This window comes from Deinococcus detaillensis (genome assembly GCF_007280555.1).
In the GTDB taxonomy this organism is placed as follows: domain Bacteria; phylum Deinococcota; class Deinococci; order Deinococcales; family Deinococcaceae; genus Deinococcus; species Deinococcus detaillensis.
On sequence record NZ_VKDB01000015.1, the window covers coordinates 1 to 55,615 of the forward strand.

Consider the following 55,615-nt stretch of genomic DNA (forward strand, 5'->3'; position numbering starts at 1 on the left):
CGTCCTGGCATGAATGCTCCTTCGCGCTGTGATCAGCCTAACGGCTGGTCGGGGCGAAGTGGCTTGGCCGTTGGTCCTCTCTAGGGGGTTCATTCCAAGGGCTTGCTCTTTATTTTCTCCGACTTCCTGCCCGGTGCTCTACAACCCTTCCTTCCTCCGAAATGGCAAGGCCAGCAAAAATGTCAAGGTATTGACCAAAACGATAGTCGGCCCCGGCGCGGTGTCCAAAAAGTACGACAGATACAAGCCCAACGTTCCGCAGAGTGCGCCAATGACGGCGGCGGCCAGCATCATGCCGCGCAAACTGCGCGAACGCAGGCGGGCGGTGGCCGATGAAGTAATCAGCAAACTGACACTCAAGGTGGTGCCGACCAGTTGCACGGTCAGGACGACCACCAAACCGATCAGAATCAGTAACAGATTATTCATTCTCCCCACCGGCAGGCCCACTGCCCGCGCTTCGGTGGGGTCGAAGCTGACCAGCAGCAGTTCTTTTTGAATGAAGGTCAGCACCCCGCCCACCACTACGGTGGCGATCAGGGTGCTCCACAAGTCGCTGGCCGTGACGCCCAGCGGGTTGCCGATCAGGAAGTTGGCGAGGTCGTTGGTGTACGTCGGCGCACGCGAGAGCATCACCAACCCCAGCGCGAACATGCCCACAAACACGATCCCGATGGCGCTGTCTTGTTTGAGGCCGCTTCTGCGCCCGACCGCGCCGATACCCAGCGCTGTGATGATGGCGGCGGCGAGTGCGCCGAGCAGCAAATTGCCCCGCAGCAAAAACGCGCCCACGATGCCCGGCAGTACCGCGTGGCTCATGGCGTCGCCGATATACGACAGCCCGCGCAAGACCACCCAAGTGCCGATCATGGCGCACAGCACGCTGACCAGCGCCACGCCGAGCAGGCCGCGCAAAAAGAAAGCGTAGTGGAAGGGTTCTAGAAGATCCATCTGAATGGCTTAGGCGTGAGCATGGGTGTGTCCCAGATGACTGCTGCTGAAGGTCGCTTCCACATTCTGCGGAGTGTAAACCACTTCGGGCTTGCCCTGCGCCACCACCCGGCGGTTGACCAGCACCAGGTGGTCGCAGGCAGCGGCAGCGGCCTCCAAATCGTGCGTGACCATCACCACGGCGCGGCCTTCGTCAGCCTGTACCCTCAGCAGCGCCATGATCCGTTCCTGCGTCGCGGCGTCCACGCCGGTCAGCGGCTCGTCGAGCAGCAGCAAACGGGCGTCGCGGGTCAGCATTCTCGCCAGCAAAACCCGTTGGCGTTGCCCGCCCGACAGCGCTCCGATGTGCCGGTCTTTGAGGTCGTAAACGCCCGCCTTTTGCAGGGCCTCACTCACCCGCTCGCGGTCGGCGCGGCCCGGCCAGCGGCCCCAGCCCAGCCGAGCAGTGCGGCCCATCATGGCGGTGTCCCAGACCGTCACCGGAAAGCCCCAGTCCAGCGTTTGCTGCTGCGGCACGTAAGCGACGGCAGTTTGCGGGCGGCCCAACTCCGGCGCAAAGGTAATGGTGCCGGAACTCGGCGCGGCGAGGCCCACCAGCGCCTTGAGCAGGCTGCTCTTGCCCGCTCCGTTTGGCCCGATGATGGCGGTGAACTCGCCTGCCCGAATGCTCAGGCTGGCGTCTTCGAGGGCGATTTGGGAGCCGTAACTGAGCGTCAGGTGACTGACCTGAACGAGAGGGGAGGGCGCTTGTGGTTGCTGCCTTGTGGCTTGCGGAATGAGAAGCGGGCCGCTGTTCATCGGCTCAGTTCACCCTCGCTTCTTGGTGAATGGGCAAGGCAAATGCTCTGTTCAGTCTCCGCCCTCCGTCCTCCACAGCACTCACTTCAAAGCCCCCACAATCACCCTGACGTTTTGCTTGAACGCCTTCAAATAGCTGTCGCCCGCGCTGCCTTTTGGCCCCAGTGCGTCGGTATACAGCGGCGGGGCGATTTTAACTCCGGTTTCCCCGCTGATAGTCTGGGCCAGGCGCGGATTGACGGTGTTTTCAGTGAAAATGGCCGGTGCGCCGCTCTTCCGGATGCCGTCCACCAGCCCGGCGAGTTCCTTGGCACTGGGCTGGCGCTCGCTGCTGAGGCCCGGAATCACGTTGCCGACAATCTTGAGGCCGTACCGATCTGCGAGGTAGCCCTGTGAATCATGGTTGGTCACCAGAACGCGTCTCGCGGCAGGCAAGCTGGAAAATTGCTGCTTGGCGTAAGCGTCCAGCGCGGCGAGTTGCTGCTGGTAAGCGCTCAGATTTTTGGCGTAGACGGCTTTGCCCGCCGGATCAAGCTGAGTCAGCGTGGCGGCGATCAATTTGACGAACTGCTCCACGTTCGCCGGATTCCACCACAGATGCGGGTCAGTGCCGCCGTCCGCTTGCCGCAACTTGACGCCGCTGGCTTTGGCGAGTTCGACCACCTTCACTCCGCTGGCCGCGCCGCGCAGTTTGGGCAGCCACTGTTCCAAGCCCGCTCCGCTGACAAACAACGTTTTACTGCTGCTCAGCGCGGCGATGTCGCGGGTGCTGGGCTGATACTCGTGCGGGTCGGCGTTGGCCGGAATCAGGGTGTTGATGCTGAGCCGCCCGCCGCCGATGGCCCCCACCCAATCAGCCACTAAGGTATTGCTGGCACTGACTCGCAGGGGCGCAGCCTGAGCGCCACTGAGCAGCGCCACCGCCAAACCAGAAGTCAAAAGAGTCGAGCGGAGGTTTATCACTCGAAAATGATAATCCATTATCAAATAATTGGCAAGCACATTCCCGCCTTCTTTTCCATCGGGCTGTCGGCCACCTGCTAAAGGCTATTCTTGGCGCACTCGGGGCAAACGCCGTAGAGCGTCACTTCATGCGCTTCCACCACGAAGCCGCCGGGGTAGATCGTGCCTGCGGGCAAGGCGACGGGGCAGGTGTGCAGGGTGAAGACCCGCTGACAGGCCCGGCATGAAAAGTGGTGGTGGTGGCCGCGCCCGCTGGCTTCATACAGGTTTTCGCCGTCCAGCGTGACCATGTGCGCCGCGCCCTGCTCTTGCAGCAGCTTAAGGGTGCGGTACACGGTGGCGACGCCGAGTTTGGGCAGTTCACCCAGGGCACGGCGGTGCAGCTCCGGCACGTCCAGCGGGCCTTCAGCAGCCTGCAGCAAGCGGCCAATCACCTCGCGTTGACGGGTACCACGCGGGCGGAGGGAGGAAGCGGGCGCGGCACTCATGAACTCCAGCGTAGCAAATTGGCAAGCGGGAATTGAGAGAGGGTTCTCAGACGGTGGCGGGGAAACTCGGGCTACACTCCGCTCAATGAAGCGCGTACTTCTGGCCGTTTTGGGATTGTGTTCAAGCTGGGCGGTGGCCGGCGGAGGGGGGCAGCCGCCCGCACCTCACGCTTCCCCGCGCAGCGTGCCGGTCTTGATCTTCAACTTCAAGCCGGGTGACGAGATTACCAACGGCCCTTTTCTATGCGCGGACGGTCAGGCCGTTTTCGCAGAAGCCCTTCCCGACGCCCTGCGCCTGACCCGGCGCGGCGAAATCTTGACCTTGCCCAAACTCACCAAGCCCAACCAGTACGGCAAAGACGGCGTTTCGTGGGTCAACACTGGGCCGGACAGCGCCGAACTGACGCTGGGGCGCACGCAGCCGGTCAAGTGCTACGCGCCGCAATCGGGTGACGTCTATGCTCAGTCCCTCAATTTAGGTGTTGCCCAACCATACCGTTGTGCGGGGGGAGAAGAGCTATGGGTTTCTCCTGTCCAGATTCAGGCTCTCAAGATGGGCACGCTCAGCATGGTCGTGCTCAGCCAAAGTCACAGCGGTCAAGCGCCCGTGACCACCCTGCTGCCGCAGGTGCGCTCGGCCAGCGGGATCAAGTACCAGAGCAGTCAGTGGACGTGGGTGACCAACGGGCGAGAAGGCCGGCTGGAGCGGCAAGGCAAAACAGCCGTTCAGCAGTGCCAGGCCGAGATCAAGTGAGCCGCATTCCCGCAAGAGCTTGCAAAAAATTTCACATTTTGATGAAGATAGGCTTGGCCCGCGCTGGCTGGGCTTTCAGCAAAAAAAGCCCCATCAGCACGGTGTTTTTCCGCTCTTTACTGTTTGGCCGCGCTGGAGTAAACTAACGCTCTAACGGCCTCCAAGCAGCTCCATTTTCGGGTACTTGTCTTGAGGCAGTGTTGGTCAATCGCCGCTTGAACGTGACGGCGCTGGACACTCGGTCTGGCGCTGGCTTGTTTTGGCGCGGGCATAACCAAAAGCCAAAAGGAGGTGAGGAAACATCGGAACCAAAGAAGAAGTCCGCGAGCGGCTGAGCATCGCCGAAGTGGTGGGTCAGTATGTCAGCCTCACCCCTGCCGGGAAGGGAAGATTGAAAGGCCTGTGCCCCTTTCACAATGAAAAGACCCCCAGCTTTCAAGTTGACACAGAGCAAGGCTACTATTACTGCTTTGGGTGTAAAGCGGGCGGCGACCTTTTTTCATTCGTGCAGCGTACTGAGAACCTGAGCTTTGGTGACGCGCTGCGCAAACTGGCCGAGCAAGCCGGCGTCACCGTCGAAACGCGCTACGGTGAGAAGTCCAGCCGCGATATTTATGAGGTCAACGCTTTTGCGCTCGAATACTTCCGCAACTCGCTGAGCGGAGTGGGCCTAGACTACTTTCACGCACGCGGTCTGACCGAAGAGACCATCGCCAAATTTGAACTCGGCTACGCCCCCGACGGCTGGGACGGCCTGCTGAGCCTTGCCAAGAGTCGCGGGCTGAATGAGCGCCAATTGCTGGAAGCGGGCCTGCTGTCGGAAAATACCCAGACTGGACGGGTTTATGACCGCTTCCGGGGGCGGGTAATGTTTCCGATCCGCGACCACCTCAGCCGCTTGGTGGGCTTTGGCGGGCGGGTGCTGGGCGACGAAAAGCCCAAGTACCTCAACACGCCGGAAACCGAAGCCTTCAAAAAAGGTGAACTGCTCTACGGCCTCAACTTTGCCCGCAGCGCCGCTCAGAATGCCAGCCCGGACGGCGGCGGCGAACTGATCGTGGTGGAAGGCTACATGGACGTGATTGCGCTGCACCAAGCTGGATTCGAAACGGCGGCAGCGACGCTGGGCACGGCACTCACGGCAGACCACGCCACCTTGCTGGCCCGACTCGACGTTCAAAAGCTGGCCTTGATGTTTGACCGCGACGAAGCGGGACTCAAAGCCACGTTGTCGGGCCTCGATCAGGTGGTGGGCAGCAAGCTGAGGGTGCGGGCCACCCGCGTACCCAGCGGCAAAGACCCCGCAGACGCGGTGATGGCCGGAGAGCTGCACGCCATCCGGCAGGCGCTGGCCAGCGGCCTGGACGAAGTGCATTACCGGGTGGAAGCGGCCATTCAGAAGTACGGCGTGAGCACCACCGAGGGCAAACGCCGAATTTTGATGGAACTCTTGCCGAGAATGCAAAACCTCGATCCGTTCGATGAAAGTGCCAAGGAGATGCGGCGGCTGGCCTGTGACCCGCTGGGCCTCAAGCCTGAAGCCCTGAACGACTGGATTGCCAACAAAGCTAAGCGCAAAACCCTGACTGACACCCACTTGGCGGGCATGTCCAGCCAGCATAGCGGCGATCACGAGTTGGCCTTGCTGCGCCAGATTCTGCTGGCCCCGGCGCTGCTCGCCAAGCTGGACGGGCAGACGCCCTGGCAAAACGAAACCGTCAAAAAAGTCATGCTGGCCGCACGGGGAGCCAAGAGCAGCGAGGAGATTCTGGAAGTCTTCAGGGGCCAGCCCGAGGAGCAGTTGCTGATTCGTCTGCTGTTTGAAGGCCGCGATCCACGCTCACACAGCCGCGCCAACGCCGAGCAGTTTGAGCAAAAAGTGGGCGCGTACGCCGCCGCCGCCGTGGACGATATTCAGTCGGGCCTGAGCATCGACTCGCTGCGAACCGAAAAAGACTTGCTGGCGCGGCAAATGGCGAGCGCTTCCCCTGAAGAAAAGCGGGCGCTGCTGACTCAGATTTCAGAATTGCAGCGGGCCATCGAAGCGGAAAAACGGGTGCGGCGGATGCAGGCCTGAGGCAACTGGCAGGGTATGGGATAGCAGCTTGCTGAGCAGTTCTAACCGCTGCTCCCTTAACCACTCGTCAGCAGCGCCGCGCCGGTCAGCGCGAGTGCCACGCCGCCCCACTGGGCGGGCCGCAGTTTTTCTTTGAGCACCGCGACGGCCAGCAAGGTGGTAAACGCCGGATACAAACTGGTCAGCAGCGCACCAATCGCCAGCCCGCCCCCCTGCACCGCCAGCAGATAAAACACGTTGCCGAGCGTGTCGCCGGGAGCTGAAGCCAGCAGCAGGCCGAGTTTTTGGGGACGCAGGCCCACGGTGAGGGCGGTCAGCGGCACGATCACCAGACTGCTGGCCACGCGGGCGGCGCTCAGCGTCCAAAGAGCGCCTGCCGAGTCGTGGGCTTGGCCGAGCATGACAAAGTAAAAGCCGAAGCCCACCCCAGCCAGTAAGCCTAGCAGCACGCCGCTGCTTGCCTTGCTCCCGGTTTGCGGTGTAAAACTCAGCAGCGCGGTGCCGAGCAGCACGCACAGCGCTCCTGCCCAGCCCCAGATGCCCAGCAGTTCGCCGCCCGCGACGCCCACCGCCACCGGCACCGCCGCCGAGAGTGCGCCCGCGCCCACCGACACCGCGCCCATTGGCCCCAGCGCCAGCGCTTTGTAAAACGCCAGTACCGCTCCCAGGCCCACCACGCCCGCTGCCGCTCCCCACCACAAGTCTGCTGAGGGCGGCAGCGGTTGGCGCAGCAGCACAGCCAAAGTCAGCAAGATCAGCGCCGCTGGGGGGTGGGTGAGCGCGGCGACCCGAAACGGCGAATTGTAGCGGCTGGCGACGCCCGCCAAGAAATCGCCCACGCCGTAGCTGAGCGCGGAGAGGAGGCCGAGGAGAGCAGGATTCATGCTGGGCAGTGTAGAGCAGTAGCGTGCTGGACGATGGGTAGTAAGCCGTGCAGGTGCTGGCCTTCAAACTTTTTCCCTAGAGCATTTGTCAAAAAAGAAGCTCTTTTTTGACCGAGCGGGCAGGCCTGGTAGGTGCCGCTTTGCCCAAGAACCAACGGGAGTGGAATAGAGAGAGCATTTGGGAGGATGGATGGCTGAGCGTGTTTTTTGCTCAGCCGTCTATTCGGACAAATGCTCTGAGCCGCCCGCCGCAGGCCCCCTTCCCTTTGACCTATCAGACAGGCTAAAGTACCCAAACGCCATGAGCCAACTGCTGCTGATCCGTCACGGGCAGGCCACCCCCTTTGAGGCCGACACTGACCGCTTAAGCGAGTTGGGCGAGCGGCAGGCCCGCCAGATCGGCAAGGCGCTGCATGCCGAACACCTCGGCGTTACCCACCTGATCCACGGCCCGTTGGTCAGACAACGCCGCACAGCGCTGTTAGCCGCTGAAGGCATAAATTGGCCGACGCCCCAAGAAGACGCTCGACTGGCCGAGTACGACGGCGACGGTCTGCTGCGCTGGCTCGCGCCGCTGCTGGCTGAGCGTGACGCCGAGTTCGCGGAGCGCGTCCAGAAGTTTGATCGGGAAAAGACTGGCCCGCAGCGCAACAAGTACCTGCAAGCCGTGTTTGAGCCGCTGACGGGCGCTTACTTGCGCGGCGAGCTCCTCCATGAAGAAGTGGAAACCTGGGCCGACTTTGGGGCGCGGGTTCAGTCGGCCATGCACGATGTGCTGCGGCTCCCAGGCGCAACGGTGCTGGTGTTTACCTCCGGCGGCGTGATCGGCAGTGTGGTGGCTGGCGTGCTCAAGGCCCCACCTGAAACGGCGCTGGCTCTCAACTGGCGCATCAAAAACGGCTCGATCACCCGCTTGACTTACGGCGGTGGGCGGGTCAGTTTAGACAGTTTCAACGAAACGGCGCATCTGGGCGAGTTACAGAGTTGGCGGTAAGCGCCGCAGAATCTGCTCTCATCACAGGCCATACCTCACATCCAAAGGAGCCACACCATGCAAGCCTTCCAATGTACCCACCTCGGCCCACCCGACGAACTTGAACTGAGTACCTTGCCCGACCCCACGCCCGCTGGGGGTGAGGTCATCATCGAAGTCCACGCCGCGCCGCTCAACTTCCCTGATGTGCTGATGATTGAAGGCAAATACCAGATGCGCCCTGAATTGCCTTTCACCCCCGGCGCGGAAGTGGCCGGAATCGTTACGGCGGTGGGGGAGGGCGTGACGCACCTCAAGGTCGGTGACCGGGTGGCCTCGTTCGTGCAGCTCGGCGGCTTTGCCCAGCAGGTCGTAGCGCCCGCCAACGCCACCTTTCCGCTGCCCGAAGGGGTGGATTTTGCTGAAGGTGCGGCGCTGCCACTGGCTTACGGTACCTCGGCCCACGCGCTGCTCGACCGCGCTGAACTCAAAGCGGGTCAGACCCTGCTGGTGCTGGGCGCGGCGGGCGGAGTGGGCCTCGCGGCGGTGCAAATTGGCAAGGCACTCGGAGCGCGGGTCATCGCGGCGGCTTCTACCGACGAAAAGCTAGCGCTGTGCCGCCAAAACGGGGCCGACGACACGATCAACTATTCCACGCAGGATTTGCGTTCGGCTCTCAAGGAACTGACCGGCGGCAAAGGCCCAGACGTGATTTACGACCCCGTGGGCGGCAAACTGGCCGAGCCAGCCTTCCGGTCTATCGCTTGGGGCGGCAAATACCTGGTGGTGGGCTTTGCCGAGGGTGAGATTCCGGCCCTGCCGCTCAACTTGGCGCTGCTCAAAGGCGCGTCCATCGTGGGCGTGTTCTGGGGCGAATTTGCCAAGCGCGGCCCCAAAAAGAACCTCGCCAATCTGCGCCAACTGCTGACGTGGATGGGCGAGGGCAAAGTCAAGCCGTATATCTCGGCCCGCTACGCGCTGGCAGATGTGCCGCAGGCACTCAAGGACATGGCGGGGCGCAAAGTGACGGGCAAAGCGGTGATTGAGCCGCAGCGGTGAGGCTGGCTTACGATTAAATTACTGTTGCCGATAACCCAGCCAAACGCCTGCCCACATTCCTGTACCGCACCGCGCTTTGTAGGGATACTTGGCAGGGGTCGTCCAGTGACTCAGGAGAGCATTCGGGCCGTCAGGGTCTGCCTGTGCGGCTGCTGCGAAGCAAGCGGACAGACCTGACGTGGCAAAACGCCGTCCACTGAGCGCTTCAAGGAAGGTGCGGGCCAACGTCAACCGTTCTGCTGTGAGTTTTGGCGAGCCGAACATCAGCCGGGCATTGGTGACGACTCGGCTGTGTGGATGGAGATCGAATTCTGCGAAATCCCCGTTGTTCAAGCTAAATCTTTGGGTAAGGAGACTGGCCATAAATGGGCCTTCACGCTCCAAACGGCAGCCGTTGGTAAAGCAAAATGCACTTTGAGCAGGCGTCTGGATGGTGCCGAGGAGGGCTGGCGCACGGTCAAGTCCTCCCGCTGCTGCCGTACCGAGAAGGCTCAAGAGCAGAAAAAGTTTCACCCGATAAATGCCTTCCCACCCATAAACGGCTGCAAGGCCGCCGGAATCCGAATGCGTCCATCGGCCTGCTGGTGGTTCTCCAAAAACGGCACCAGCACACGCGGCACGGCGATTCCGGTGTTGTTCAGCGTGTGGGCAAAGTGCGGTTTGCCGCCCTCACCCTTGTAGCGCAGACCGGTGCGGCGGGCCTGCCAGTCACCGAGGTAGCTGCACGAATGCGTTTCGCGGTAAAGCTGCTCAGACGGCACCCACGCTTCGATGTCGTACATCAGCGCCTTGCCCGCGCCCATGTCGCCGGTACAGTTCTGAACGACGCGGTAAGGCAATTCCAGCGCCCGCAAAATGCCCTCGGCGTTGGCCAGCAAAGTGTCAAACCACTTCAAGGCTTCTTCCTGATCGGCCCTGCAAATCACGTACTGCTCCACTTTGCGGAACTCGTGAACCCGAATCAGTCCGCGCACATCGCGCCCTGCCGAACCCGCTTCGCTCCTGAAGGCGGCGGAAATGGCGGCAAAGCGGATCGGCAAGTCTTCTCCCGGCAAAATCTCGCCAGCATAGAGGCTGTTGACCGGCACTTCAGCGGTTCCGGCCAGCATCAAATCCAGCCCCTCGATTTTGTAGACTTGATCTTCGCCGCCCGGAAAATGCCCGGTCGCCACCAAGGTTTCAGGCCGCACCAGCGCGGTGGTGGACAGCGGCGTAAAGTCCCTATCTGCCAAATAGGTCAGCGCGAACGTCAAAATGGCTTGCTCCAAGAGCGCCGCTTCACCCTTGAGCAAATAGCTGCGGCTGCCCGAGACGCGGGCCACCCGCTCGGCGTCGGCCCAGTGGTGCTTGTCGAGCAAAGCCACGTGGTCAAGCGGGGTGAAGTCGAAAGTGGGCAGCTCGCCTTCGCGGCGCAGTTCCACATTGTCCGAGTCGTCTGCACCTTCCGGCACGCCGTCCAGCGGGATATTCGGCACCCGCAGGAGCAACTGCTTGAGGGCGTCTTCGTGGGCACGCAGAGCGGGTTCGAGTTCTTTGAGTTCCTCGCCTAGCGCTTTGCCTTTTTCAATCAGTGCGGGTTTTTCTTCTTTGGGAACTTTTGGCACCGCTTTGGCATTGGCGTTGCGCTCGGCTTGCAAGGCTTCGACTCGCTGCTTGAGTTCGAGGAGTTCGCGGTCAACTTGCAGCAACTCATCCAGATCAAGGCCGATTCGTTTGACTTGAATGGCGTGCTTAACAAGGCCGGGGTTGTCACGTATAAATTTGAGATCAAGCATAAAGTTCCTTTGAAGTTAATAAGTGTTTGGTGGGTTGTGGGAAAAGCAAAGGCTTATTCCGTATCCACCGTGCGCGGCACTTTTACGAAGCCATCCTGCATTGCGGGAGCTAAACGCTCTAGGGCCGAGTGTGGCAGCAGTTCAGCGGGCACGTCGTCGCGCATCACGTTTACGAGGGCCACCGGGCGCTGCATTTCCTCTACGCCGTCGGTGTTGACCGCCTGAAGCTGCTCGAAGTAGCCCAAAATGGCGCTCAGTTCGCCGCGCATCTGTTCGGCTTCGTCCGCGCCCAGCTCCAAGCGGGCAAGGTTCATCAGGTGGCTGAGTTCGGCAGCGTCAATCATGGGCGCTATTGTAGGGGAAAAGCGGGGCTGGCCTCTCATCGCCGCACCCCGCTCGTTTGGTGGTTCAATTACTCTGAGTCGGTAACTTCAATGTCGCGGCCCACTTGGCTTTGAATTTGGTCTTTGACACACGTCAGGCGGACTTGATTGCTTTTCAGCGGCCAAATCTTGTCGTGGGCTTCCATACTCAAATGGTTGTCCACCAGATCAAAAGTGACGGTCAGAAACTTGCCCTTGGTCATCAGCTTACGGCCCGAGATCGCCAGTTCATGTGTGACTTGGTCTGCCACACACAAAAAGCGCTTGGGGCCGCTGCTGGCGTCCAGTTCCACACCATTTTTGATGGTTTTGACACGGACTTCCATGACACGGTCTTGGGCTAGAGCTGAACCGAGCAGTCCAGCCAGTATCAACACAACAGTTTTGCGGTTCACTGACTCAGCACCCAACTCGTTCCGGTGGCCGCGTCCCAGATGTGCAGCACTTTTTTGAACGACACCACGTACTGCTTGGTGCCCGGAATGGCCGCCACGATATTGACGTCACTGTCGCGGCCACTGCTGAGGCTGCCGACTTTAATTTGCTTGAGCGTGCGGTCACCGCTGGCCGGATCAATCAGCACCACGTCCGAGTAATCGTCGTTGGCTCCGGTGCGAATGGTGGCGATGCCCGCGCCGCCAGTGGCCAGCGTGCCGAGGTAGCCGACTTGGGCGTCACCACTTCCCTTGCTGCGGGCCGGAGTCTGAACATTTTTGAGGCTGATGGTGCGGCGGGTTCCGTCTTTGGTGTTGACGGCAAGTAAGGTGTTGCCGCTGGGGTTGGGGCCGGTGGCAGTCACAAACTCGCCGCCAACTAGGGCACTGGCAAACACCAGTGGGCTGAGGGTATTGATGGTCGCGCCAGAGCCGACTTGGGAGGTGCCGTCGGCAAAATACTGGCTGACCCAAGTGCAGCTTCCACCAGCGAGTGGCACTTTGACGAGGCCCGCGCCGGTGCCGGACGGATTGTTGACCATCATCAAATACAGATTCTGGGCGTCGGCCTCAAAAGTTTCGGCGGGCTTGAGGGAAGTTTTGTCGCCACCCTTACACAATGAATCGCTGCTCTGGTTAAAGCGGCTTTTTTCAATATCCCGAATGGCACTCGGCCCCGACGGTGCGGCGTCATTGAAGACTCTAGAAGCCCAGATGAGCGTGCGATTGCCGGTTTTGGAATCAATTTTAATAATCTCCGTGCGTTGTTGTAAGCCCTTGTCCACGAGAGCCAGAATGCTGCCGCTGGGGCCGGGCCGCACCACTTCCACGCGGCCCAAGTCGTACGCCTCGGCGCTTTGGCCCTTGTCGCTGACATACTTGACGCCCGACCCATGCCACTCCTCGCCGTCGTAGCCGCTGACGACGCTGCGGTTGCCGGTGGCGAGGTCAACCCGCATCACCACGCCCTGATTGTCTTGTTGGCCGCCAAACTCCACCGGCACCATCACGCTGTTGCTGGCCGCGTCCACATAACCCGAGCCGATTTTAACAAGTCCGCCCAAATTAAACGGCAAGCCACTGCCGATTTTGCCTTGATTGCTGTCTTTGAGCGTGCAGCGGACATTGCTGGCATCTTTTGAGCAGTTGACAGTCGGCAGATTCAGCGCGTAGACACTGCTGGATACACCCAGCAGTAGAGCAAGAAGTCGTGTTTTGGAGTGAAGTTTTTGGCGCATGGTTCTCCTGTTGAGCTTGAATGGGGTTAATAGTGACATAGTTCACAGTCGCCGCTTCATCATGCCTGATGCTGGGTGGCTGGTGTATTCAGGATTTTTTAATGGCAGGAGGACTGACGCTTACTGCCGCGCCCTATATTCTTCGCTCGCCAGCTTGATGCACAGCGCCACTGCCTGCATCGCTTCGCGCACCTCGGCAACGGGCGGGCGGCTCGGTGACAAGCGGATATTGCGGTTGTGCGGGTCTTTGCCGCCCGGATAGGTGGCCCCGGCGGGCGTGAGGCTGACTCCAGCTTGCTCGGCCAATTCCACCACGCGCTCAGCCACCGGCAAGGCTGTATCGAGGCTGACGAAATAGCCGCCTTTGGGGGATTTCCAAGACGCGTACTGGCCGCCCTCACCGAGTTCGGCACTCAGGACGTCATGCACCGCTTGAAATTTAGGCGCGAGCAGGGCGGCGTGGCGGCGCATCAGTCCCTCTACGCCGCCCGGATACTGCTCAAAAAACTTGACGTGACGCAGTTGCTCGACTTTATTCGGCCCGATGCTCTGGGCGTTGAGCAGCTTGCTCAGGTAAGCGATATTGGCTTCGCTGCTGGCCATGAATCCCAGACCCGCGCCGGCCAGGGTAATTTTGCTGGTGGAGGCGAACACCACCGCGCGGTCAGGGTGTCCGGCCTCGGCGCAGAGCTGCACCAAATTGACCGGCATGTCGCGGTCATCTTCAAACAGGTGGTGAACGCGGTAAGCGTCGTCGGCGAAGATGGTGAAGTCGGGCGCTGCCGCTTTCAAGCTGGCTAGGCGTTGTGCTTTGGCCGCGCTGATGCTTTCGCCGCCGGGGTTGCTGTAGGTCGGCACGAACAAGAGGCCCTTGACGAGTTCGTCGCTGACCAGTTTTTCGATGGCGTCCACGTCAGGGCCGTCGTCTTGCATCTCCACCGTCAGCAGCTCGAAGCCCAGCGTCTCCAGCAGCAAAAAGTGGCGATCATAACCTGGCACCGTCACGATCATTTTAGGCTTGCCCTCTAACCTGACCCAGGGCTTGGGGCTCCCCTTCAGGCCGTGCAGCAAAGCGGCGGTCAGCACGAAGCCTTGCAGCTCCAAGCTGGCATTGTTCCAAACGATGATGTTGGCGGCCTTCACGTCCAGGTATTTGCCGAACAGTTCGCGGGCTTCGGGAAGTCCCTGCACGCCGCCGGGGTAATTGCGGGTATCCAGCTTGCCCGCCATGTAGTCGCCCTCACCCAAAATAGTCAGCAGGCCGTTGCTCAAATCAAAATCCGCGTCGCTGGGCTGGCCGCGCTGCATGTTGAGCTTCAAGTTTTTGGCTTTGAGGGCGGCGTATTGTGCCTGCGTAGAGTTGCCTGTAGGGTGAGAAGTCGTCATGCACTCAGCTTAACGGATGGGCGGTGTCTTGATCTTTGCCCACACTCTACAAGCTCTTCGCCGCCCACAGCAGCAGCGGAGCCACCAGCAGGGCCGGCAAGAAGCTGGCGACCCTCACCCGTTTGTCTTCTTCAAAGCCCAGCCCCGCCAGCATCAGATTCCAAGCGATGCCCGCAATCATCAGCCCGCCCGCGCCGGTGATTAGCAGCACATAGGGGTTGCTGTTCAGCGTGCTGGGGTCGGCCCCACCCAGTAGCGCACTGGCTAGGCCCCCAGAGGCCAGCGCGATGCCGCCCTGAATCACCAGCACGGCGGCGGCGCTGAGCAGCACCCCGACGCCGTAAATGCTGGCCAGCGCAATAGACGAAATACCGTCGAGCGTGGCCTTGAGGATGTAGGAACTGTTGTCACCGGTCAGGCCGTTTTGGATGCCGCCCACCAACGTCAGCGGGCCGACGCAAAAGAGCAGGGCCGCCGCCACGAAGCCTTCTGTAAATTGCCCCTCGCCTTTTAAGCGGCGCTTGAGGGTGTCGCCGAGAGTGGACAGACGCTCTTCCAATTTCAGCGCTTCACCGATCACCGCGCCGAGCGCCAGCCCCACCAAAGCCAAAATCACCCCCGGAATAGAGCCAGCCTTGACGCTGTTTAAGCTGCCTGCCATGCCAAAGGCGATATACAGCGTCACCAAACTCAGCACTTGCAGCAAGGTGCGCTGGGTGCGCGGCGGCAAGCGGCTGCCCAAGAACAAACCGATGCTGGAGCCGATCAGCACGGTGGCGGTGTTGATCAAGGTGCCGGAAAGCTGCGTGAGAAGAGACATGAGCGCCATGCTAGCGCGGCGGTGGGGCCGCTCTTCAGGAGGGGCCACCCGCCAACTTTCTCCGGGGCGGGCGAAGCGCTTACTTTGGCGCTCACTTGAAGTGAGGCGGAGTCGGGAGCTGATGAGGGGTACGCCTCCACTTCTTTAATTTATCTCATTTAAATTGCCTCAAGAACAAGCTGAAAGTGCCTTGACATTCGCTGCTATAGTGAAGGGCAAGTTGAATATGCTGACTGGGTTTCAACCACTTCTGCACCCTCAGCGGCCTGCGTTTAGCGGGTCAAGTGGGCCGGGAGGTCAAGCTGGGCTGCGGGCCGTTTGGCACGGCGTGAATGTTCTGCCCTGCTTGAGCGCACAACTGAACTTACCAAATCTGAGGCCCCCTTCTGGCGGCCTTTTTTCGTCTTTGTCGGCTTATCCGTGGTGGTTAGCTCTTTGGGTGGCTTTTGCCTGCCCTAACTCGGAGGAACAGATGACCCTAAGCGAACAGTTCCAGACCCTGCCCAAGCTCCTGAAAGTCAGCGAAGTGGCCGATTTTACCGGCACCCACGAGCGCACCGTGCGCCGCTGGATCAGAGATGGCCGAATGCCCGCTGTGGAAAGTCCCGCCGGCATCCGCGTGCCGCGCCGCACGCTCTGGCGCTTTTTGGGTCTGGACTTGGCTGTTTCGCCCGCCGCCTGAAGTTGCCCGCACCCCGCCCCGCTCCCGCTTCGGCGGGGGTTTTTGCTGAGTTGGTCAGGGGTTGGCGAGTTGTTTCTCTAAGCCCAGTGCCAAGCCCAGTACCTCGGCGTCTTGTTGCCAAGCGGTCACCAGTTGTACGCCCACGCTCAGGCCACCCGCAGGGCAGGGGAGAGCCAGCGTCGGCACGCCCAGCAAGCTAAACGGCACGGTCAAGCGCAAAACGGCCACCCGCAGCGGCGTTTGACCCTCGGGCAAAGTCAGATGGTCTTGGCCGATGAGCGGCGCAGCGCTCGGCACGGCGGGAGCCAGCAGCACGTCGAAAGTGTCAAATAGGGTGGCAAGTTGGTCGCGGTAAATCTGGCGCTGGGCAAAGGCCGCTTGAACGTCTTCGGCCGTGCGGGCCGCGCCCAGACGCAGCAGCGCTTCGGTGCCGGCACTAAAGCCTGTCGGTGAGTCTTTCAGCGCCGAGGCGTGGATAGCCGCCGCCTCGCTCTGCACGATGGGGCTGTAAGCGTCCAGCATATCGGGCAATTCAATTTCGCTGAGCTGTGCGCCAAGTGTCTTGAGCTGCGCCGCCGTTTCATCCAGCGCGGCGAGCGCTCCGGCTTGTAGCCAGTCGATGGGCCGCCACAGTCCCACTTTCTTTCCAGCCCAGCTTTGGGCTTTCACGCTCTCCCCGCTCAGCACGGTGTGGAGCCGGGCCGCCAGCGCCACATCACGGGTCAGCGGCCCAGTGTGGTCGCAAGTGAGACTCAGCGGCAGCACGCCCAGAGTCGGCCAAGCCGGATGCCCCTTGGTCGGCTTGAACCCCACCACCCCGCACCACGCCGCCGGAACGCGCAGGCTGCCGCCGGTATCGGTGCCCAAAGCGAAATCCACTTCGCCCCGCGCCACCGTGATGGCCGCGCCGCTGCTGGAACCGCCGGGCATCCGGGAGGAATCGAGCGGATTGTGCCCCGGCGTCACCGGATTCGCGCCGCTGATGCCGAGGGCAATTTCGTGCAGGTGGGTTTTGCCCAGCAGGGTCGCGCCCAGTTCGAGCAGGCGACTCACCAGTGGGCTGGGCGGCAAGCTCGGCAGCGCCGCGTGGGTGGAGGCCCGCAGCGGCCAGCCTTCCACCTCAAACAGGTCTTTGGCGCTGAAGGTCAGGCCAGAAAGTGGCCCGCCCGCCGCGCCCGCCAGCGGCTCGTCCGGCAGGTAAGCCCACGCGCCCCAGTCATTGCCCCCGCTCACGGTAAGATGGCGGGCTGCTGAAATAAGCCCTGCGTCAGCGTGTACGGCCCAAAGCTCGGTTTGCCCAGCATTCCGAGGTCGGCGGTGAAAGTTCCGTCCAAGCGGTAGGGCATCTCGCGCCCCCGCGCCACTTGCAGCCAAATGGCGGTGTTCTGAAAGCTGACCGGAATCTCCAGAAAAGCGTCCTGATCGGCGCTGCCACGCGGCGGCAAATTGACATTCGGCAAATCCACCGTACCTACGTCGCTGCCGTTGAGGTAAAAGTGCGCGTTGATGTTGGCCAGCCGCGCCGGAACCGGATTGGGGTTGTCAATGCGGAGTTTGAGCGTCACGCGGGCGATGGCCGGTGAGCCGAGACTCAGCCCCGTTAAGCGGGTTTGCACGACGCTGAAGGTGGGCACTTTGATGACTTGTTGCAGCGCGGGCGCACAACTGCTCAGGCCCAGCACGGCGGCCGTCAGAAGGGCGCAGAGCGCGAAACGGATGGGCAGCATCATGGCTCAGAGTCTACCCCCAGATTCGAGTGGATATCGGCTCCGGTTAGCCCCCGCTCCAGCGCTGCCGCTAGACTACGGGCATGACGCCTCGCCTTTTTTTCCGCTCCCTGCTCAAGCTCACCTTGCTCGGCTCGACTCTTCTTGCCTCTGCTCTCCTCGGTTCGGCTCAGGCCGTGACCTACGACTTCGGCGCTTCGCTGGCGTCTTCCGATCTGGCGGTATCCGGTGTGCGGGCCTTCAGCGTTCGGGCGGGCGTGTCTGATGTGCTGCTGGGTCAAAACCGCTTTTCGCTGGCGCTCTCCAACCGCGCCGCCGAAGTGGGTGTGCAGCGCAACCAAGCCCTGTTTACCATCGGCACGGTGCGTTTGGCGGCCAGCGGCGCACTGGTGTATGCGGGGCCAATCGGCACACGCCTGAGGGCCGAGGCCAGCGGCAGTCTGGGGCCGGTGGCGCTGAGTGCGTCGGGGCAGCTCTGGAATTCGCCCGCTGCGGCGCTCGACCCGCTCTTGGTCTGGAGCCAGATGCCGGTCAATCTTAACGCTTCAGGCTTGCAGGCCAATCTGGAAGCCAAATACCGCCCCTCACGCGACTTGATTTTGACGTTTGCCGGTGAACTGGGCAGCCAAAGCCTCGCCTCGCTGACGGGCGAGTGGCGGGCAGACGCCCTGAGCTACCGCTTGGGAGCCAGCGCCGGAAAAGGCGTCGTGGCCGCACTGGCGGGCGTGACTTACCGCGCCGAGAACTTCACCGTGGCTGCCGACGCGCTGGTGGGCCGTGCCGCAGCAGGTCAAGCAACTTTGGGAGGCGCACTCAGTTTGGACGCTCCAGCGGCGCTGCCCCTCAACGATGCCCAAGCCATCGGCCTGAGCGCTTACCTCAAGTACGAGCCTTGGCGCACGGCCGCTTTGCCGCTCCGGTACGGCGTAGATGTGGACGTGCCGCTGGGCGCGGCGGTTGACGGCCAGCTCAATCTCGGACTGCGCGGCGGCAGCGGCGGCTTCGGGGTGCGGGCAGGCTACACCTTTACGCCGGGCGCGGGAACTTCCGGGCCGTGAGCAGGGGCATCCTCCTAACACTTCGTCAGCCGATCTCCGGGCTTCTCATGAGAGCCGGCGCGATACTTTGCCTATGCGTAAACACTCTCTCGCCGTGCTGAGTTTGCTCGGCGCGTTTTCATTGGCTCAACTCTCTTCCGCTTCTGCCCAAACGGCTGACGCCATCCTCAACAACATTGCCAGCGCCCAGAAGTCGGTCAAAGACATCAGCTTCCGGGTATCAGGAACGGCAGATCAGGGCGGCGGCGTCCAGAAGCTCGACCTCAACGTGCAGACTATTCCGGCGTCCAGCTTGGCCCGGGTGGTCTTCAACGCGCCCGACGCGCTGGCCGACAATATCGTGATCGTCAGCAGCCAAGAAATCCGCAATTACTTGTACCTCACCAACCAGATCACCGTCACCAGCCTCAAAAAAGCCCTGAACGGTCAGGATTTGGGCGGTCTGGATCTGTCGCAGCTCAGCAATCTGGTGTCGGCCCTCAAAACCCGTTACGACGTCAAAGTGCTCGGCAGCACCGGCGCGGCCCCCAACCGCATCTACGAACTGGAAGCCGATCCCAAAACTGGCGTGCAGGGCGGCTCCACCCATATTTTCGTCAGCGAAAACGGCTGGCGGCCCACCCGCTTTCAGGCGATCGATCCCAAAGGCAAAGTGGTGGCCGATCTGGTGGTCAGCAACTACAAAACCAACTCCGGCCTGAGCGCCGCCAAGCTGACGCAGCTTCCCAAAGACGCCGAAGTGATTAAGCAGTAAGGCTCTGATATGGATTCTGGTTGAACAGTTGTGCAATACCTGCGAAACCCGATCAGCGGGCAGGCCCGATAGGTGCCGTTCTGCCCAAGACAGTGGGAGTAAGAAAAAGTACGGGTTCCAGAATGGAGTCAGCTTTCGGTGCTTTTTCGAAAGATAACAGAATGGCCGGAATCCGTATGACCTTCCCAATCCTTCAGATGGGCCGCCCATCTAAGGCGCGGCCCGTTTGCTTTACTCTAAGCAGATGCCAGACTTGCCGCTCGGCTTTTGCGATATCTCCCGCGCCCTGCCCAATCACCATCCGACTTGGCCGGGCGATCCGCCGCTCATCTTTGCTCCGGCGGCCAGAATTGCCGGTGGTGACAGCGTGAACACCAGCTCTTTCAGCACCAGCACCCACACCGGTACCCACGTGGACGCGCCCTGGCACTACGGCGACGCCGCTCCCAAGCTCGACGAAGTGCCGCTGGAGCGCTACCTCGGCGCGTGTTTGGTGGTGCATGTGCCGCCTGGCGACTTGGTGGGCGCTGAAGCGCTGAGCTGCCTGCCCGACCCCTTGCCGCCCCGCTTACTGCTGTACACCGGCCAGAGCGCCGAGTGGCTGACGTTCCCAACCGACTTCAGAGCGCTCGATCCAGCTTTCGTGCGGGAAGCGGCGCGGCGTGGCGTGCGCCTGATCGGCACCGACAGCCCCAGCATCGACCCGCTGATGAGCAAAACGCTGGACGCCCACCAAGTTTGTTTGGAAGAAGGCATCTTGATTGTCGAGGGGCTGGACTTATCCGGCGTGGAAGCGGGCGAATATACCTTGATCTGCTTGCCGCTGCCGCTGACCGGCGCTGACGGTGCACCAGCCCGCGCCGTGCTGCTGCCGGCTGGGCTGCTGCCATGACCCAGCCGCGCCGATCTTCACACTGGCCGCGCCGCGAACTGTTCGCCCTTCCCAAAGGCATTTACCTTGACGGCAACAGCCTCGGCCTGATGCCCCTGAGCGCCCATCAAGCGGTGGTGCGGCGGCTCGGCGAGTGGCAAACCCAGGCCGTATCCGGTTGGGACGAATGGTTCGGGATGGCCGAGAGCCTGTCGCCCGCGCTAGCCCGCTTGGTGGGCGCTTCTCCGCGTGAAGTGATCGCCACCGGCAGCATCACCAGTAATTTGCACGCGCTGCTCGCCACCCTCTACCGCCCTCAGGGCGAGCGCAAGCACCTGCTGGCCACCGCGCTCGACTTTCCCACCGACCTCTACGCCCTGCAAAGTTGGGCTGAGTTGCGTGGAGCCGAGGTGCGCCTGATTCCCAGCCGTGACGGGCAGACCATCCACGAAGACGACCTGCGCCAAGCGCTTGGGCCAGATATCGCCTTGGTGCTGCTGCCCACCGTGCTTTACCGCAGCGGGCAACTTTTGGACGTCGCCAAGCTGACGGCGATTGCCCACCAAAGCGGAGCGCTGATCGGTTGGGACGCGGCCCACAGCATCGGGGCCATGCAGCACGCCTTCCACGACGCGGGGGCTGATTTCGCGGTGTGGTGCAGCTACAAGTACCTCAATGCTGGCCCGGGTGCGCCTGGCGGGCTATTTTTGCACCAGCGCCACCATCACCTCGCGCCCGCACTGCGCGGTTGGTGGGGCAACGAAAAAGAAAGTCAATTTGAAATGACGACCAAGTTTCGCCCAGCTCCCGGCGCGGCAGCTTATCAACAGGGCACGCCGCCGATTTTGGCGCTGGCGGCCCTTGAAGGCGCTTTGGAAGTCTACGAGCAGACTGACTTGGCCGCGCTGCGGGCCCGCAGTTTGGCGCTCACCGACTTGCTGATGGAGCTGGCCGACCTTCATCTCTACGACATGCGGGTGCTCACGCCGCGCGACCATGCCCGTCGCGGCGGTCATGTTTCGCTTTCGCACCCGCACGCCCGCGCTCTGTCGGTGGCCCTGCGTCAGCGCCACATCATTCCGGATTACCGCTCTCCCGATGTGCTGAGGCTGGCCCCGATTGCCTTTTACAACACCGAAGACGAAATTAGGGAAGTGGTGCGAGCGCTCAGGGAACTCCTCGACAGCGGCAGCTATAAAGACGTGACGGAAATGGGAGCGGTGACTTAAGGACAGTCTCTGAAAGCATGAAAACGGGCGCTTCTTGTCAGAGCAGAAGCGCCCGTTTGAGCTGGAGAGCAGAAAATGAAAGTCAGCGCACCAATTTGGCGTCGTCTTGCTCGGACATCATCCGCAGGAAAGCGTCCATAAATTGCGGGTCGAATTGGCTGCCAGTTTGGCTGCGCAGCTCCTGGAGGGCGCGTTCACGGCTCCAAGCGGGCTTGTAGGGGCGGGCGTTGACCAGCGCGTCGTACACGTCGATGATCGAAAACAGCCGGGCGGTGTCGGGGATGTCCTGACCGCGCAGGCCGCTGGGATACCCGCCGCCGTCCCAGCGCTCGTGGTGGTGGCGCACCAGATCGAGTGTCTCGGCAGGCAGGAAGTGCAGGTCTTGCAGCATGTCGTAGCCGAGGGTGGCGTGGCGCTGCATCGAGGCCCGCTCGTTGGCGTCCAGCGGCCCGCGCTTGTGCAAAATCGAGTCCGGCACGGCGATTTTGCCCAGATCGTGCAGATACGCGCCCCAGCGCACCGCTTTGAGGCGCTCGTCATCCCAGCCGAGGCGGGCCGCGAGGCGCAGCGACAAGGTCATCACCCGCTGGGTGTGGCCGCCCGTATCGTCGTCACGGCGCTCAAGCGCGGAGCCCAGAGCTTTGAGGGTCAAGTCGTTGGCGTCGCGCAGTTCGCGGATGGCGTAGACCTGACCGAGCTGTGCGCCCAGAAAGCGGGCAAACGATTCGACCACTGACTTTTCGTCGGCTTCGAACTCGCGGTCTTCTCGGGTCAGCAAAATGAGGCCGAGGTGCTGGGTGGCGCGGCCATAGATGTTGACCACCAACTGCGTTTTGCGCTGCGGGCGCTTGAGCAGGGCCAGCACTTCCTCGGCGACCCAGTGATCGGCCTGCACGCTGCGGCTGTCGTTGTCGCTCGGCACAATCGGCTGCTCGATAAACGGCTCGAACGCTCCCCGCGCCGCCAAAATCATCGGGGTGCCGCGCCGGTAGGCCACCACCGCGAAGTGAGGAGCCACACGCAGGTTTTGCAAAATGGCGATGCCCGCCCGAATAATGGCTTCGGCGTCTCTGGCCTCGCCCAACTTGACGCTGCCTTCTTCCAGCGCTTTGACGGTGTTGTGCAGCCACTCGGTTTCGCGGGCCGTGGAGCTTTCGCGGATCGAGAGCAGGCCGAGGCCCAAGATGAGCGCCAGTGCACCGACCAAGCTCCACGGTTCAGGCCTGGCTTTGTAGAAAATGAGAGAAGCAGTAAAGGCCAGCGCGTAGATGACAATCGGCATCCAGCGCCACAGGCCGCCCAGACGCTGCGTCAGGGCCGCACACAGCACCGTCATCCCGACGACCACCGAGGTGTTTTGCAGCACGACGCCGTAAGCGACCAGGCCCGCCGAGATGAAAGCCGCCGAGAGGATGGGCACAGAAAACGCTGGAGGAGCAGGAGTGGAAACCGCAGACGGAACAGTCACAGCTTAGAGTTTAGCACTCCTTTAGCAAAAGTTCAGATTAGCATTCCGCCGGACAACACGGCCCTTCCAAAGATGAGCCGCGTCGTCCGGAGAAGCCGTTATTTTGGAGGGCGTGCTGAGCGGAATTCACGAAAAGAGGTCTTGAGTAGCCGCGCCGCTTGAGAAGCTCGTACGCCCGGCGTCACGGTGAGGGTGTGGCCCCAAGCCTGGGCCAACACGTCGCAGACTCCCCCCAGCGCTCCGGCACGCGGGTTGCTGGCGGCGTAGACCACCCGGCCCAGCCGGGCTTCCAGCATTGCGCCGAGGCACATCGGGCAAGGCTCTAAGGTGACGTACAAGGTGCAGGCGCTCAGGTAGGGCCCCACCACCTGAGCCGCCAGCTGCAAAGCGTCCAGCTCGGCGTGGCGGGTCATGTCGCCGAGTTCGCGGCTGCGGTTGGCCGCCCGAGCGATAGTGGCCCCGCCACTGACCACCACCGCGCCCACCGGCACTTCGCCCGCCTCGGCAGCGGCGCGGGCGAGTTCAAGTGCCTCGCCCATGAAGTAAGTATCGGCATCTGAATCGGCAGCAAGGTCAGCAAGGTCAACAGGGTCAAGAACCTGAACCTGCCCCCGAGCGCCCTGTGCCCACAGCGGCGGCAGCGTGCCGAGCCACTGCACGCCGCTTTCGTCGGCCAGCAGCCATACTGCGCCGCGCTCAGCTCTGGGAACTTTCAAATCGGTCAGGATGTCGCTGAGTTTGCGGGTGCCGCCTTCGAGGCGCATTCTGTCTGCGGTTTGACGGTGGCGTAGCGTCCAACTCGGCGGCGGGGTGAAGCTCGGCTGCGGCCAAGGTTGAAGCGAATTGGGGAGCTGTAACGTCGGAAAAGGCCCGCCCGTGACGCTGACGGCCCGGCCTCCGGGCAGAGTGAGGTGCTGGGTGTCTCCGGCGCTCAGCGCGGCGGCGAGCTGCTCCAGATGTCCAGCGTGAAAGGTCAGGCCAGCTGCTTGCAGTTCGCGGCGCACGGCCCGCCGCAGCAGGGCCGGCGGCTGGCCCCGCTGCGGCGCGTGCGAGCTAAACCGTGAGGCGGCTTGCAGGGCGTCGTCGTCTTGGGCCTGAAAACGGGCCAAGCGGCTGAGGCTGGCGTCCAGCCCCGAAAAGCGGGAGCGCAGCAGCGGCAGCACCTCGGCCCGCAGCCAATTGCGGGTGTAGCGGGTGTCCATGTTGCTGGCGTCTTCGAGCCAAGGCTGCTGCCACTCGCTCAGCGCCGCCGTGAGCTGCGCCCGGCTGACTTCCAGCCAAGGGCGGTGAAGGGGGCCGCGCTCGGGCGCTATGCCGCTCAACACCGCTTCGCCGCGCAGCAGTTGCCACAGCACCGTTTCGGCTTGGTCGTTTTGGGTGTGCGCCGTCAAGATGAGCTGTGCGCCGCGCTGCTTGGCGGTGCGTGCCAAAAAAGCGTAACGCAGCCGCCGCGCTGCTTCCTCAGTTGTCCAGCCGCGCTCGGCGGCTACGCGGGCCACTGGAGCCGTTTGGATAACGCACTCTGCGCCCAAGCCCGCGCACAGTTGGTGCACCCACTCGGCGTCCCGTCCGGATTCGGGCCGGAGTTGGTGATCCAAATGGGCCACCACCGGCTTGATGCCGAGCGTCAGTAGCGCCCAGAGCAGCGCCACGCTATCGGCCCCGCCGGATACTCCAATGACAAGTGGTAGCGCGTCCGGCGCAGCATACCGGCGCAGCGGTGTGAGCAGCGGCGCGAAAACAGAGGCGGGCATCTGTGCTGCATGATAGGGCGGCCGCGCTTGCCTTGCCCGTCTCTCGGCCGTCTCTTGCCCTTGGCACAGCTGGCCGCGCATACTGGCTTCATGTCTTTACGTTCCGGCCAAGCGGCTCCCTTGTTTGAGGCCAGAAGTGATGATGGGCGGCGCGTCGCCCTGCGGGAGCTGCGCGGAGAGTGGGTGGCGCTGTTCTTTTTCTCGGGAGCGCTGACCCCAGCGGGCCGCCTAGAAGCTCAGCAGTTTGAAGCGGCGCAGCGTGACTTTCAGCAATTGGGCGCTCAAGTCATCGGCGTGAGCAGCGATACCGAGGCCAGTCAAGCGTTGCTGCGCCAGACCTGTCAATTGAGTTTTCCCCTGCTGCCGGATGCTCAGCGCCGGATTGGCAAGGCTTACGGTATGCTGGGCGGCGCTCTAGGCCTGCTGGGCTTCAACCAGCGCCGCACTTTTTTGATTGATCCAGCAGGCCGGGTCGCTTACGTGTGGCGCGGCGTCAAACCAAACCGCCACGCCGCCGAGGTGCTGCGCGAACTCGGCCAGCAGCAAGGTCAAGCGGGACTGCGCTCCCAGCAGATTTCGCACGGGCCGGTCTAGAAAGCGGGTTCATGCCGCCGCCCACCGACGTTTTCTCCGCCCTCAGAGCTTGGCGCTGGCTTTCATTGCCGTGAGTTTCAAGCTGTCGCCCGCCATACTCTGGCCCTGCATAGCCTGAACGCCAAAGTACCCGTGTCCGGCTTTGGCGGCCCGGTCGAGGGCGCTGCCCGACAAGCTAAAGCCGGTGACTACACCGTTTTGCACCGTTAAAGTGCCGACTTTTTGGTTAATCTCGCCGCTGGCGTCGCAGACTTGGGCCTTACTGCCGGGCACGGCGTTGCAGCTCGGCAAACTGCTGCGCAGGTAGACTGCCACCCGCTGAAGGTCGCCCGCGCCCGCGTACAGCACTTGGCCGCTGACGCTGACGTTGCTCAGGATGCCCGGAATGGAAGTGCCGGAAAAGGCGTCGCTGCCGTCGTAGGCGACGTAACTTTCAAAGCCTGCGCTGGGCGGCAGAGTCAAGGTCTGGTCGGGAATACTGGCGGCGGGCAGCGGCACGATCCCGCAGGCGCAGAGGGCTGCGGAGAGAGCGGCCAGCAAGGTAAAGGTCTTCATGGCGCTCAGCTTAACGGATCTCTTCTCACAGCAACCCGACAATTGGCGTGCCAGACATGATAAATCTCCTATTGGCAGCGCTCACGGCCCACCGTGTTTCTCGGCGTGGAATACTTCCAGCATGAATGTGAAGATCAAAACTCAAGCGCTCCGCCGTCTGCGTGGCCGTTATCCTTTCGGTCACACCGGCGATATCGCCAGCGCCGATGCTGGAATAACGGCGGGCGAAGTGGTGGACGTCCTGACCGAAGAAGGCCGCTTCGTGGGGCGCGGTTACTTCAATGCCGCTGGCGCGACGCCGCTGAGGATGCTGACCTTGCAGCGCGAGGACATCAACGAAGCGTTTTACCGCAGGCGCATTCGGGAAGCCCTTCAGCGGCGCGAAAACCAGATTCACCGTACCGACGCCCTGAGAGTCATTCACGCCGAGGCTGACGGCCTGCCGGGCGTGGTGGCCGATCAATTCGGCAGTTCCTCATCTGGCGGGGTCTTGGCGGTGCAGCTTCGCAACGCGGGCACCGAGCGCCACCGCGATTTGATTCTCAGCGCACTCAAAAAAGAAACCGGCGCGGCGGCGGCTTATGAACGCAGCGATACCGGCGAGCGCCGCCGCGAGGGACTTGACCTCAAAACCGGCGAGTTGTGGGGTGAAGTTCCGGCGCGGGTAAACTTCGTGGAAGATGACTTGGAGCTGTTTTTCGAGTGGCGAACGGCCCAGAAGACCGGCTTCTTTCTCGATCAGCGCGACAACCGCCGGATGATGGCCGAGTTGGTGCGGCCCGGCCAGAACTTTCTGGATGTCTATTCCTATACTGGGGGCTTCAGCTTGCAGGCGGCCAAGCGGGGCGCGACCACGCTGGCGGTAGACAAAGACGTCGCCGCCCTCGCCACGCTGGAAGCGGTGGCCCGCGCCAACAAACTCAAAGCGGGCGCGAGGCTGGGCGACGCGCTTGAGGTCTTGTCGCAGCTTGAGCGCGAAAAGCGGCGCTTCGACGCCGTGGTGCTCGACCCGCCCACCCTCGCCAAGCGCCGTGACGACGTCCCCAACGCCAAACGGATCTTCACGGCGGCGGCCACCAGCGCCCTGAAGATGCTCAATCCCGGCGGCCACCTGCTGATTTCTACCTGCGCCCATTATTTGCGGGTCGACGACCTCTTGGACGCCGCCCGTGTCGCGGCAGGTGAGGCCGAAGCCGCCGCTCAGGTCGTGGCCATCACTTACCAACCCGCCGACCATCCCTACATGTTGGCGGTGCCGGAGAGCTTGTACCTTAAAAGTGTATTGCTCAAAAAAGAATAAGTTGGCAGATGCTAAGCAGAGACGGTGTTGCCTCCGGCGGGACAAACATCACACATGCCGCCGATTTTTAGTGTACAATTTACCCTTAGTGTCCGTCCCCGTACTTGCGGGTGACTGACCGGGCCGAGAATGCCACGAACCGCCTGCAACGCCTTCACCGTGTGTTAGAACCAAAAAGGCAGGCAGGTAGATTAAATTAGGTGGCAGGGTTGTTGCACCGGACAAAAAAGCTTTGACATGCAAGGTTGGAGATGAGTGAGACGACTCCTAAATGCAGCATGAATGAGGCTTTCACCGGCGAGCGTGCAAAAAACCCCGGCAAAGGTACTCAATGTTATTTAGTGAACTGATCAACCCCGAACTTGCCGCACGCCTTGAAGCCCAGGGCATCACCGAAGCCACCCCTATTCAAGTTGAGAGCCTGCCGCACACCTTGGCAGGCCGCGACTTGATTGGCCGCGCCCGCACCGGCACCGGCAAGACGCTGGCTTTCGCGCTGCCGATCATCCAGAGCTTGGAGCCCAGCCGTGAGCGTGGCCGCACGCCCCGCGCCCTGATCATGGCCCCGACCCGCGAACTGGCCAAGCAAGTCGCCGAGCATTTCAACAAAGCCTCGGGCAGCTTGGAAGTCTTGACCATCTACGGCGGCGCAGCTTACGGCCCCCAGGAAAAAGCCCTCTCTCGCGGTGTGGACATCGTCGTGGGCACACCCGGACGCATCATTGACCACATCGAGCGCCGCAACTTGATGCTCGACGCGGTGCAGTTCGTGGTACTCGACGAAGCCGATGAGATGCTCAGCGTAGGATTCGCCGACGCCATCGAAGAAATCCTCAAGGCCACTCCTCCCGAGCGCCAGACCATGCTGTTCAGCGCCACGCTGACCCGCGACATTTTGCGAATTGCCAAGCAGTACCAGAACGATCCGGTGACGGTGGATCTGGTCGGCGAAGGCAAGAGCCAGGCCGCCGTGAGCGTCGAGCACCTCAAGATCCGCGTGGGGCGCACCCGCACCCGCTTGCTCGCCGACTTGCTGACCGTTTACAACCCTGAACGCGCCATTATCTTTACCCGCACCAAGCGCGAAGTGGACGAACTGGCCATGGAGCTCATTCACCGTGGTCTAGAGGCCGAAGCGCTCCACGGCGACCTCGCGCAGAGCCAGCGTGAACGCGCCCTTGGTGCCTTCCGCGCCGGACGGGTGCGTGTGCTGGTCGCCACCGACGTGGCCGCCCGTGGCCTCGATATTCCCGAAGTGGACTTGGTGGTTCAGTACCACCTGCCGCAAGATCACGAAAGCTACGTTCACCGCTCGGGCCGGACGGGCCGCGCTGGGCGCACCGGCACCGCCATCGTGATGTACGGCGACCGCGAGCAGCGTGACCTTCGCAACTTGGAGCACGCCACCGGCGTTCACTTCCAAGAGCGCCTGCACCCCACCCCCAAAGAAGTCCGTGACGCTTCGGCCAGTACCGCAGCCGATCAGGTTCGTAAGGTGGATTCCGAATTTGCCGAGCCGTTCCAGCAAGCGGCTGAGCGCCTCTTTAGTGAACTGGGCATCGAAGGTCTGGCCCGCGCTCTGGCCCGCATCGCCGGAGCGGTGACGGCTGCCCGCAGCGTGAGTCTGCTCAGCGGTGAAGAAGGCCAAATCACCGTGATGCTGCGTGGTCAGCGTCTCAGCGTGGCCCGTACGGTCGCCCTGATTGCCCGCAGCACCGACATCGACAGCCGCGCTCTGGGCAAAGTGCGTTTGTTCCAAGACGGCGCGGTGGCCGACTTGCCCAGCGAACTGGTTGCCAAGTTGCTGGCCGCTTCGCCCCTCGATGACCAGATCGAGGTCAGCGTGCCGGACGAGTTGCCCGAACTCACCGACGCCCCGCAGCGTGAGCGTTTCAGTGACAGCCGCAGCGGTGGCGGTTACCGTGGCGGAAGCCGTCAGGGTGGCGGCAGCGGCGGAAGCCGTTTCAGTAACGACCGTGGTGGCAATGGCGGCGGCAGCGGCGGGAGCAATTTCCGTGGCCGCAGCAGCAGCAGCCGTGAAGATTTCGGCAGCCGCGAGTTTGTTCCCAGCGGCCCCGAGCGCAGCGGCAGCAGCGAGCGGCGGGATCGCCGTTAAGCGCTAGAAAAACGGAGCAGGGTGGGTGTCTGGAGAAGACACCCACCCTGCTTTTTGGTTTGGGGGCTGGGTTGTGGTTTCGTCTTCCCCCACTCCCAGTCCTCTCCCCGTTGGGAAGGGGGGAGCTGGTCGCTGCGCTCGGTACTGTGACTGTGCGGCGTGACCTTTGGTTGATGCCTCCGGCGTTCTCTACGACTGGGTCTTCTGTTCTGTTTTGGCCGACACGTTTTGTATTTTCCCAGCTTGGCATATGGGAAGGCAAAGGTCGAATTCAAAAGCGGGCGACTTGTTGCAAGTTACGCTTGCTGAATCAGCTTGGAGACGATCAGTGCGCCGCCCAGAATCGCCGGAATGCCGCCGCCCGGATGCACCGCCGTACCGACTTGCCAGAGCTTGGCCGACACGCGGTACGGCTGAGGATGAAACGGCCCGCTGCGCCACGCCGGATAAGCCGCGCCGTAGATCGCGCCTCCCGTTGTGCCGAGTGCGGCGTAATGGACTGGATCAAGCGCCCTGATCTCAAGCGCCTTGCAGAGGAGATTTGGCACGCCCAAGACCCGCTCAACCCGCTCCACTTGCCCGCGCACCCACGGCTGAGTGAGGCTGAGCCTCTGCCCCGCTGCCGGAACGGTGAGCAGCAGCGCCAATTTGCGTCCCTCGGCATGAACGAGCGCCAAAGTGTCGGGCGGCATTGCTTGGGCCTGCACGGCCCGCCGGAAGGTTTGAAAATTGGACGGCGCAATGATGCTGGTGGCGGGCAGCGGTACAGGTTCAGCAAAAGCGGCGTAGATCGCCAAGCCGCTGACGGTGCGGGCCTGCGGCTTGCTAAGCTGCCCGCTCAACTCGGCCCGCCGCGCCGGATCGAGGGCGCTGACGATCAATTCATGCCGCGCCGTTCTGCTTCCCAATTCAAGAATGCCCCGCGCCGCATCCAAAAGGGTTACGGGCGTTTGGTCTAGCAGTGTGACACCCCGCTCACGGCAAAAGCGCAGCAACTCGTCGAGCAAGCGCGTCATCCCGCCGGCGGGCCGAGACACCTCGGCGGCGATCAGAGCTGGAAGCAGCGCGTAGAGGGCGGGTGCGTCCTTCGGACTCAGGCCCGCGTTCAGCGCGTGGGTCTTGAGAGCGTGAGCCAGCAGCGGCGAAAAATGCTGGGCGTTGATCCAGCTTTCGGCGCTCAGGTGGCCGCCCAGCACCCGCCCGACACGGGCACTCGCCCGCAAAAATGCCGGCTCATCCAAGCGCGGCGGCAGGGTCAGCAGAGTTTCGACCTCAGCTTGAATGGGGCCAACCCGCGCCAAGTAGCGCTGCCACTCGCCGGAGAGCGGGTGATCCGGCGGCACCGGCAGCGCTACAGCCCCGAACGGCGTGTGATGCAGTCCCAGTCCGCCTTCAAGCGGCTGCAAATCAAGCGAGTCGGGCTCATTCAGTGCGGCCAAATAGCGCTGACAAACGCCCGGAAAGGTAAACAGACTCGGCCCCGTACCAAATGCCAACCCGCCCACCGACAGCCGCGAGAGTTTGCCGCCGAACTCGCCCGCTTCATAGACCGTGACGGAGTGGCCCGCTTCAGCCAACAGCGCCGCCAGGCTCAGTCCCGCGAGGCCGCCGCCGAGAACGGCGATGGAGATTGCGGGTTGTCGGCGGTACGTTATTGGCCCCACTCTTTTCCTGTTTCCCACAACCCATTAGCCTTTTGCCAGCACATACACCAACTGCACCCCGCTCACCGCGCCGACGATCCACGGCGAGACGATGCTCAGCGGGTACAAGCGAGCGGCCTGCTCGGAAGTCGGGCGGCGCAGCAAACGGAGCGCCATACCGCCGCACACCAGCCACAGCGCCGAGCTGCTCAGCGGACTCAGCGGCCACAGCAGCGCTCCAGCGAGGCCAAACCAAGCCAGCGCGTAGCGGGCCGCTCCAAGTGCGCCCAATGTAGTTGCCACCGTATGGGTGTGGGCGGCGGCGTCGGCGGGAATGTCTTGCACCGCGTCAAAGGCGTGCTTGCCCACCGCGTAGGCGCACAGCGCGGCGCAGGCCAGCGCAGGTACCGCCGCGCCCACCATCAGCGCCGGAATCAGCAGCGGCAAGGCGTAAGCCACGTTGGACAGGCCGTCTAAAAAGGGGCGAGTCTTGAAGCGCAGCGGGCGCAAGCTGTAAGCCGCGAACAGGCCCGCACACAGCAGCAGCACGCCGTAAGCGGCGGGGGAGAGCAGCCACGCCAGCACCAGCAAAAACGGCAGGTTCAGCGCCAGGATCAGCCACAGCAAGCTGTTTTCCTCGCCGGAGCGCAGCCTCGCGCCCTGCCAGCCGCCCTTGCGCTCGCTACGGGCGTCCTCGGCCATGTCGGAGAAGTCGTTGAGGCCGTAAATCAGCAAGTTAAACGGCAAGCTGAGGTAAACCAGCAGCAGCAACCAGCCCGCGCTCATGTTCCAGAGCTGGCCCGACAGCCACAGGCCCGTGACCGCCACCCCAAGCGTGTTGACCCACAGCGCAGGCCGCGAAACGAGCAGCACTTGGCGCAGGGGTAACAGGGTGAAGGCAAAAGAACGGGGTTGCAGTCGGCTCATGGGGCAAGTCTCACTCAGGCCAGTATAGAGGCGCGGTTCGGGGCGTTTTGTCTGGGTCAGTCTGGACAAACAAAAACGGGAGAGCGGTTAAACTGCTGCCTATGGCCCGCCGCGTTGATCCTGTTCAAGACCGCCTGCGCCGCGCCGCCTTGGAGCAGGCCGCCTACCAAGCTATTTTCGAGTGCGGCTTTGCCAGCGTGACGCTCGGTGACATCGCCGCCCGAGCGGGAGTCAGTAAAGGCACGCTGGTCTACCACTTCGGTAGCAAAGAAGAACTGCTGGCCGCCGTGATGCGCCGCTTCGTGCGGACCGTCACCGCAGCCACCCGCCGCGCCTTGCGGCAAGCGCCCAGCCCTGAAGCCAAGTTGCAGGCTTACGTCGAAAACCAGTTTTACGGGGTGCTCAACACCAAGCGGTTTTACACAGTGTCTCTGGATTTGCTCGCGGCGGCGGCCCGCAGCCCCGCGCTGATGAAGGTGCAGCGCGACTTCGTGGCGGCCAGCCTCAGCTTAGATCTCGAACTCTCGGCGCTGGGCGGTGGGGCCGACCTGGCAGCGCGGGCTTGGCAACTCCGCGCCCTGGTCGACGGCCTGAGTGTCCGGTTTTTGGCCGATGAACAGCCGGATTTGTATCTCTACCGACGAATTTGCCTGACGGGTCTGAGAGCGCTCTTATGGCCCCCTTGAGAAGGCAAGAAACGAGGCCAAATTGCCCCGCCGCCTATGCTAGGGTTTGATGGATGAGAAACGCTTTTATCGTGTCTGCGGCGCTGCTGTTAGTCGGTACGGTGGGGGGCGGCTATACCGCTTACCATCTGGGAACAAGCCATGAAGAAAAAGCTGCTGGGAGCGCAGGTGAAACCAAAAGCCCTGTAGCAGTGATGAACAACGACGCGGCCTCGGCGGGCGTTAGTCCAGCGGCGGGTCAGGCTCCGGCAGCCGGCAGCGCTGCTCCTGCCAGCACCGAGGGCAAGAGCGTCAGTGGCGCTTCCGGCGCGGCTGCGGGCGAGTCCGGCACCACCCCGGCGGGTACGCTAGCGGGCAACAAAGCGGACAGCTTGTCGGCGGGCAGTATGCCGACGAGCGGAGCCAGCCAAAGCCCCAATGCGGCGGGCAACACGCCCGGCAACAACCAACCGGCGGGCAACGCCAGCGCCGCCGAGGGCGCTTCCGTCGTCGCCAAAGACCGCGCTTCGGGAACGTCGTCCACCACTGCTGCGCCTGGTGCGCCCACCAAGCCCACCAGCGCTGCCAATCCTTCAGGCAGCGCTCCTGCGCCGGGCAGCACCAGCGCCGCCACCCCGAATCCAGCAACGCCAGCTCAAACGATGCCGGCCCAAACAACGCCTGCCGCTAGCACCGCTGCGGCTGCGGCTGCTCCGGCCAGCGACGCGGCCACTTCCGGCGACGCGGAGGCCGGCAAGCTGATTTTTGCCGGAGCCAAGAAGCCTGAAGTCAACTGCGCGGTGTGTCACGGCGCACAGGGGAAAGGCGGCGTGGGGGCCAACCTGACCACTCCCGACGGCCCCAAGGGCTGGGACGAAACGCAGTTCTTGACGACGCTGCGCCAAGGCCAAACCCCTCAGAGGATGCTCAACGCCACCATGCCGCGCTTTGCCGAAACACAGCTCAGCGACACCGAGATCAACGATATTCACGCCTTCATCAAAACCCTGCCTTAACCGGCTGGAATCAGCGCATATCTGCGCCCAAACACGTTACTTCCGCTCGCTCAGGCAGCGGCAGTGACGTGTTTGTCTTTTGTTTATGCTGGAACTTTTAGCAGCCGAGCATCCATTTGGGCCTGAACTCGGCGCATTACCTTGACGGCATGAAACGCCGCCTTCTCGCTTTGCCTTTGCTGCTCACCCTTGGAGTGGCCCTCACCGCCTGCAATCCGGTGGGCACCCTCAACCGCGCCACCAGTCTCAGCGGCCTGAGCGTTACCCACGACCTCCACTACGGCTCCGACCCGCGCAACGTGCTCGATATTTACGCGCCGCAAGGCGCTGCCAATAAAGCGGTGGTGCTGTTTATTCACGGCGGCTCGTGGGAGAGCGGCAGCAAAGACGAATACGTGTTCGTGGGCGAAAGCCTGGCGCGGGCCGGATACGTCACGGCGGTGATGAATTACCGCCTCGCCCCGCAGCACCCTTACCCCGATTACGTGATCGACGCTGCCAGCGCCCTCAAGTGGCTGCAAGACAACGCCGCTCAGTACGGCGGTAACGGCCAGCGCCTCTATGTGGTGGGCCACTCGGCGGGGGCCTTCAATGCGGTGGACGCGGTGGACGACAGCCCCTTCTTGAGCGACGCGGGCGTGCAAGCGGGCACGGTGCGCGGCGTGGTGGGTATTGCTGGTCCCTACGACTACGATTTCCGTCAGTTCCCCACCAAAACGGCTTTTCCGGCAGGCGGCGATCCGGCCCAGATTATGCCGACCCAGCACATCCGCGCCGACGCGCCGCCCAACCTGCTGTTGGTGGCGGGCAACGACCAGACGGTTGATCCCAGCAACGGCGAGAAGATGAAAGCGGCCCTGCAAGCGGCGGGCGTGCCGTACACCTACACGGTGCTGCCGGGCCTAAGCCACATCACTGTCGTGGCAGCGTTGTCGCGCCGCCTGACTTTTTTGGGCGGAACCCGTCAGGCCGTTCTGGACTTCTTGAACACCCAGGAAGCCAGCGCCGCCAACAAATGAGCGTGAAAATCACCGACTGTGCCTAGACAACCCTGATCTGCGTCAGGTTCAACTCACCTTGGGATGAGCCTTTCATGATGGGATGGATGTTGTGTGTCGTTTGCCCCTCTTCCGTACTCTGCGTTCCGTGCTGCTGTTCAGCTTGGCCAGTTCAACCGCGTTTGCCGCTGTCACCGTTCAAAAAGGCGATACCCTCTTCACTCTTTCGCGGCGCACAGGCGTGAGCGTGGCGCGGCTGCAAGCGCTCAATCAGCTGCCCGGCACTCTCATTCGCGTCGGCCAGGTGCTTAGAACGGGCGGGACGCTGCCCGTCACCAAAGCCGCGTCCAAAGTTGCCGCCTCACCGCCAAAAAGTGCCAGCGCCAAGCCGCAAAGACCCAGCCGCTACACTGTGCGCTCCGGCGACACCTTGAGCAAAATCGCGTCCAAAATCGGCGTCAGCGTCCGCGCTTTGCAGGGAGCCAACCAGCTCACCGGCACGCTGATTTTGGTGGGCCAGGTGCTCAAGGTGCCGCCCGCCGGCGCGTCGGCGGCCCGCGTTCCGGCGCTGCCGCCCAACACCGAGGCCCGCGTCGTCTACACCTACCGCACGGTGGGCGTGCGCGACACGTTCGTGACGTTGGCCCAGACCGCTCAGCAAAACGCCAAGCTGACTTCGGCGCAGTTTATGAATCTCAATCATCTGAGGATCGCCTGGGTTTATCCCGGCATGAAAGTGCTGCTGCCCCAGCGTATTCCAGTGCCGATTCCGCCCGCGCCTCGCCGCCGCGCCGTAAGCCTATCGGCCGTCCGTGTGCTCGACACCGCCGTGCAAGTGGTCAGGGTGGATTTGCGCTGGCGCGACGTGTTAGTTTCTCCGGTGCTGCCTTCGCGCGGGATTGGCAGCAGTGCCCGTGTCAGCACGTTGGCCCGGCAAAGTGGCGCGACGGCAGTGATCAACGGCAGTTATTTTCATCCGCGCAGCTATATTCCGGCGGGCGACCTGGTGGTGCAGGGCAAGCGCTTGTCGTGGGGCCGCATTCCGGTGGCGCTGGCGATCACGCCCGACAACCGCGCCTACATTGGCGGGGGCGGCGGCGCAGGCAGCAGTGGTGTGGGCAGCAACTGGACAGGCATGGAAACGGTGATTGCCAGCGGGCCGCAAATCGTGCGCGGCGGTCAGGTCAGCACCGCCTACTCGCGCGTCTTTCAAGACCCCGCGCTGTTTGGCCGCGCCGCCCGCAGCGCTATCGGCCTGAGCAGCAACCGCGACCTCATTTTGGTCAGCACCCACGCCCGGCTGACCATCAGCGAAATGAGCAAGGTCATGGCCCGCCTCGGAGCCAAAGACGCTTTGCTGCTCGACGGCGGCTCCAGCGCGGGTCTGTCTTGGAACAACACCTCCGTTTTGGAAAGCGTCCGCAGCGTGTCATACGGAATCGGGGTCTTTTCGGAGTATTCGGGGCGGCGGTATTCGCGGACTTAACGCCCCGCCCGCACGTCCTCGATCAGTTCGTGGCCCATTTCCAAAGCCACCGGCCCCAAGGGACTCAGGCCCGCGCCCAGCACGGTGCTGAGTTTGGCCTGCCGGGCGCTGCTGAGGTGGTTCCAGCGCTCCAAGTCGCTTCGCCACAGCAGGGCGGCTTCGTCGCGCACAAAACGCACTGCGCCGTCAAAGTAACCGGCTTGCTGAGCGAGTTTGGCGCGTTTTTCGGTTTGCACCAGGTTCAGGCCGCGTGTGGCCAACAGCACGCGGCGGGCTTCGTCTGCGCCGCCAAAGCCGTAGAGCTGGTCTAAATGATAGACCGCTCTGGGAAAGGCCAGTCCCGCCTGCGCCCGCCAGTGGTGCGGCAACCGCACGCCGCCGTCCGGCCAACTGGCGGGCCAGAGGTGCAGGTGCGTCAGCAGCGCCGGATAAAGGAGGCGAGTGGCAATTCGGCGGGTTTCGGTGAGCGCCAAGAGTTGCCCGGCAATGCCGCTGCCGCGCCTGAGCCACTCGCCAGCGGCGCTGAGTTCGGCGGCGGCTTGATCGAGGAGGGCGGTTCTGGCTGCGCTCAGTTGCGGCGCGGACGCTTGCCGGAGTTGGCGGCCCAACTTGGCGAGATTTCCGCTGGGATCATACACCGCCTTGGCGTTTGCCAGCCACTCCAGCGGAGCCTCTGCCCGGTACAGGGCGGCCCAGTCTTGCCAGTCTTCCAGCTTTTCATAGGGAAACTGCCAGAGCTGTACGCCGTTTTGTGTCGTTTGCTTGGCGTCGCTCAGGCCGCGCTCAAACACCAACAGCGCTGGGCGGCTGCCTGCCCACGTGGGAGCGCTGCTCATGACCTCGGCCACCGCCCTGACTTTGCGCTCCGCCGTCAAGCGCTCAAGGAGGAGCAGGGTGGAGTCGGTGAGAGCGCTGGTGGGTTCGTCGCGGATTGGGGCAGAAGGCATCAGGCCATACTTTACAAAGGAACCCGAATCAGAATTGGAGCGGTGGGTAGATAGTTCGCTGGCACACTGGGGTAGCTGCACAGGCCTTTACCTTCCGCTTGCTGGCGACTATGCTAGCAACATGATCCGCGCACTGACCAACGTAGCCTGGTGGTGGCCCAAGTTTCTTGGGTGATGTTCGGCTGCTTTCAGATTTGATTTCAGCGCCGCGCCCAAGAACGTCATCGTTCGGGGCGCGGTTTTTTGTGGTTTCGCTGCTCGACTTCAGCTCCATAAGGAACTTGTATGACCTCAACCATCCAAACACCTGTTACTCAACCGTTCACTGAAGTGCGCGAACTCAATGCCGACCTCGATACACCGGTCAGCGCCTACCTGAAAGTGACCGGCGGCGCGAAGAAACTGAGTTTTCTCTTGGAAAGTGTGGAAGGCGGCGAGCGTCAGGCCCGCTATTCGTTTATCGGCGTGGGCGAAATCGGGCGCTTCACGTTGAGGGGCAGGCAAGCCACCCTCAGCGGAATTTTGGCCGAAGGTTCGGACACTGAAACGTTTGAAACCGCTGATCCGCTGGACTTGCTTTACAGCCGCGTCATCAGGCCGATTCACTTGCCTGCTGAGAAATTCAGTGGCCTGCCGCCCTTTTTTGGCGGCGCAGTGGGGTACGCTTCCTACGACCTGATCCGGGTCTACGAGCAGTTGCCCGACCACAACCCCGATGAACTCAACGTGCCCGACGCGCTGTTTATCGTGCCGGAAGGCTTGGTGATTTTTGACCACTTGCGTCACCGCCTTTACGCTGTGGCCATTTCGGAAGATCAGGCGCAGGCGCGGCGGGTCGTCGAACAGTTGGAAGCCGATTTGCGCGGCCCGCTGCCCGCCGTACCCGGACGCGAGAAAGCCGAGCCGATGACCTTCAAGAGCAACATGACGCCCCGCGAGTACGAACAAGCGGTAGAAAAGTGCATCGAATACATCCACGCCGGAGACGTTTTTCAAGTGGTGCCGTCGCAGCGCTTTTCGGCGGAGCTGACGGTGGAGCCGTTTGCGCTCTACCGGGCCCTGCGCGGCATCAATCCCAGTCCGTATCTGGGGTTTCTCAATCTGGGCGAAGTGACTTTGGTGGCCAGCAGCCCCGAGAGTTTACTGAGAAGCGACGGCGTCAGCATCGTCACCCGCCCGATTGCCGGAACGCGGCCACGCGGCAAAACGCCCGCTGAAGACGAAGCGCTGGCCGCCGAGCTGCTCGCGGACGAAAAAGAACGCGCCGAACATTTGATGCTGGTGGATTTGGGCCGCAACGACATTGGCCGGGTAGCTGAATACGGCAGCGTTATGGTGGAAGACTCCTTCACCATTGAGCGCTACAGCCACGTGATGCACATCGTCAGCGGGGTGCGCGGCAAGTTGCGGGCAGGGTTGACCCCGCTGCATGCGCTGGCCAGCGCCCTGCCAATGGGCACCGTCTCGGGAGCGCCCAAAATTCGGGCCATGGAAATCATCGACGAAGTGGAAACGGTGCGGCGCGGGCCTTACGGCGGCGCGTTCGGCTACATCGCCTTCGACGGCAGCTTGGATATGGCCCTGACCCTGCGCACCATGGTGATTACCGGTGGCAAGCTCCATATTCAGGCTGGAGCGGGCATCGTGGCCGACTCGCACCCACCCACCGAGCAAGAGGAAACGCGTAACAAAGCGGCGGCGCTGATGCGGGCGGCGGAGCGGGCTGCGGCGGGCCTGTGATGCTTCGGACAGCGACTGTTGATGACTTGCCTAAGTTATTTGCCTTGCAGCATCTGGCCTTTCAAAGTGAAGCGGAACTGTATCCCGAAACGGTCATCTCGCCGATGCGCCAGACCTTGCCGGAATTGGAAAGCGAGTTCTCCCAGTTCGAAACGCTTATTACTGAGGAGGATGGCAAATTGATCGGCTCGGTGCGGGGGCAGGTGGTGAGTGAGTGCGGAGAGATCGGGCGGCTGATGGTGCGTCCGGAGGGGAGCGGGCGAGGGCTGGGGCGCAGACTCGTTCAAGAAATGGAATCGGCGCTGGGCGTTCAGACCTTCAGGCTGTTTACGGGCGAGCGCAGCTTGAGTAACCTGAGGCTTTACGAATCGCTTGGTTACGTTCAGGCCAGTTCGTTTGAAGCGGGATCAATCCGCATGATCGAGTTAACAAAACAAGGAGCCTCCACTATGACTGAACCCGGCTTACCACTCACGGCTCCACACATTCTCCTAATAGATAACTACGACTCCTTCACTTACAACCTCGTTCAATATTTTGGTGAACTGGGTTGTGAGCTCACCGTTTGGCGCAATGACGCGTTCACTTTGGAAGAAGTCGAAACACTCAACCCCGACGCCATCGTAATTTCACCCGGCCCCTGCACGCCGCTTGAAGCCGGACTGAGCGTGGATGTGGTGCGGGCCTTCGCGTCCAAGTACCCGCTGCTGGGGGTGTGCTTGGGGCATCAAAGCATCGGTGAGGCGTTCGGGGCCACCATCAAACGCGCTCCGGTTCCGGTTCACGGCAAAACCAGCCGCGTGAGGCACGACGGCCAGACCTTGTTCGTGGGCCTCGGCGAGGAGGCCACTGTGACGCGCTATCACAGCTTGGTGGTGGAAGACTTGCCGCCCGAGTTGCTGCCCACCGCTTGGACGACCGATCAGACCCCCAGCGGCGAATACCGCGCTCTGATGGCCCTGCGCCACCGCGACTATCCAGTGTTCGGCGTGCAGTTTCACCCCGAAAGCATTGCCACCGAAGACGGCAAAGTGATGATCCGTAACTTTTTGGCCGAAGTCAGGCGGCACCAAGCGCAGGCTCCGGCATGATTCACGCCCGCTTGATGAACGGCGAGCGGCTCAGCCAGATCGAGGCCGCCGCTTTTATGGACGAGGTGATGAGCGGCGATATCAGCGCCACCCGTCTCGCCGCCGCGCTCTCGGCCTTGCGGGTACGCGGCGAAACGCCCGAAGAAATAGCGGGCTTTGCTCAATCGATGCGGCGGCACGCGGTGCGGGTTCCGGTGACGGCGCATCCGATTTTGTTAGACACAGCCGGAACTGGAGGCGACGGAGCCAACACCTTCAACATCTCCACGACGGCCGCTTTTGTGATCGCGGCGGGCGGTGTGCCTGTGGCCAAGCACGGCAACCGGGCCGCCAGTGCCCGCGCCGGAAGTGCGGACGTACTGGAAGCTCTGGGCGTCAACTTAGACGCGCCGCCTCAGCGCTCGGCACAGGCCATCGACGAGTTGGGCGTGGGCTTTATGTTTGCCCGCAATTACCACCCGGCTCTGCGCCACGCCGCGCCGGTTCGCACCGAGCTGGCTTCGCGCACCGCTTTTAATGTGCTGGGGCCGATCAGCAATCCTGCTGGCGCGACCCATCAAGTGGTGGGCGTCTACAGCCCCAAACTGACCCGCACGCTGGCCGAGGTGCTGCGGCTGCTGGGCAGCAAAGCGGCGCTGGTGGTGTCAGGCGAAGGACTGGACGAACTGACCGTCTGCGGTCCCACCCAGGTCAGCGAACTGCGGGCGGGCGAGGTCACCGACTCAGTGCTGTATCCGGCAGATGTGGACTTGGACACATACCCGCTCAGCGCTCTGGTCGGCGGCGACGCCCATGAAAACGCCGCTGTCACCCGCGCCATTTTGTTGGGCGGCGGCACAGCAGCGCAGCGGGATGTGGTGGCGCTGAACGCCGGAGCGGGGTTGTATTTGGCCGAAAAAGCGCCGGACTTGCGCGGCGGGGTGAAGTTGGCGCAGGGCATTTTGCAAAGCGGCGCAGCGTGGGATCTTCTGGAGCGCTACGCGGCGTATACGCATCAGTGAACGGCCTCACGCACCCAAGATCAAGCCGATCTTAACTGAGTTGCAACTCCGCCTTATCCCAACCCCGGTCCCCAGCCGCTAAGCTAAAAAGATGAGTAAAAAACATACCTTAGGCTTATGGATAGCGGTCGCGGCGCTCGGCCTCAGCGTCACTTTGGGCCGGGCCGGAGCGCAGGCTGACGTGGGCTCATCCTCGGTGCTGTCAGCTCAGACCGCAGCCATTCAACCTTCTGGCCTCCGCAGCGCCCTCGATGCCGAGCGGCGTTTCGTGGACGTGCCTGGCTTCGGTGCAGTCGCCTACTACCTCGACACGCGTGGTTCAGGCCGACCACTGGTGCTGACCACCAGCATCAACGCCGCCGCCAGCGCTTACGAAATGAAGCCGCTGTTTGATACTTACGTCGGCACGCGGCCCATTTATGTGCTGGAATGGCCCGGTTTCGGCAGCTCAGACCGTCCAGATGCGCAGTACACCCCCGAACTGATGACCCGCGCCCTTAGCGCCCTGCTCGACAAGATCGGTCAGGACGTGGACGTGGTGTCGCTCTCGCTCGGCTCGGAATTTGTGGCGCGGGCGGCGCTGAGTGACACCCGCATCAAGTCGCTGGCGCTGATTTCGCCCTCGGGCCTCGGCAGCGCACGCGGCGGCACCCAGCGGGCACGCGACGAGGACGGCGGCCAGAAGCTGTATGGCCGCCTCAAAACCTTCGGCACGCCGCTGTTTGCCCTCATTCGCAGCCAGCCCAGCGTATTGTATTTCCTCAATCAGAGCTTCGTGGGGCCAGTAGACGACGGCCTGTTCCGTTACAGCTTGGAAAGCTCCGATCAGCCTGGTGGCAAGTACGCCCCGCTGTATTTCATCAGTGGCAGGCTGTTTACGCCAGACGCCTACGAGCAGCTTTACAGCAAACTGAGCATTCCGGTACTGGTGCTCTATGACAAAGACAATTTCGTCAACTTTGACCGCCTGCCGGAGTGGGTCACTCAGGGCAACGTGAGCGCTACCCGTATTGTGCCGAGCAACGGCTTGCCTCAATTTGAAAAGTTGCCGGAAGTCAAAGTGGCGCTGGATGGGTTTTGGCAAAGCATGGGGCTGCAAGGCAAATAAAATTTGACAGTTTACCGACTGAGAAAATGGTGGTTTGCGTTCAGCGTCTTCTTCATAATCGTCTCTTTATTTGGAATCCTCACCTCTGACCCCAAAACATCATTTTTTGAGTATACATTCGGATGTTTACTTTTAGTTGCTTCGACATGCTGGCTTTTTATTGCTGCTCTATCAAAAATAGTGATTACACCCAATTCAATTTCTAAATATGGCCTTTTCGGCAACTGGGAAATTAGGGGGGAGGATATAGACGGAATTGCCATCGAATGTGTTCCGAGGTCGTCCGGCCTAATTCTGAAGCTCCGTACTGTTCACGGACAGCTCATATCCATAAACTTTAACTCCTACAGGGGTGAGTAGGAGGCGTGGCAGGAAATCCGCAAAATGATTGCGCCAGAAGTGGTTCGGGGACGCTGGCCCAACTCCATGATTTGGTTACCAGACCGGGATAAGTTTTAGGCCTGGAGAGTTGATTTTGAAGCTGTGCAGTGTTCCCTCCGCTATCCTCAACTCATGAAATCTTTCCATCTTTCGGCGGCCCGCGCTTGAGCGTCCGTATTCTGGGCGGCGTCGCCAAGGGCCGCGCCCTGAAGGTTCCGCAAAGCGCCCGCCCCAGCACCGCGCGGCTGCGCAAGAGCTTGTTCGACTTGCTCTATTCGCGCACGCCGGACGGCGCGACATTCATTGACTTGCACGGCGGCAGCGGCGCAATCGGCTTGGAAGCGGCCAGTCGCGGCTACCAAGTCACCTTGATCGAAAAAGACTCGCGGGCCATCAAAGACATCGAGCAGTCGGCGCGTGATCTGGAACTGAGAGTGCGGGTGCTGCGCGGCGATACCAACGTGCTGATCGGCCAATTGCCGCCGCATGACATCATTTTTGCCGATCCGCCGTATGCCCAGGACGTTCCCAAGCTGGCCCGCCAGATTCTAGGAAGTCCGCTGATGGGCGAGGACTCGCTGTTGATCGTGCAGCATCCCAGCCAAACCCGCTTTGATGAGATGGAGGGCTTTGCCGCTGAGCGCCGCACGTACGGCAGCAACGTGCTCACTCTCTATACCCGCCAGCCCGCCGGAGAGTTGCCATGAGCCAACCACCCAAGACTTTAGAAAACAGAGGCATGAACGCCGTATTCCCCGGCAGTTTTGACCCGGTCACCAGCGGCCATATGGACGTGCTGACCCGCGCTTCCAGAATCTTCGATCATGTGACGGTGACCGTGATGCACAATGCCCGCAAGCAAAATAAACACCTGTTCAGTTTGGAAGAAAGAATGGCGATTCTCAGTGAAGCAGCCCAACACTTACCCAATGTCAGCATAGATACATTCGGCGGCCTTCTGGTGGATTATATGCGGCTGCAAAACCGTAGCATTATCGTGCGCGGATTGCGGGCGGTGTCGGATTACGAATATGAACTGCAAATTGCCCATCTCAATCGGCAACTCGGCGATGTGGAGACGGTTTTTATTATGGCGGCGACCCGTTGGAGTTTTGTCTCCAGCAGTATGGTGCGCGAAATCGCTTCTTACGGGGGCGAAGTAGACGAAATTGTGCCGCAAGCCAGTGCCAAAGCGCTGAGGCTTAAATTTGCTGATGTGCACCGGCCCGAATAAGAATGACGTTGGGCCAATATTTATGCGGTGTACTCGGTGCGGTCTGCTGTGCTTGAATAACAGTGCTTTGAGGCTTTAATTGACCGTTTCAAGAAAAGAGTTCAGGAGGATACCCATGAGAACCATCAAACTTGGCACCACAGATTTAGACGTTCCTGTCGTGGCAGTCGGCTGCATGCGGATCGATACCATTGGCCGTGCCGACGCTCAAACGTTTGTTCAAACTGCGCTGGATCAGGGCGCGACCTTTTTTGACCATGCCGATATTTACGGCGGCGGCAAGTGCGAAGAGATTTTTGCCGACGTCATCGAGATGAGCAGTAGCGTGCGTGAAAAAATCATCTTGCAATCCAAATGTGGAATTCGCAAAGGCTCATTCGACTTTTCCAAAGAACACATCTTGAGTTCGGTAGACGGCATCTTAAAACGCCTCAAAACCGATTACTTGGATATCTTGCTGCTTCACCGCCCTGACGCTTTGGTCGAACCCGAAGAAGTCGCCGCCGCCTTCGACCAATTGGAACAGGGAGGCAAAGTTCGGCATTTTGGAGTGTCCAATCAGCACCCGCGCCAGATTGAATTGCTTAAAAAGTTTGTCAAGCAGCCGATTGTCGCCAATCAATTGCAGCTCAGCATCACCAACGCCAGCATGATTACCTGGGGCTGGAATGTCAATATGCAAAACGCCGAAGCGGTTGACCGTGATGGGGGCATTTTGGACTACTGCCGCCTGCATGACATCACCATTCAGCCTTGGTCGCCGTTTCAATTTGGTTTTTTTGAGGGTGTGTTCTTGGATAACCCCGAATTTCCCGAACTCAATGCCAAGATTGATGAAATCGCCGCCAAATACAATGTCAGCAACACGACGATCGCGATGGCATGGTTGCTGCGCCATCCGGCCAAGATGCAGCCAGTGACGGGCACCATGAATGTGCAGCGCCTCAAAGACTGCGTCAAGGCCAGCGAGATTAACTTGACGCGGGAAGAATGGTACGGCGTGGCAACGGCGGCGGGGTACGTGTTGCCGTAAGAGGAGAGCAAATGGGTAGGCTCCAGCAGGATTTCTCCTGCTTGGAGCCATTTTTTGTGTTGAAAGTGGCTAAATCCAAGGCTCAGGTCATAATAGAAAGAAGGATGCGTCACCGGAAATGGCCTAACAAGGTCGCTACTGTCACTGTCTTTAGCACCTCATGGCCCTGAGCTGACGGAGGGCTAAAGCGAGGAGGATTAGAGCGAGGATGAGCAGGAATACAGACTTTAACGTCGAAGAATATAAGAATGCTCTCAAAAGATTGAAATCTACAGACAGACTGACGAAAACACGTCTCAAAATGCTCCAGTTTCAATATGTGTCACCTAAAAAAACTATTTTAGACGCCGATTTAACAAATCACATGGGCTGGAAAGGGCACGGCGTCAACCTTCATTACGGTAGATTGAGGGCCATCATCGCAGCAGAAATTAAAGATGCTGAATCAGAAATACGGAGCGGGAGATTGCCTTGGACTTTCTTATCATCTGGCGAAATATGCGAAGAAAATTACTATTGGGTCATGCGCCCCGCCCTTGCTCAAGCTTTGGAAGAACTTGGCTTGGTTGAAGGGTCAGAAGTAAATACCGCCGGATCAGAACTTGAACCTGAATTTGGCGAATTGCCGCCCCGCCGTTATCCCGAAGGCGCAACCCGACAAGTCACCGTCAATGCATATGAGCGAAACCGCGCTGCCCGCAAAGCTTGCATTGCCTACCACGGCACCATCTGCTCCGTTTGTGACTCGGATTTGGAGGAGTTTTACGGCTCTATTGCTTACGGTTTTATCCATGTTCACCACCTCAAACCTCTTTCTGAAGTTGGTGAAGGCTATAACGTAGACCCAGAGACTGACCTCGTGCCGGTTTGCCCCAATTGCCATGCCATGTTGCACCGCACAAATCCGCCGCTCACTATAGAGCAGCTTAGAGAATTGATTCAGGAGGCCCACCGATGACCCAATCAACCCCCCAGCCTCAAACGATGGCCGAGCGCATTCTCTCTCAGCGCGGCGGCGGCACCTTTTATGCAGGCGACCTCGCGGTGGTGGAAGTCGATCAGGTGATGGTCGTGGATTCCATTGCCCAGAGCTTTATCGAGCGGATGCAAAAAGACCTCGCCGCCGTGCCCAAGTACCCCGAGCGCGTGTCCATCGTGATTGACCACGTGGCTCCGGCCAGCACCGTCAGCGTGGCGCAGGCACAAAAAGAAGCCCGCGAGTACGCCGCCCAAACTGGCGTGCGTCTCTTTGACGTGGGGCGGGGCATCTGCCACCAAGTCTTGATGGAAGAGGGGCTGGCGAGGCCGGGTTGGATCGTGCTGGGCAGCGACAGCCACTCCACCACTTACGGCGCGGTGGCGGCCTTCGGCACTGGCATGGGAGCCACCGACATCGCTCTGGCGGCGGCCAGCGGCAAAACGTGGCTGCGGGTGCCGGAAAGCGTCAAAGTCACCTTGACGGGCGAGTTGCAGCGCGGTGTCAGCGCAAAAGACGTGGCGCTGGAGATGATCTCGCGGCTGGGAGCGGACGGAGCCACCTATCAGAGTGTGGAGATTCACGCGGGCGACAAGTTTACACGCGGCGAGCGGATGACGCTGGCGAACTTGTGTGTGGAAGCGGGCGCGAAGGCCGGACTGGTGGTGCCGGGCGGCGAGATTCTGGAGATGTACGACGTGCCGGAGTGGGTCTACCCGCAGGAAGGCGCGAAGTACGTCCGCGAACTGGAGATTGACCTTACGGCGCTACGCCCCCGCATGAGTGCGCCGAGCGAAGTGGACAACGTTTATGACGTGTCCGAGCTGCGCGGCCTCAAAGTGGATCAGGTGTTTATCGGCACCTGCACCAACGGGCGCTTGGACGACTTGCACGCCGCCGCCGAAGTGCTGCGGGGCCACAGAGTTGACCCGACCACCCGCCTGCTGGTCATCCCCGCCAGCAGCCAAGTGATGGAAGCGGCGATGGCCGACGGCACCCTGCTGACCCTGATCCAAGCGGGCGCGGTGCTGGGGACGCCGGGCTGCGGGCCGTGCATGGGGCGGCATCAGGGCGTGTTGGCTCCCGGTGAGGTGTGTGTGAGCACTAGCAACCGCAACTTCATAGGCCGCATGGGCGACAAGGACGCCAAGATTTATCTGGCCTCGCCCGCAGTGGCGGCGGCCACAGCGGTGATGGGGAGGATTGCTTTGCCGGAGGATTTATGAGCGGCGTAGGGGTTCCTGAATTATTTGCTTCTCTGAATAGGTATTTGGCAGCTTTCGCCGCGCTCAACACTAGGCCTCTTGCGAAAGTGCTTGTATAAGCCGACAGAGTGAGCCATGAACGTGTAGAACGCGCCCTGAAAATGAACCACGCCCAGGTTGAATGGCGAACTGGGATTTACTCCAAAACCGCAGCCGATAGGGAAGCTGTTTTACTTCAACGTGAGGGCGAAAAAAAGAAGAGCGGTCATCCGGCGATACTCAATCCGGCTGAACAGTTCCTCCTCACACTCGCGTAACTAGAGTTGCCGTGCTTGGGCCGCTCCCTATCGCTCGATGAAATTTACGTTGGCTTGCTGAGCTGATTTAATTCAGCACCCGCTCGCCCGCTTCCGCTGCGCCCTGCGTGACCCAGGCGTTGGCCCAGTCGGCACGGAACAGGTAGGTGGCGTCCTCGCCTTCGCGGGCGTACCACAGCCGCACGCCTTCGTGTGGGCCGCCGCGCATGGGCGACCAGGGCATCAGGTAAGCGGTTTCTCCGGCGCTCAGGGTAGACAGGAGTTCGCCGTCTGCGCTGCGGGTGCGCAGCCAAGCGTTGCCACTGGCAGGCGACCAACCTGCCAAGTAGAGGGTGTGGCCGGAGGTGTTGACCAGTCGGGCGGCGTTCACGTCCAGCGTCAGCTCGAGGTCGGCGACTGCTGGGGTCACTGCACCTTGCCAGCGCCGCAAAAAGGTGGGGGACACCTTAAAATTTGGCGCAACCACGTTGAAGCGCTTGGGATACAGCGTTGCCGAGAGCAGCAGCGCCAAGCTGTAGAGCGTCAGTGCCGCTGCGCCAAACAGTAGATTGACGCTCTGGATTTGCACCCCCCAACTTACCGATAGCAGTGCGCCGATCAGCAGCAGCCAGATTAGGCCGCCCTCAGCCCGCCTCGGCGGCCCCCGCAGGCGTGATACCGGCCAATAAGCGGCGATCAGCACCAGGCCCGCGCCCATGCCAAACAGCGCGGGCACGTCCAGCACCGGCGCGGCCAGCAGCGAGGTCAGGCCCAGCGGCATCAGGATGCCCAAGCGGGGCCACAAACTCCTCCGGGCCGACTTGGCGACTTGCCACAGCCAAGTGATCGCCACGCCGAGGAGCACGGCGGCGTAAAGGGGAGTGAGTTGGGTCAGGGTCGTCATGATTGGTCGGGTTCCTTGGGAGTTAGGCGGTGGGGTGTCAGGTGTGGCAAATAGCGAAAGATAGGCGGACTCAGAAGCAGTTCTCAGGTGGGCTTCGTGGTCTCAAGGCGCGTTTGATGTGGTTGACACTCGCCACTGACTACGCAGGACTGACTGAACGCTGTTCTGTTGTTCGGCTCGGCTCAGTGCTGCCCGTGACGGGTCATTTCATACACCAGATGGCCGAGTTCGTCACGCAGCAGGCCTTCCCAGGCGGTTTGCACAGCGTTGAGACTGCCCGGCAAAGCAAAAATCAGGGTGTGGCCTGCCAATCCTCCCACCGCCCGCGACAGCATCGCCGCGCCGCGCACTTCCTGATAACTCAGCATTCGGAACAGTTCGCCGAATCCCGGCATCGGTTTAGTGATCAGCGACTCCACCACCGGAATGGTCACGTCGCGCCCGGTGATGCCGGTGCCGCCGGAGGTAATCAGCACCTGCGCGTCAACCATCAAGCGCAAAATGGCGGGGCGAATGAGCGTGGCGTCGTCTTTGACCAGCGCCGAGCCGCTGAGCTGGTGGCCTCCGGCGGTGAGCTGGTGGCGCAGATAGTCGCCGCTGGTGTCGTTGTCCGGCGTGCGGGTGTCGCTGATGGTCAGCACGGCAGCGCGAACGTGGCGGGGTGCAGCTTGTTGGTGGTCATCACGGCCCATGCGCGTCACTTTACGCCGCTTGGCGCTCAGCGTAGGCGAATTAAGGCACGGTTGAGGTGCTTGATCAGGGAGTGGGCCGCTCGTTCAGCCCGTCTGCCCCCGCTTTCAAGACTGCTAGCGGCCCGGCGGGGAGGGCGTTCCAATCGGCTTTGCTCAGCCGCGCGCGGCGGTGAAACAGCTTGAGGTAAAGGGCGGCCTGCTCCTTCAAAAAGGCGCGGTAATGGTCGTCGTTGCCTGCCTGTACGCATTCCAGCGCCAAGTTCTCCAACTTCTCGGTGAGTGCCAAGAGCGCCAGAAAGCGGGCCGCGTCGGTGCCGCTGTTGCCCAGCATGTCCGGCAGGGCGCTCAGGCCTGATGGGTCGCGGGCCAGCCGCAGCGCCGAGCGCTTCACGTTGGGGTCTTCCAGCGTCAGGGCGCAGGCGTGGCAGGGCTGCTGCTTGCTCGGCTCTCCGCACACTAAGCAGGGCGCGTAACCCTGCTGCTCGCGCCAGCGCCGGGCGCGGGTCACAGCTTCGGCGGCCCGTAGAGCCACGTCGTGCAGGCTGTCGGGCGCGGCCTGAGCCAGTTTGCGGGCGCGGGCGCGGTCAGGGGCGGGCAGCACTTCTGGCAGCGGCGCGGCAATGTGCGCGTTCAGGCGGCCCACCGAAAAACGCAGTTCGATCACGCTCTGGTCGCCGAGTTTTTCTTGCAACAATTTCAAAAACGCCGGGCGCTGCAAGGTCAGGAAGTGGGCCATGCTGCTGTCTCTGACCTCGACAAAGAGGGTGTTGCCCTGCTGGCTGCGGGCGCGGGTCAGGCGGGCCAAGTCGGAGCCGACCACCTCCGGCCATAGCAAGATGCTGCGGGCCTTCGAAACGCCGCTCTGCAAGCGGTGCTTGGCCAAGGTGGTGCCCAGCACGTCGCGCAGGCCACGTGTGCCGCCGGTTCGGCTGCCTCCTCTGCCCGAGAAGCCGCGCCCCCGCGTCATCCGACGACCTGCTCCAGTGCGGTGTGTTTGGTGGCTTGTTCAGGAGTGCTGTTCTGTTCAGGGGCACTGCTTTGTTCAGGAGCGAAGATGCCCGACTCGGCCCGGAAGCTGAGCGCCGCGCCGGGGGCTTTCTCGGTGCCGGTCACGATGGCCTGCGGCACGCTGGCGGCCAGGCTCAGCAAAAAAGCCCGCCGCGAGGGATCGAGCTCGGCAGAAAAGTCGTCGATCAGCAGCAGCGGCATTTCACCAAAGCGCTCGTGCAGCAGCTCGAACTCGGCTTTCCTTAGGCTCAGGGCAATGGTGCGGGCCTCGCCCCGACTGGCGTATTCACCCGCCGCGAAGTCGCCCAGCGTCAGGCTCAGGTCGTCGCGGTGCGGGCCGATCACCGTCGAGCCGCGTGCCCGCTCCTCGGCGGCGCGGCGGGTGAAGTCGGCTCTAAAGGTTTCGGGGGTGGTGGTCTCGCTGAGTTCTATCCGCAGCGGTTTGCTGGATCCCAGCGCGGCGTTGGCTTCATAAGCCAGTTCGGCCAGCCGGATCACGGCGCGGCGGCGCACGTCCATGATTTCGCTGCCGAGTTTGGCCAATGTTTCTTCCCACACCGGCATGGCCCAGTCTTCTCCAGCCTTCAGCGCGGCGTTGCGCTGGGCGACGGTGCGCTCATAGCGCGAGAGCTGCTGGCCGTAGCGGGCGCTGACGCGCGAGAGCAGTTCGTCGAGGTAAGCGCGGCGCACACTCGGCGCACCATAGACGAGTTCCGAGTCCTCGGGGCGAATCCAGACGGCGCTGCCGCGCGGGAGCTCCTGCCCGCGCACCCGCACGCCGTCGGCCTTGAGGGTGCGCCGCCCGCGTCCCAGCCCGACTTCCAAGACGCTGAGGCTGCCGCCCTGCCACAGATCGGCCCGCACATAAGCCTCGCGCTCGCCCTGCAAGATCAGTTGTTCAAGGCGGGTCACGTCGCTCAGGCCGGTCAGGGCCAGATAAACGGCTTCCAGCAAGTTGGTTTTGCCCGCTCCGTTTGGCCCCCACACGGCGCTGACGCCCGCTGGAAAATGCAGCGTGGCGGGCGCGAGGTTGCGGTAATTGAGGGTGGTGAGGGTTTGCAGGAGCATGCAGGCATTCTAGCGGGGACGTCTAGGTGCGAACTAGGAGCAAAGGGGAACTTCACCAAAATCGGCCAAGCGCGGATCTACTCCCTGAGCCGCCAGATAAGCGCCCAGCTCGAAACCGTGCTGGGCCAGGTCGCTGAGCAGGGTACGGGCCTGCTCCCAGACGCGCTCGGCTTGCTGCTGCGGCAAGTAGCCCGCGAGCGCCGCGCTCAAAAACTCGTCTTCGTCCACCACTTCGGCCCGTTTTCCGCGCCAGATCAGCACATCGAGGTAGTGGTCGTGCATGGTCCAAACGCTGCCGTCCTCGGTGATGGTGGCCAGGTCGAGGTAATAATCATGTTCTCGCACGCCGTAAAAGTCGTAGCGGCAAATTTGCAGCCCCAGTGCGGGCAGCAGGTGGGCGTGCCAGGCGCGGATGCGCGGGTGGGCCACGAAGCGGCGCGAAACGAACAGCCCGTCGCTGTGCTGGCAGTAGCGGTCAACAGGGCGCAGGCCGGTGTTGGTGTGGTGCAACTTGGCCGCGAGGTCGTGACGCTCGATTTTGGGCGGTTTGGCTGGAGCCAGTGGGCAAGAAAGCGGCCCGGAGAGAAGGGGAGTGGCCCAGTCGGTAAAGAGCGCTTGTGCCGCCATGCCTCACCCTACAAGATGCCATCTCTCAAAAAAATACAGGACGCCGAGCTGTGTAGACGCCTGCCCAAGCATGAATACTTTGAATCCGTAGGAGTTGGAGCGGCGACCCCGCTCTCAACACATCGCTAGACTGGGGCCATGACCCACGACCTAACGTCCGGTGAAGCGCAGCCCCGTTTCTCTTTCCTCCCGATTCCCACTGAAGCCGAGGTGCCTGAAAGTGTCGCCAAGCTCTGGAGCAAGGCCCAAAGCAATCTGGGCTTCGTGCCGAATGTGTTCAAGGCGCAGGCGCTGAACGGTGAGCAGTTTCAAGCCTGGTGGAGTTATTTCAATTTGCTGCTCAACAAGGAAGGCCACCTGCAGCCGCAGGAGCGCGAACTGGTGGCAGTGGTCGTGAGCAGTCTCAACGCCTGCCTTTACTGCGCGGTGTCGCACGGCGCGGCGCTGAGGCTGACGGGCATGGAGGCAAGCAAAGCCGACGCGGTGGCCGTCAACTGGCGGCAGGCTCCGCTGAGTGCGCGTGAAGCGGCCCTGTGCGCCTACGCCGAGAAGCTGACCGTGACACCCGCCCAGATGACCGAAAGCGACTTGGGAACCTTGTGGGCTGTGGGCCTCGGCGACCACGAAATTATGGAACTGGTGCAAGTCACCGGGATGTTCAACCTGACCAACCGCGTGTCGAGCGCTCTGGGCTTCGTGCCGAACGCGGAGTATTTCTCGGCGGGTCGGTAAGCGGAACCCGTATAAGGTCTGAAGAGCAGTGACCTCCTTCTCTCAACCAAAACGCAACATCACAGGTGACGCTGGCCCAGTTTACGTTCCCCCAATTACTCGGCAAGGCGCGGCACGACCTCCCACTCGACGCGGAGGGGCGGCGGTTTGCTATGCCCCTCAGGAGAACATTCATGCTCGACCCCGTTCCTGCCCGCCACGACCACACTCCCGCTTACACCGCCGCCCTCGGCCTGCCGCAAGGAGAGAGCGTCACCCTGCGCGTCTGGACGGGTCTGCCGGTGACAGGCGTGTCGCTGAAAGTTGTGCGGGTGGGTGAAATCGAATACCTGCCCGCCGAAGCCGTGACGTTGCCGAACTGGAGCGGTGAGGGCCAGTGGTTCGAGGCCCGCTTACCTATTCACGCAGGGCGGGTGCGCTACGCCTGGGAACTGCGCCTCCTGGACGACCATCTCAACCTGACGGCGGCGGGTCTGACGCACGGGCGGCGCGGCTTTCGGAGTTGGTTTCAATATCTGGCTGGACACATTGCGCCTGAGTGGGCCTGGCAAAGCGTCTTCTATCAGATTTTTCCCGACCGCTTCCGCGACGGCGATTCCAGCAGCAACGTGCAAGACGGTGAATACCAGTATCAAGGCCGACCCATCGAAACCCGGCTCTGGGGAGCGCCGATTGATCAGGCGGGCGACGTTCACGCCCACTACGGCGGCGATTTGAAAGGCATTCAGGACGCCTTGCCCTACCTCACCGATTTGGGCGTGAATGCCCTGTGGCTGACCCCGATTTTCGTTTCGCCCAGCAACCACCGCTACGACATCTCGGATTACCGCCACGTTGACCCGCACCTCGGCGGCGACGCGGCCTTTGACAACCTGATCGGCGCGGTTTATGCGGCCAATCTCAAAATCGTGCTGGACGGCGTGTTCAATCACGTCGGCAACGAACACGCCCTGTTTCAGGCGGCGTTGGCGGGGGCCGAGCGCGAGCGGGCCATGTTCACCTGGCGGGATGAGCAGGAAAAAACGCAGCACGAGTTGCCTTACCACGCTTTTTTTGATGTGCCCACCCTGCCCAAGCTCGATTACCTCAGCGGCGACGCCGAGCAGGAGTTTTTGGCGGGCGAGCAGAGCGTGGTGCGCCAGTGGCTGCGGCGCGGCGCGGACGGCTGGCGGCTGGACGTGGCCCACATGATCGGCAAGGGCGGCACCGACGAGGGCAACTTGGACTTGCACCGCTCGCTCAAGCGGGCCGCCCGCGCCGAGAAGGGAGACGCGTACGTATTCGGCGAGCGCTTCTTTGACCCTGAGGCCGCCCTCGACGGCAGCGGCGAAGACGGCGCGATGAACTATCACGGCTTTGGCTTGCCGCTGATGCAGTGGTTTTCGGGCCACAGCTATACCTTCACGCCCAGCCGCTTGGGGGGCGAGGAACTGTGCGCCCTGCTGGCCGATACTTACCACGCCTTGCCGCCGCAAGTGGCGCTGAGCATGTTCAATCTGCTCGACTCGCACGACATTCCCCGCGCTCTGTTTCGGCTCGGCGGCGACACCCGCAAGCTGCGGGCCGCCCTGACTTTGCTGCTGGCGTATGCGGGTGTGCCTTGCCTTTACTACGGCACCGAGATCGGGCTGTCGCAGGCTCAGGAAGGCGCGATGCCTTGGTGCCGCGAGAGTATGCCCTGGAACGAGGCCGAGTGGGACACCGAGTTGCGGGCCGAGGTTCAGCGGCTCATCAAAGTGCGCCGCAACTCGCTGGCGCTGCAACAAGGGCATTTACGCTTTGTGTTGCAAACGCCGGATGCTGTCGGCTTCGTGCGCGAATACACTGCCGGAAGCGGCCACGCCGAGCGGGTCTTGGCGCTGGCCTCGCGCACTCCTGAAGCCGTCACGCTGACTTTGCCGCAGGGCGACTGGACGGACTTGCTCAGCGGCGAGGTGCTACGCGGTCAAGTCAGTCTAGACCTGAGCGCAGGGCGGCTGCTCGGGCAAGGCCAAGCAGACTGAGCGGGGCGCTTACATCTCCCAGGTTGAGCGGTACTTTCGTGCGTCTAAGCGCTCCGAGAGTTCTACGGCCACGCTCAGCGTCTTCTCCAGCCTTGTGGCAATCAAAGGCTTCAGCGCGTCACCTTCCCAGTCCTCGCCCACCGCGTAGACGTGATACGGATTGAGGATGCATTTGAAATCGGTCAGCAGGCCCAGCGCCAGCGGGTGATGCGACACATAGCTGTGCATCAGGCCGCCCGCCACCAAAAAGGTCACGACCTTGTCGAACCAAACGGCGCTCAGGCCGCGCGTGGTGCTGTGAGAACCAGTCAGCTCGATCAGGTTTTTCGCGCCGCTGCCGGTGGCCCAGTTGTAGACCGGCAGCGCCAAAATTACCCCGTCGGCCTGCTCAATTGCCTGACGGTACAGGTGCACGTTGGGGTGCGCGTAAGTGGCGTCGTCGTCAAAGGCGGGCAGCGGCGTGTCGCGCAAATCCAGCAGCGTGACTTGGTGGCCTTGCTGACTCAGGCGCTCGGCAGCAAGTCGCGCCAGCATTCGGCTGCGGCTCTGGGGGCTGAGGCTGGTGGAGAGGACGGTGAACTTCATGCCGCCAGCCTAACGCCTTTCCTCACCGCTAGAACATTTGACGTAAAAGAGAGGGATCTTTTACGTCCGAGCGGTGCGAGTGAAATACGTACCAGAGCAGGTGGAAGTGGAGTTGACTGGGTGATTTTTCCAGTCAACTCCACTTCCACCTGCTCTATAAGCCGCGCTTCAAATACTTCTCGCCGCGCTCGGTCAGCCGCAGCAAGTGAAAATCTGGCGTTTCGTCGCCAAAGTTGCGGCACATGCTTTTGAGGCTGCACCCGTTGCACGAGCAGTCGCCGTTGCCCTGCACGGCTTCTTGCACGTAACCTCCGGCGTAGAGGGTTCTGAGCATGCCTTCAAGCGCTTCAGGCGAGCTGCCCAGATGGCGCGAGAGTTCCGGTAGAGTGCGGGGATTTCCCGCCAAGCTGCCCAAAATAGTGGAGAGGGGAGAGGTCATAGAAAGTGCCTCGCAATCTGATACACGAGCAGGCCCGCCACCCAGGCGATGCCCATTTCGTAAGCCACCGTCATCCAGGCCATCCGCCGCCCGTGCTCGGCTTGCATGGCTCCGATGGTGGCGACGCAGGGTGTATAGAGCAGCACGAACACCAGGTAAGCCAGCCCCGCAGCGGGCGTGAAGGCTTTGGCCAGCGCCTTGGCCAGTGGCGTTTTCTGCTCGGCGCTGGAATCGGCCCCCAAGCTGGGCAGGGCGATCAGGGTGGGCAGCGCCTGTACCGAAGTCTTGACTGCTTCCCAAGTGGAGAGCGCAGTTTGCTGAAGGCCGGCCACCAAGCCCAGCGGCGCGGCCCGTTTGGCTTCTTCGCCCAGGTAAATCTGGCCCAGCGTGCCAACCACCACTTCTTTGGCGATAAAGCCGGGAACGAGTGCTCCCGTCGCTTGCCAGTTGCCGAAGCCCAACGGCGAAAAGATGGGGCTGACCGCTTGGCTGGCCCGTCCAAACAAGCTCTGGGCGGGCGGCACTTCACCGAATTTCTGCCCGTTGACCGCTGGGATGGAGAGCAGCACCCATACCACCGCCACCGTCGCCAGAACGGTGGTGCGGGCGCGTTTGGCAAAGCTGGCGGTGCGGCGGGCTGCGTGCGTCCACATCACTTTCCAAGCGGGGAAGCGGTACGGCGGCAACTCCAGCAGCACTCCACTGCCCTCGGCGGGCAA

The 55,615-nt window shown here is 62.0% G+C and carries 55 protein-coding genes and 1 pseudogene (1 of these 56 cut by a window edge); 28 read left to right on the forward strand and 28 right to left on the reverse strand.

Features of this window, described 5'->3' with window-relative positions:
* Positions 1-138: 138 nt before the first annotated feature.
* From FNU79_RS12705 to FNU79_RS12720, 4 genes are all read right to left on the reverse strand, one after another.
* On the reverse strand, positions 139-951 hold the full coding sequence (locus FNU79_RS12705; protein ID WP_143721198.1) for a metal ABC transporter permease: 813 nt from the start codon (positions 949-951) through the stop codon (positions 139-141).
* Positions 952-960: 9 nt separating this feature from the next.
* The gene (locus FNU79_RS12710; RefSeq protein WP_143721199.1) at positions 961-1,749 is read right to left on the reverse strand and encodes a metal ABC transporter ATP-binding protein; all 789 of its coding nucleotides are present in this window, start codon (positions 1,747-1,749) and stop codon (positions 961-963) included.
* An 81-nt stretch (positions 1,750-1,830) separates the two neighbouring features.
* A complete protein-coding gene (locus FNU79_RS12715; RefSeq protein WP_225430057.1) occupies positions 1,831-2,688 on the reverse strand; it encodes a metal ABC transporter solute-binding protein, Zn/Mn family in 858 nt (285 codons plus the stop codon).
* 101 nt (positions 2,689-2,789) lie between these two features.
* Positions 2,790-3,200 carry a Fur family transcriptional regulator gene (locus FNU79_RS12720; protein WP_143721201.1) on the reverse strand — a complete coding sequence of 137 codons (411 nt, stop codon included), beginning with the start codon at positions 3,198-3,200 and terminating at the stop codon, positions 2,790-2,792.
* A gap of 85 nt (positions 3,201-3,285) precedes the next feature.
* On the opposite strand from FNU79_RS12720, the gene FNU79_RS12725 reads away from it, so the two are divergent.
* Complete coding sequence (locus tag FNU79_RS12725; RefSeq protein WP_185974706.1) at positions 3,286-3,954, forward strand: MliC family protein; 669 nt, start codon at positions 3,286-3,288, stop codon at positions 3,952-3,954.
* Between the two features lie 301 nt (positions 3,955-4,255).
* On the forward strand, positions 4,256-6,031 hold the full coding sequence (gene dnaG, locus FNU79_RS12730) for a DNA primase (protein ID WP_124868572.1): 1,776 nt from the start codon (positions 4,256-4,258) through the stop codon (positions 6,029-6,031).
* 56 nt (positions 6,032-6,087) lie between these two features.
* Here the strand turns inward: dnaG and FNU79_RS12735 are convergent, their stop codons facing one another.
* Positions 6,088-6,915 carry a DMT family transporter gene (locus FNU79_RS12735; protein WP_143721203.1) on the reverse strand — a complete coding sequence of 276 codons (828 nt, stop codon included), beginning with the start codon at positions 6,913-6,915 and terminating at the stop codon, positions 6,088-6,090.
* A 301-nt stretch (positions 6,916-7,216) separates the two neighbouring features.
* Here FNU79_RS12735 and FNU79_RS12740 point away from each other — a divergent pair, with 301 nt between their 5' ends.
* On the forward strand, positions 7,217-7,909 hold the full coding sequence (locus tag FNU79_RS12740) for a histidine phosphatase family protein (RefSeq protein ID WP_143721204.1): 693 nt from the start codon (positions 7,217-7,219) through the stop codon (positions 7,907-7,909).
* Between the two features lie 57 nt (positions 7,910-7,966).
* The gene (locus tag FNU79_RS12745; RefSeq protein WP_143721205.1) at positions 7,967-8,947 is read left to right on the forward strand and encodes an NADPH:quinone oxidoreductase family protein; all 981 of its coding nucleotides are present in this window, start codon (positions 7,967-7,969) and stop codon (positions 8,945-8,947) included.
* An 18-nt stretch (positions 8,948-8,965) separates the two neighbouring features.
* On the opposite strand, the gene FNU79_RS12750 is transcribed toward FNU79_RS12745, so the two are convergent.
* The 7 genes from FNU79_RS12750 to FNU79_RS12780 form a co-directional block, all read right to left on the reverse strand.
* On the reverse strand, positions 8,966-9,460 hold the full coding sequence (locus FNU79_RS12750) for a hypothetical protein (RefSeq protein WP_143721206.1): 495 nt from the start codon (positions 9,458-9,460) through the stop codon (positions 8,966-8,968).
* Complete coding sequence (gene serS / locus FNU79_RS12755; RefSeq protein ID WP_143721207.1) at positions 9,457-10,722, reverse strand: serine--tRNA ligase; 1,266 nt, start codon at positions 10,720-10,722, stop codon at positions 9,457-9,459. The genes FNU79_RS12750 and serS overlap by 4 nt, the downstream gene beginning before the upstream one ends.
* Before the next feature lie 53 nt (positions 10,723-10,775).
* Positions 10,776-11,066 (reverse strand): Asp-tRNA(Asn)/Glu-tRNA(Gln) amidotransferase subunit GatC, encoded by a 291-nt coding sequence (gene gatC, locus FNU79_RS12760; protein WP_143721208.1) that lies wholly within the window; start codon positions 11,064-11,066, stop codon positions 10,776-10,778.
* A 68-nt stretch (positions 11,067-11,134) separates the two neighbouring features.
* Positions 11,135-11,500 (reverse strand): hypothetical protein, encoded by a 366-nt coding sequence (locus FNU79_RS12765; protein ID WP_143721209.1) that lies wholly within the window; start codon positions 11,498-11,500, stop codon positions 11,135-11,137.
* Positions 11,497-12,777: a hypothetical protein gene (locus tag FNU79_RS12770; RefSeq protein ID WP_143721210.1), complete on the reverse strand. Its 1,281-nt coding sequence runs from the start codon at positions 12,775-12,777 to the stop codon at positions 11,497-11,499. Before FNU79_RS12770 ends, FNU79_RS12765 begins: the two co-directional genes overlap by 4 nt.
* 120 nt (positions 12,778-12,897) lie before the next feature.
* Positions 12,898-14,163: an aminotransferase class I/II-fold pyridoxal phosphate-dependent enzyme gene (locus FNU79_RS12775; protein ID WP_143721211.1), complete on the reverse strand. Its 1,266-nt coding sequence runs from the start codon at positions 14,161-14,163 to the stop codon at positions 12,898-12,900.
* Between the two features lie 46 nt (positions 14,164-14,209).
* Complete coding sequence (locus FNU79_RS12780; RefSeq protein WP_143721212.1) at positions 14,210-14,983, reverse strand: DUF554 domain-containing protein; 774 nt, start codon at positions 14,981-14,983, stop codon at positions 14,210-14,212.
* A 472-nt stretch (positions 14,984-15,455) separates the two neighbouring features.
* Between FNU79_RS12780 and FNU79_RS12785 the strand changes: the two genes are divergently transcribed.
* Positions 15,456-15,665: a helix-turn-helix domain-containing protein gene (locus tag FNU79_RS12785; protein WP_124868554.1), complete on the forward strand. Its 210-nt coding sequence runs from the start codon at positions 15,456-15,458 to the stop codon at positions 15,663-15,665.
* Between the two features lie 54 nt (positions 15,666-15,719).
* On the opposite strand, the gene FNU79_RS12790 is transcribed toward FNU79_RS12785, so the two are convergent.
* Both FNU79_RS12790 and FNU79_RS12795 read right to left on the reverse strand, forming a co-directional pair.
* Complete coding sequence (locus tag FNU79_RS12790) at positions 15,720-16,898, reverse strand: amidase (RefSeq protein WP_143721213.1); 1,179 nt, start codon at positions 16,896-16,898, stop codon at positions 15,720-15,722.
* Positions 16,895-17,392, reverse strand: a complete 498-nt coding sequence (locus tag FNU79_RS12795; RefSeq protein ID WP_143721279.1) for an LEA type 2 family protein — start codon at positions 17,390-17,392, stop codon at positions 16,895-16,897. Before FNU79_RS12795 ends, FNU79_RS12790 begins: the two co-directional genes overlap by 4 nt.
* Positions 17,393-17,475: 83 nt before the next feature.
* On the opposite strand from FNU79_RS12795, the gene FNU79_RS12800 reads away from it, so the two are divergent.
* From FNU79_RS12800 to kynU, 4 genes are all read left to right on the forward strand, one after another.
* Entirely contained in the window at positions 17,476-18,450 is a 975-nt protein-coding gene (locus tag FNU79_RS12800; RefSeq protein ID WP_143721214.1) for a hypothetical protein, read from the forward strand.
* Between the two features lie 73 nt (positions 18,451-18,523).
* Complete coding sequence (locus FNU79_RS12805) at positions 18,524-19,204, forward strand: outer membrane lipoprotein carrier protein LolA (protein WP_143721215.1); 681 nt, start codon at positions 18,524-18,526, stop codon at positions 19,202-19,204.
* Between the two features lie 244 nt (positions 19,205-19,448).
* Positions 19,449-20,096 carry a cyclase family protein gene (locus tag FNU79_RS12810; RefSeq protein ID WP_143721216.1) on the forward strand — a complete coding sequence of 216 codons (648 nt, stop codon included), beginning with the start codon at positions 19,449-19,451 and terminating at the stop codon, positions 20,094-20,096.
* Positions 20,093-21,304, forward strand: coding sequence for a kynureninase (kynU, locus tag FNU79_RS12815; protein ID WP_143721217.1), 1,212 nt, complete (start codon positions 20,093-20,095; stop codon positions 21,302-21,304). The genes FNU79_RS12810 and kynU overlap by 4 nt, the downstream gene beginning before the upstream one ends.
* 82 nt (positions 21,305-21,386) lie before the next feature.
* On the opposite strand, the gene FNU79_RS12820 is transcribed toward kynU, so the two are convergent.
* Positions 21,387-22,772, reverse strand: a complete 1,386-nt coding sequence (locus FNU79_RS12820) for an HD-GYP domain-containing protein (RefSeq protein ID WP_225430058.1) — start codon at positions 22,770-22,772, stop codon at positions 21,387-21,389.
* Between the two features lie 98 nt (positions 22,773-22,870).
* Positions 22,871-24,526 carry a tRNA lysidine(34) synthetase TilS gene (tilS, locus tag FNU79_RS12825; RefSeq protein ID WP_143721218.1) on the reverse strand — a complete coding sequence of 552 codons (1,656 nt, stop codon included), beginning with the start codon at positions 24,524-24,526 and terminating at the stop codon, positions 22,871-22,873.
* Between the two features lie 90 nt (positions 24,527-24,616).
* On the opposite strand from tilS, the gene FNU79_RS12830 reads away from it, so the two are divergent.
* Entirely contained in the window at positions 24,617-25,120 is a 504-nt protein-coding gene (locus FNU79_RS12830) for a peroxiredoxin (RefSeq protein ID WP_143721219.1), read from the forward strand.
* A gap of 42 nt (positions 25,121-25,162) precedes the next feature.
* Here the strand turns inward: FNU79_RS12830 and FNU79_RS12835 are convergent, their stop codons facing one another.
* On the reverse strand, positions 25,163-25,675 hold the full coding sequence (locus FNU79_RS12835) for a hypothetical protein (RefSeq protein WP_143721220.1): 513 nt from the start codon (positions 25,673-25,675) through the stop codon (positions 25,163-25,165).
* 121 nt (positions 25,676-25,796) lie between these two features.
* Here FNU79_RS12835 and FNU79_RS12840 point away from each other — a divergent pair, with 121 nt between their 5' ends.
* Both FNU79_RS12840 and FNU79_RS12845 read left to right on the forward strand, forming a co-directional pair.
* Positions 25,797-26,975, forward strand: a complete 1,179-nt coding sequence (locus FNU79_RS12840; RefSeq protein WP_143721221.1) for a class I SAM-dependent rRNA methyltransferase — start codon at positions 25,797-25,799, stop codon at positions 26,973-26,975.
* Between the two features lie 331 nt (positions 26,976-27,306).
* The gene (locus tag FNU79_RS12845; protein ID WP_143721222.1) at positions 27,307-29,091 is read left to right on the forward strand and encodes a DEAD/DEAH box helicase; all 1,785 of its coding nucleotides are present in this window, start codon (positions 27,307-27,309) and stop codon (positions 29,089-29,091) included.
* Positions 29,092-29,387: 296 nt separating this feature from the next.
* Here FNU79_RS12845 and FNU79_RS12850 read toward each other — a convergent pair whose 3' ends face one another.
* Both FNU79_RS12850 and FNU79_RS12855 read right to left on the reverse strand, forming a co-directional pair.
* The gene (locus FNU79_RS12850) at positions 29,388-30,773 is read right to left on the reverse strand and encodes a phytoene desaturase family protein (protein WP_225430059.1); all 1,386 of its coding nucleotides are present in this window, start codon (positions 30,771-30,773) and stop codon (positions 29,388-29,390) included.
* 6 nt (positions 30,774-30,779) lie between these two features.
* Entirely contained in the window at positions 30,780-31,661 is an 882-nt protein-coding gene (locus FNU79_RS12855; protein WP_143721223.1) for a UbiA family prenyltransferase, read from the reverse strand.
* A gap of 101 nt (positions 31,662-31,762) precedes the next feature.
* On the opposite strand from FNU79_RS12855, the gene FNU79_RS12860 reads away from it, so the two are divergent.
* The 4 genes from FNU79_RS12860 (at position 31,763) to FNU79_RS12875 (ending at position 35,826) form a co-directional block, all read left to right on the forward strand.
* Entirely contained in the window at positions 31,763-32,347 is a 585-nt protein-coding gene (locus tag FNU79_RS12860) for a TetR/AcrR family transcriptional regulator (protein ID WP_143721224.1), read from the forward strand.
* A 53-nt stretch (positions 32,348-32,400) separates the two neighbouring features.
* Entirely contained in the window at positions 32,401-33,342 is a 942-nt protein-coding gene (locus FNU79_RS12865) for a c-type cytochrome (RefSeq protein ID WP_143721225.1), read from the forward strand.
* Between the two features lie 149 nt (positions 33,343-33,491).
* Entirely contained in the window at positions 33,492-34,361 is an 870-nt protein-coding gene (locus FNU79_RS12870; RefSeq protein WP_143721226.1) for an alpha/beta hydrolase, read from the forward strand.
* A gap of 127 nt (positions 34,362-34,488) precedes the next feature.
* Positions 34,489-35,826 (forward strand): LysM peptidoglycan-binding domain-containing protein, encoded by a 1,338-nt coding sequence (locus tag FNU79_RS12875; protein WP_225430060.1) that lies wholly within the window; start codon positions 34,489-34,491, stop codon positions 35,824-35,826.
* On the opposite strand, the gene FNU79_RS12880 is transcribed toward FNU79_RS12875, so the two are convergent.
* A complete protein-coding gene (locus FNU79_RS12880) occupies positions 35,823-36,773 on the reverse strand; it encodes a hypothetical protein (protein WP_143721228.1) in 951 nt (316 codons plus the stop codon). The genes FNU79_RS12875 and FNU79_RS12880 overlap by 4 nt on opposite strands.
* A gap of 285 nt (positions 36,774-37,058) precedes the next feature.
* Here FNU79_RS12880 and trpE point away from each other — a divergent pair, with 285 nt between their 5' ends.
* From trpE to FNU79_RS12925, 10 genes and pseudogenes are all read left to right on the forward strand, one after another.
* Positions 37,059-38,513: an anthranilate synthase component I gene (gene trpE, locus FNU79_RS12885; protein WP_143721229.1), complete on the forward strand. Its 1,455-nt coding sequence runs from the start codon at positions 37,059-37,061 to the stop codon at positions 38,511-38,513.
* 104 nt (positions 38,514-38,617) lie between these two features.
* Positions 38,618-38,926, forward strand: a pseudogene (locus FNU79_RS19460) (GNAT family N-acetyltransferase); the annotation flags it as partial.
* Positions 38,927-38,962: 36 nt separating this feature from the next.
* Positions 38,963-39,604, forward strand: coding sequence for an anthranilate synthase component II (locus FNU79_RS19465; protein ID WP_225430065.1), 642 nt, complete (start codon positions 38,963-38,965; stop codon positions 39,602-39,604).
* Positions 39,601-40,605, forward strand: a complete 1,005-nt coding sequence (trpD, locus tag FNU79_RS12895; protein WP_143721231.1) for an anthranilate phosphoribosyltransferase — start codon at positions 39,601-39,603, stop codon at positions 40,603-40,605. The genes FNU79_RS19465 and trpD overlap by 4 nt, the downstream gene beginning before the upstream one ends.
* A 91-nt stretch (positions 40,606-40,696) precedes the next feature.
* Positions 40,697-41,713: an alpha/beta hydrolase gene (locus tag FNU79_RS12900; RefSeq protein ID WP_143721232.1), complete on the forward strand. Its 1,017-nt coding sequence runs from the start codon at positions 40,697-40,699 to the stop codon at positions 41,711-41,713.
* Positions 41,714-42,258: 545 nt separating this feature from the next.
* Positions 42,259-42,801 (forward strand): RsmD family RNA methyltransferase, encoded by a 543-nt coding sequence (locus FNU79_RS12905; protein ID WP_124868506.1) that lies wholly within the window; start codon positions 42,259-42,261, stop codon positions 42,799-42,801.
* A gap of 32 nt (positions 42,802-42,833) precedes the next feature.
* On the forward strand, positions 42,834-43,328 hold the full coding sequence (coaD, locus tag FNU79_RS12910; RefSeq protein WP_143721282.1) for a pantetheine-phosphate adenylyltransferase: 495 nt from the start codon (positions 42,834-42,836) through the stop codon (positions 43,326-43,328).
* Between the two features lie 115 nt (positions 43,329-43,443).
* Entirely contained in the window at positions 43,444-44,361 is a 918-nt protein-coding gene (locus FNU79_RS12915; RefSeq protein ID WP_143721233.1) for an aldo/keto reductase, read from the forward strand.
* A gap of 208 nt (positions 44,362-44,569) precedes the next feature.
* The gene (locus tag FNU79_RS12920) at positions 44,570-45,319 is read left to right on the forward strand and encodes an HNH endonuclease (RefSeq protein WP_143721234.1); all 750 of its coding nucleotides are present in this window, start codon (positions 44,570-44,572) and stop codon (positions 45,317-45,319) included.
* On the forward strand, positions 45,316-46,563 hold the full coding sequence (locus FNU79_RS12925) for a 3-isopropylmalate dehydratase large subunit (RefSeq protein WP_185974708.1): 1,248 nt from the start codon (positions 45,316-45,318) through the stop codon (positions 46,561-46,563). Before FNU79_RS12920 ends, FNU79_RS12925 begins: the two co-directional genes overlap by 4 nt.
* 363 nt (positions 46,564-46,926) lie before the next feature.
* Here the strand turns inward: FNU79_RS12925 and FNU79_RS12930 are convergent, their stop codons facing one another.
* From FNU79_RS12930 to FNU79_RS12950, 5 genes are all read right to left on the reverse strand, one after another.
* A complete protein-coding gene (locus tag FNU79_RS12930) occupies positions 46,927-47,742 on the reverse strand; it encodes a hypothetical protein (protein ID WP_143721236.1) in 816 nt (271 codons plus the stop codon).
* Between the two features lie 182 nt (positions 47,743-47,924).
* Entirely contained in the window at positions 47,925-48,434 is a 510-nt protein-coding gene (locus tag FNU79_RS12935; RefSeq protein WP_143721237.1) for a MogA/MoaB family molybdenum cofactor biosynthesis protein, read from the reverse strand.
* A gap of 64 nt (positions 48,435-48,498) precedes the next feature.
* Positions 48,499-49,401 (reverse strand): DUF721 domain-containing protein, encoded by a 903-nt coding sequence (locus FNU79_RS12940; RefSeq protein WP_143721238.1) that lies wholly within the window; start codon positions 49,399-49,401, stop codon positions 48,499-48,501.
* Positions 49,398-50,510 carry a DNA replication/repair protein RecF gene (gene recF / locus FNU79_RS12945; protein WP_143721239.1) on the reverse strand — a complete coding sequence of 371 codons (1,113 nt, stop codon included), beginning with the start codon at positions 50,508-50,510 and terminating at the stop codon, positions 49,398-49,400. Before recF ends, FNU79_RS12940 begins: the two co-directional genes overlap by 4 nt.
* Positions 50,511-50,543: 33 nt before the next feature.
* A complete protein-coding gene (locus FNU79_RS12950) occupies positions 50,544-51,137 on the reverse strand; it encodes a DUF402 domain-containing protein (protein ID WP_143721240.1) in 594 nt (197 codons plus the stop codon).
* A gap of 138 nt (positions 51,138-51,275) precedes the next feature.
* Between FNU79_RS12950 and FNU79_RS12955 the strand changes: the two genes are divergently transcribed.
* Positions 51,276-51,869 carry a peroxidase-related enzyme gene (locus tag FNU79_RS12955; RefSeq protein WP_143721241.1) on the forward strand — a complete coding sequence of 198 codons (594 nt, stop codon included), beginning with the start codon at positions 51,276-51,278 and terminating at the stop codon, positions 51,867-51,869.
* Positions 51,870-52,042: 173 nt separating this feature from the next.
* A complete protein-coding gene (locus tag FNU79_RS12960; protein WP_143721242.1) occupies positions 52,043-53,872 on the forward strand; it encodes an alpha-amylase family glycosyl hydrolase in 1,830 nt (609 codons plus the stop codon).
* A gap of 9 nt (positions 53,873-53,881) precedes the next feature.
* Here the strand turns inward: FNU79_RS12960 and FNU79_RS12965 are convergent, their stop codons facing one another.
* The 3 genes from FNU79_RS12965 to feoB all read right to left on the reverse strand — a co-directional run.
* Positions 53,882-54,457: an NADPH-dependent FMN reductase gene (locus FNU79_RS12965; RefSeq protein ID WP_143721243.1), complete on the reverse strand. Its 576-nt coding sequence runs from the start codon at positions 54,455-54,457 to the stop codon at positions 53,882-53,884.
* A 154-nt stretch (positions 54,458-54,611) separates the two neighbouring features.
* Complete coding sequence (locus tag FNU79_RS12970) at positions 54,612-54,896, reverse strand: FeoC-like transcriptional regulator (protein WP_143721244.1); 285 nt, start codon at positions 54,894-54,896, stop codon at positions 54,612-54,614.
* Positions 54,893-55,615, reverse strand: partial view of a ferrous iron transport protein B gene (feoB, locus tag FNU79_RS12975; RefSeq protein ID WP_143721245.1) — the 3' portion only. Its footprint extends 1,497 nt past the window's final position; only the last 723 of its 2,220 coding nucleotides appear in the window; its start codon lies off the right edge, out of view — the gene reads right to left on this strand; it ends in the stop codon at positions 54,893-54,895. The genes FNU79_RS12970 and feoB overlap by 4 nt, the downstream gene beginning before the upstream one ends.

Bases quoted from the DNA above. Each gene is read 5' to 3' on its own strand.
- FNU79_RS12705 (WP_143721198.1), bottom strand. From the start codon at position 951: ATGGATCTTCTAGAACCCTTCCACTACGCTTTCTTTTTGCGCGGCCTG.
- FNU79_RS12710 (WP_143721199.1), bottom strand. From the start codon at position 1,749: ATGAACAGCGGCCCGCTTCTCATTCCGCAAGCCACAAGGCAGCAACCA.
- FNU79_RS12720 (WP_143721201.1), bottom strand. From the start codon at position 3,200: ATGAGTGCCGCGCCCGCTTCCTCCCTCCGCCCGCGTGGTACCCGTCAA.
- FNU79_RS12725 (WP_185974706.1), top strand. From the start codon at position 3,286: ATGAAGCGCGTACTTCTGGCCGTTTTGGGATTGTGTTCAAGCTGGGCG.
- FNU79_RS12735 (WP_143721203.1), bottom strand. From the start codon at position 6,915: ATGAATCCTGCTCTCCTCGGCCTCCTCTCCGCGCTCAGCTACGGCGTG.
- FNU79_RS12740 (WP_143721204.1), top strand. From the start codon at position 7,217: ATGAGCCAACTGCTGCTGATCCGTCACGGGCAGGCCACCCCCTTTGAG.
- FNU79_RS12745 (WP_143721205.1), top strand. From the start codon at position 7,967: ATGCAAGCCTTCCAATGTACCCACCTCGGCCCACCCGACGAACTTGAA.
- serS (WP_143721207.1), bottom strand. From the start codon at position 10,722: ATGCTTGATCTCAAATTTATACGTGACAACCCCGGCCTTGTTAAGCAC.
- gatC (WP_143721208.1), bottom strand. From the start codon at position 11,066: ATGATTGACGCTGCCGAACTCAGCCACCTGATGAACCTTGCCCGCTTG.
- FNU79_RS12770 (WP_143721210.1), bottom strand. From the start codon at position 12,777: ATGCGCCAAAAACTTCACTCCAAAACACGACTTCTTGCTCTACTGCTG.
- FNU79_RS12775 (WP_143721211.1), bottom strand. From the start codon at position 14,163: ATGACGACTTCTCACCCTACAGGCAACTCTACGCAGGCACAATACGCC.
- FNU79_RS12780 (WP_143721212.1), bottom strand. From the start codon at position 14,983: ATGTCTCTTCTCACGCAGCTTTCCGGCACCTTGATCAACACCGCCACC.
- FNU79_RS12785 (WP_124868554.1), top strand. From the start codon at position 15,456: ATGACCCTAAGCGAACAGTTCCAGACCCTGCCCAAGCTCCTGAAAGTC.
- FNU79_RS12795 (WP_143721279.1), bottom strand. From the start codon at position 17,392: ATGCTGCCCATCCGTTTCGCGCTCTGCGCCCTTCTGACGGCCGCCGTG.
- FNU79_RS12800 (WP_143721214.1), top strand. From the start codon at position 17,476: ATGACGCCTCGCCTTTTTTTCCGCTCCCTGCTCAAGCTCACCTTGCTC.
- FNU79_RS12805 (WP_143721215.1), top strand. From the start codon at position 18,524: ATGCGTAAACACTCTCTCGCCGTGCTGAGTTTGCTCGGCGCGTTTTCA.
- FNU79_RS12810 (WP_143721216.1), top strand. From the start codon at position 19,449: ATGCCAGACTTGCCGCTCGGCTTTTGCGATATCTCCCGCGCCCTGCCC.
- kynU (WP_143721217.1), top strand. From the start codon at position 20,093: ATGACCCAGCCGCGCCGATCTTCACACTGGCCGCGCCGCGAACTGTTC.
- tilS (WP_143721218.1), bottom strand. From the start codon at position 24,526: ATGCCCGCCTCTGTTTTCGCGCCGCTGCTCACACCGCTGCGCCGGTAT.
- FNU79_RS12830 (WP_143721219.1), top strand. From the start codon at position 24,617: ATGTCTTTACGTTCCGGCCAAGCGGCTCCCTTGTTTGAGGCCAGAAGT.
- FNU79_RS12835 (WP_143721220.1), bottom strand. From the start codon at position 25,675: ATGAAGACCTTTACCTTGCTGGCCGCTCTCTCCGCAGCCCTCTGCGCC.
- FNU79_RS12840 (WP_143721221.1), top strand. From the start codon at position 25,797: ATGAATGTGAAGATCAAAACTCAAGCGCTCCGCCGTCTGCGTGGCCGT.
- FNU79_RS12845 (WP_143721222.1), top strand. From the start codon at position 27,307: ATGTTATTTAGTGAACTGATCAACCCCGAACTTGCCGCACGCCTTGAA.
- FNU79_RS12855 (WP_143721223.1), bottom strand. From the start codon at position 31,661: ATGAGCCGACTGCAACCCCGTTCTTTTGCCTTCACCCTGTTACCCCTG.
- FNU79_RS12860 (WP_143721224.1), top strand. From the start codon at position 31,763: ATGGCCCGCCGCGTTGATCCTGTTCAAGACCGCCTGCGCCGCGCCGCC.
- FNU79_RS12865 (WP_143721225.1), top strand. From the start codon at position 32,401: ATGAGAAACGCTTTTATCGTGTCTGCGGCGCTGCTGTTAGTCGGTACG.
- FNU79_RS12870 (WP_143721226.1), top strand. From the start codon at position 33,492: ATGAAACGCCGCCTTCTCGCTTTGCCTTTGCTGCTCACCCTTGGAGTG.
- FNU79_RS12880 (WP_143721228.1), bottom strand. From the start codon at position 36,773: ATGCCTTCTGCCCCAATCCGCGACGAACCCACCAGCGCTCTCACCGAC.
- trpE (WP_143721229.1), top strand. From the start codon at position 37,059: ATGACCTCAACCATCCAAACACCTGTTACTCAACCGTTCACTGAAGTG.
- FNU79_RS19465 (WP_225430065.1), top strand. From the start codon at position 38,963: ATGACTGAACCCGGCTTACCACTCACGGCTCCACACATTCTCCTAATA.
- trpD (WP_143721231.1), top strand. From the start codon at position 39,601: ATGATTCACGCCCGCTTGATGAACGGCGAGCGGCTCAGCCAGATCGAG.
- FNU79_RS12900 (WP_143721232.1), top strand. From the start codon at position 40,697: ATGAGTAAAAAACATACCTTAGGCTTATGGATAGCGGTCGCGGCGCTC.
- coaD (WP_143721282.1), top strand. From the start codon at position 42,834: ATGAACGCCGTATTCCCCGGCAGTTTTGACCCGGTCACCAGCGGCCAT.
- FNU79_RS12915 (WP_143721233.1), top strand. From the start codon at position 43,444: ATGAGAACCATCAAACTTGGCACCACAGATTTAGACGTTCCTGTCGTG.
- FNU79_RS12920 (WP_143721234.1), top strand. From the start codon at position 44,570: ATGAGCAGGAATACAGACTTTAACGTCGAAGAATATAAGAATGCTCTC.
- FNU79_RS12925 (WP_185974708.1), top strand. From the start codon at position 45,316: ATGACCCAATCAACCCCCCAGCCTCAAACGATGGCCGAGCGCATTCTC.
- FNU79_RS12930 (WP_143721236.1), bottom strand. From the start codon at position 47,742: ATGACGACCCTGACCCAACTCACTCCCCTTTACGCCGCCGTGCTCCTC.
- FNU79_RS12935 (WP_143721237.1), bottom strand. From the start codon at position 48,434: ATGGGCCGTGATGACCACCAACAAGCTGCACCCCGCCACGTTCGCGCT.
- FNU79_RS12940 (WP_143721238.1), bottom strand. From the start codon at position 49,401: ATGACGCGGGGGCGCGGCTTCTCGGGCAGAGGAGGCAGCCGAACCGGC.
- recF (WP_143721239.1), bottom strand. From the start codon at position 50,510: ATGCTCCTGCAAACCCTCACCACCCTCAATTACCGCAACCTCGCGCCC.
- FNU79_RS12950 (WP_143721240.1), bottom strand. From the start codon at position 51,137: ATGGCGGCACAAGCGCTCTTTACCGACTGGGCCACTCCCCTTCTCTCC.
- FNU79_RS12955 (WP_143721241.1), top strand. From the start codon at position 51,276: ATGACCCACGACCTAACGTCCGGTGAAGCGCAGCCCCGTTTCTCTTTC.
- FNU79_RS12960 (WP_143721242.1), top strand. From the start codon at position 52,043: ATGCTCGACCCCGTTCCTGCCCGCCACGACCACACTCCCGCTTACACC.
- FNU79_RS12965 (WP_143721243.1), bottom strand. From the start codon at position 54,457: ATGAAGTTCACCGTCCTCTCCACCAGCCTCAGCCCCCAGAGCCGCAGC.
- FNU79_RS12970 (WP_143721244.1), bottom strand. From the start codon at position 54,896: ATGACCTCTCCCCTCTCCACTATTTTGGGCAGCTTGGCGGGAAATCCC.